Source organism: Bacillus sp. (in: firmicutes) (genome assembly GCF_031983925.1).
Taxonomy (GTDB): Bacteria; Bacillota; Bacilli; order Bacillales; family Bacillaceae_G; genus Bacillus_A; species Bacillus_A pacificus.
This window is the reverse complement of sequence record NZ_DALYZR010000011.1, coordinates 57672-109905: the sequence shown is the minus strand read 5'-3', so window position 1 is coordinate 109905 and position 52234 is coordinate 57672. Positions and strand designations below refer to the sequence as shown.

Genomic DNA, 52234 nt, shown 5'->3' with positions numbered 1-52234 from the left:
TAAAAGTTCTTTTTCTGTAAGTGTCTCTAAGTTCATAATATGATTCTCCTTTTATTTTTTATTAGCAACCAGCAATTCCGCCAGCAACGCCGCCAGCTAAAGCACCTACGCCGCTACCGTAAATTACAGCAGGACCAAATTCCCAAGTGTAGCTAGCTCCTGTTAGGAATCCACCGACTGCGCCAGAAGCGATACCTGCTACACATTTACCAGCTCCACCAGCTGAAATTTCTAAAAGTTCTTTTTCTGTAAGTAATTCTAATTTCATAATGATTCATACCCCTTATTATTATATTTTTGATTATTACACGTAATTAATTAGTTAATATTATAAAAATGTTATTATTACTATTGTTTAATCGCGATATAACAATCATGGTTTTTATAATAACACTTATTTCCAGGAATGATAGATAATATGCAAAATTACATATTATCTATTTTTTTATTATATTTAGATATAATATTTAACTTGTCATATTTAAATATTAAGGAAATGAGGCTACGATTTTGTTCAAAAAAGAGTTTTTTTGTATTAGGCAACAGGATTTAAAAGATTGTGGTCCAGCATGTCTAGCGATGATTTCTCGCCATTATGGGTTTACTACTTCTATTTCAAAGATTAGAGAAGTGGCTGGTACAGATTTAGCGGGAACAAATATTAAAGGTTTGATGGAGGCTGGTGAAAAACTAGGGTTTGAAGTAAAAGCTGTAAAAGCAACAAAACCCGAAGATTTAAAAGAAATTCCATTACCTTCAATTGCTCATGTTGTAGTCAATGGTGGTTTGTTACACTATGTAGTAATTCATAAGGTTAAAGATAATAAAATTTATATTGCTGATCCAGAAAAGGGATTGGTTACGTACTTGTTAGAAGAATTCTGCCAAATGTGGACAGGTATTCTTGTATTAATGTCTCCTGGACAAAATTTTCAAAAAGGAAAAGAATCAAAGGGAACATTTTCACGATTTCTCTTATTATTAAAACAACAAAAAAATTTATTAATACCATTGTTTTTTGCTTCTATTTTCTTTAATTTATTTGGGTTATTGGGAGCATTTTATTTTAAGTTTTTAATTGATGATATAGTGGCAAATCAATTGATACAGACACTTCATATTGTATCAATTGGAATTATTATATTGTATATATTTAAGATACTTCTTTCTTATTTTCGCACTCATTTAATCCTATATTTAAGTAGAAGAATAGATATTCATTTAATGCTTGGGTACTATCGTCATGTTGTAGGATTACCAATGAATTTCTTTGAAACAAGAAAAGTGGGCGAAATTATTTCTCGATTTATGGACGCAAGTAAAATACGAGATGCTTTGTCAACCATAACAGTTACTTTAATGATTGATACATTAATGGTTACAATAGGAGCTGTTTTGTTATATATCCATAGCCCCATTTTATTTGGTGTGACTTTATTATTAATACCTTTCTATATTGGTATTATTTTTGCCTTCCATAAGCCATATCAATCCATTAATCGCAAAGAAATGGAAAGTAATGCGAAATTAAATTCCTATTTAGTGGAATCTTTAAATGGAATTGCAACTGTAAAATCTTATAACGCAGAAAAAGAAGTGTTTTTTCAAACTGAAAGTCGTTTTATTAATCTATTAAGGCATGTATTTAAAAGAGGAATGCTATCCAATTTACAAGGTTCTATTAAAATGGGACTTGAATTAATTGGTGGAACTATCATCCTTTGGGTTGGTTCCATGCAAGTATTAAAAGGAAATATGACGATAGGTGAGTTAATTACATATAATGCACTTTTAGTATATTTTTTAAATCCAATTGAAAATTTGATTGGTATTCAGCCTACCATGCAATCTGCACTAGTTGCTGGAGAACGATTAAATGAAATTTTTGATTTAGATCAAGAAAAAAATGAAAAAGAGGATAATAAAGTATCTCCTAAAAAATTATCAGGTAAAATCCAATGTTCAAATGTTACATTTCGTTATGGAACACGTAAAAATGTACTAAATAACATAAGTTTTTCAATTGAATCAGGTAGTCAAGTAGCATTTGTAGGAGAGAGTGGATCAGGTAAAACAACCATTTCAAAACTATTAATGCATTATTATGAATCCCAACAAGGAAATATATATTATGATGATTATCATATCAAAGAGATAAGCCGTACTGCATTGCGTGATCGAATTGCATATGTCTCTCAAGAGTCATTCTTCTTTAGTGCTTCTATTTATGAGAATTTGTGTTTTGGTTTAGCACGACCAGTTACTTTAGAGGAGGTTATACACGTATGTAAGCAAGCTTGTATACATGAGTTTATCAGTGAATTACCGTTACGTTATGAAACTCTCTTAGAAGAAAATGCGTCAAATTTATCTGGTGGACAAAGACAACGTTTGGCAATTGCAAGAGCGTTATTAAAACAACCAGATATCTTAATTTTAGATGAAGCGACAAGTAATTTAGATTCTACAACTGAAAAACATATTACGGATATGTTAAAGAAGTTGGGGTTACAAGGAGTTACTGTAATTATGATTGCGCATCGATTAAGTACAATCCAGCATGCAAATCAAATTTTCGTGATGGAACAAGGAAATATTAAAGAGCAAGGCGCTCATGAAGAATTATTATTCCATAAAGGAGAGTATTACCGTTTGTGGAAGAATCAAACTGTTCATATAGAACACATAGAATCTCAATCTTATGCAATGCGAGGTGTCCAAGATGAGTAAGCTTTATTCGTTTGATCAATTAATTGATAGTAAGGAATTATTAGAACGAAAACCACCTCGTTTTATTGCTGGATTAATTGTTTTTCTTTTGATGAGCTTATTTGTTTTCTTAATCTGGGCTTATGTCAGTAAGATAGATATTGTAAGTAAGGGAACAGCAATGATACAAGGAAAATCAGATGTAAGTGTGTCTCGTACTCAAATTGTAGGTGTGATTGATACGGTTGCTGTTAAGCCTGGTGATGAAGTGAAAAAAGGAAATATTTTAATTCAATTAAAAAATCAGGAATTAACAGATAAGCAAAGTCAGATGAATCAAATTGTGGAACATTTAGAAAAACAAAAAGGGATGTTAGAACAGTTGAAAGAGAGTATCCAGTCCCATAAATCTTCTTTTCTTGATGATGTGGATAAAAAAATAAGAGAAGAATATCAGGCTTATGATCAAAGATATCAATCTATACAAAATGAAAAAGACAATGAAATAAAAACAATAGAAAATAGTAAAATTTCAAGCGAACAAGATGAAGTTTTACAAGGATTAATTGCAGAAAACGAAAATATCCAAAGAGAAATAGACATAATTGAAAAACAAAAGACAAAAGAAAATATATTAGAAGAACAAAAACAAGTAATAGATGATAAAAAAGGAAATTTAGAATCCCAAAAAAATAGTGTGGAAAAGCGTATTCAACAACGAAAAGAAACTTTAGAACATGAAAGAACAAAAGTGGATGTTACTAAAGAAGGAAAGCAAGTACAAAAGAAAGATGCTTTAAAACAATATAAAGAAGAATCTATAATTTCAGTGAATCAACGTATTCAATCCCTAGAACAGGAACTATTTATTAAAAAGCAAGAGTTAGATGGACTGCGTCATCAAAATGAAACGACAATTATAAAAGCAGAAAAAGACGGGATTGTACAATTTCCTGCCATCTTACAACAAGGGGATTTAATTAATCCCGGCCAAGAAATTGTTTCGATTATCCCAAAAGAAGAGCAAAAAAAAGTAAGAATCTTATTACCAGCTCAAGAGATAAAAGGAATAAAAAAAGGAGATAAAGTACAATATTCGTTTAAGTTACAGAAAACGGATAAACAAATGGGACAAATAACATATGTATCAGCATATCCTACTTTTGATAAAAATACGAAGGGGTATATGTATGAACTAGAAGCCACAATTGATACAAAAGATTTACAAGAACTACATATAGGAATGGTTGGTAGAGCTTCTGTCATTACAGGAGAAGAACCAGTATGGAAATTTATTTTAAGAAAATTAGATTTTATTTCTAATTGAAATAGTTAGAAATAAAATCATATAAGGAGATATAATTAAGTATGAAAAAGTGTTTTTCTATTGTAATCATGTTGATTTTATTAATGAGTTCTTTTCCTTTATCTGTTACATATGCAAAGGAAAAAAACATCACTTTAAGCAATATTGAGCAAATGTCTAGTGTTTTTAATGATAATACTAGTCTAGGAGAAAAAATCAGCTATATTAGAAATAGTGATTTGAATAATTGGTCAGTTAAAGAAATGAACCAGGCCCTAGATAAAATAGATAATTTAAATCTGAGTATAATGGAACGAGCAAGTTTAAAGAGAGAGGTAATACGTTCTTCAGGATTTTCTAATTTTGATTTTAAAGAAACAAATTCTGATGTATTAGCATTTAAGGAATTAAAAATAGAAATTATAGAGACTGATCAGTTACTTACTTTATATAGAAGAAGCAAGGCTGGTGAACCGGGATCTAAATATGGTCTGGGTTATTGGTGGGGAGATAAAGAAAGAAATATTGAAGAAACTAGAAATGAGTTAGCCGTATTAGAAGCTTGGGGAAATCCCCTTAATATACAATATAAAATCAAGGTACCTAAAGGGACAAGAATACTTAAAGGATTTACAGCTGCTCAAACTCAATATCTTAAAGGGACAAGTATAATTCAAGAATATAGAGAAGGTGGAGCTATGCAATACTGGATTAATAAGATAGATAACAGTTGGTTACAATAAAAAATTATTAGGAGGATAACATGACAAATCATCATGAATTTATATGTTTAGCTCTAGATTGTGAGCGTATTATAAAACAAAACATTCCTAGTAATCCCGACGATGTGAAAAGATATCATTTAATGTTAAACGAACTTAAAGGATTAAGAATGACCATAGAATCAAACCAATTAAATGACAAGTTGTATTATTTATCAATTACACAGATGCTTGAAAAAAATGATCCGGAAGAAGTATTACAAGCTGTTTTAAAACTAAATACATTTTATTGTAACTACTATCAAAATGTATAAAAATATTAACTCAATAAATTCGAGCCTATATTATTAAAGATAATATGACTCATAGTGGAAGGCACCCGGAAGGGTGCCTTTTCTTTGTAAAAAATACATCTAATAAGAAATATAGTCTAAACGTACAATTTTCTTTTTTTGATATGGTGACTCCTATTAATAAATTATAGCCGTTTTTTAGTAAGGTATTGAGTTGTTAACTACTTCAACAAATTCTTTAAATTCATTATCTGTGAAGTAGTAAAATAATTCTTCTATAACATAGTATGTATCTTTAGAGTCTTTAACAATTAAATCCACTCGATTCAAGCTATTAATAGAGTTTCGAATTACAGTTTTCCTGATAGCCGTTTCTTTTGAGATAGTAGGGATATCTACTTTAACTTTTCCTGTTTTATTGAGGTATGCATCTTTGCATAAATACGCATAGATAATTAAATCAATGCCACTTATATTACCCATCAGTTCTTCTGTGAAGACAGGTGAAGGTACAAAAAAATAACTTTGGTTTTCATAATCTTGAAATTGTATTTTGGTACCTTTTTTTATTGTTTTATTAAAATGTTCATATAAAAGGGAGTGAAGTGTTTCTGTATCTGTATTTAAATCGAAGAATCCTATAGGTAATTTACTAAAATACATAATAACATCCTTTCTTTGTAGACTATAGTCTACGGTATTGTATCATGATACAATGGATTTGTAGATAATACTTACAAATATATTGTGAATTACCATAAAAATACACCAGTTATCTGATATAAAGGAGGTGGTTATTGATTAAATATAGATGAATAAAATAAAAAGATAGTGGTAGATTTCCAAAACTTATTTTGTAAAATTAAGATGTTAAATTTTGTTTTGAGGGAGAGCGGAAGGAAGGTATGTATCAATTAAAATATAGGCGTTCAAATAACCGTATAGAATTAATTACAGAGTATGGTGAAAAAAAGTTACTAAATGATAGCATTTCCTCAAAACCAACTATTTCACCAGGGGGATTAAAAGCTATATATTTATCACCTTGCGAATGGGAAAGTATCACCAAATTGTATCTCTTTGATTTAAGGAATGGTGATAATATTCAATTAATAGGTGATATAGATGGAGCATATATGCCGAAAGGGGCAATATGGATAGATAACTCATATCTTGCACTTATTATTGGTTTTGGCACTTTCAGTGATGGAGGAAATGTGTATCTTTATAATTTAATGGATAGTCAATTGATTAAAATAACTGATTGGAATCAAAGAAAACAAGTAGTAAAGCTAGAATATAATAGTGGTTTCTTAAAGTGTAAAGGTATTGAGTATTTAAGTGACATGATGGAGGAATATATAGAATTTAAGGAGATATTAGATATAAATTTATATACTTTATAAAATTATAAGGTTTTTAGAGTTTTATAAAGAAGAATGAAAGTACAACAAATGTTTGGTTATAGGTACATTAGAAAAATATAGAGAATAATACAGCTTTTTTGTTTCGTTATTGGTTCTAAAAAAGCATTGAATAGTTTGAAGCAGAAATACCAAATGAGATAAATAGTATTTTAGAAGGATTCTATGTATTATGCACATAAAAATATTCCATACTAGAAATGATAAAATTTTTAAGGAGGGTAGAGATGGCCAAACGAAAAAATGAATGGACAGAAAAAAGAATAGAAAAATACATAAGAGAAGGTAGGGGACATGGGGAAGGAGGTGATTATAAACCTTGGTTAACGATACAAAATCTATCTTCTAATGGTAATGAAACTCGTCCTAAGGGTTGGAAAACAAAAAGACAACATGAATTTCTTTCTAATTTAGAAAGGGATTATTTTTTTATCTTGGAATGGGCAGATAATATTATTGATATCAGAGAACAATTCCCTTTAGATCGGGAGCTTACATATCAAATTGCTGTAGAAAAAGGTATATCACATCCTATTGATCCAAAGAATAAAACACTAATTGTAATGACTACAGATTTTTTATTGACGATTCATAAGGAGAAAGAAATTAAATATATAGCTAGAACCGTAAAATCAAGTAAGGAATTAGAAGATAAGAGGGTAATTGAAAAGTTTGAGATTGAAAGGGAATATTGGAAAAGGAAAAATATTGATTGGGGTATTGTAACGGAAAAGGATATTCCTGCAGAAATGGCAGATAATATTTTTTGGCTTCATAAGTCTTATTATGTAGAGGATATAAGGGACGTGAGCTTTATTAAGCTTCTTCTTAAATCTCTTATGAACACTTCGTCTAATACCCCCCTAATTGATGCTCTTAATCAATTTGATAATCAGTATAATTTGGATCAGGGACAAGCTATGGTTTATTTTAAGCATTTAGTAGCTAGAAAATATATATTTATAGACATATTAACAAAAAGGGTTAATCTAAGAAATCTGAATATTAAGGGTTTAGTTTTTACAAAAGGGGAGTATGAGGTCTGTGATTATGCTATCAGTAAATGAAGTATTTCAGGATGTAGATAGTTCAAAGGTATATAGGGTACTTTGGATTGATGATGGAAATGTAATCGCATATTTAATTGATATATATCATGACAATGCTCTGCCTTTTGGAGAGGGTATGAAAAATCTTTTTGATGGTTTCGTGAGTGGTAGATTTTCAAAAGTAGTAGCACCTAACCTTATTTCAGTTATAGCATGTGAAGAGTTGAGTGAAAAGGAGATTTTGATTAGAGATAAAGCATGGAATAAGATTAAGGAATTAGTTAAGAGAGAACCGGAAATTTATAAGAGGAAAGAAAGAGGGAAATTAATTAAGGGAATAATAGGCCAACAAGATGTCTCTAATAAGACAATTTATAAGTATTTAAAGAGATATTGGCAACGTGGAAAAGTGAAGGATGCATTAATCCCTGATTATAAAAATTGTGGCAATAAGGGAGTTGAAAAAAATTGGGGGGAGAATAAGACTGGTAGACCACGAACGAGAAATAGTACGGGTATAAATGTGACGCCAGAAATTCAACAACTGTTTGAAAAGGCTGTTCAAAATTATTATTTTGTAAATCCGGATAATACGTTAACGCATACTTATAAGATGATGATTAGGAAAGCCTTTCAAGTGGATACTTACTATGAGGATGGGATAAATTACACTATTATCGAGGATGAAAATAATATTCCTACACTTCGGCAATTTCGTTATTGGTTTAATAAGAGATATGGGACAGAAGAAATTATTTCATCAAAGTATGGAAGGAAAAAATTCGAGCGAGATCATAGGGCAATTTTAGGTTCTTCATCCTTTGAAGTATTTGGTCCAGGTTCTAGATATCAAATTGATGCTACAAAGGCTAATGTATATATAGTATCTAGGTATAATTCAGATTGGGTTTTAGAGAGACCGACGGTTTATTATGTTACAGATGTATATACTCATTTAATAGCAGGATTTTATGTAGGATTAGAAAGTCCATCTTGGCTGGGTATGATGATGGCTCTTCTTAATGCAACCACAAATAAGAAAGTGTTTTGTGAGAAATATGGTATTCATATTACAGAAGATTGTTGGCCGGCAGCTCATTTACCTGAAGTTATTTTAGGAGATCGAGGAGAATTAGAAGGATTTAATGTTAATCACTTAATACAAGGTCTTAATGTTACAGTTGAGAACAATCCAGCCTATCGTCCAGATTGGAAAGGGATTGTGGAGAAATTGTTTGATATATCACAAGAAAAAATACGTCCTTTTTTACCTGGTTATGTAGCAAAAGATTGGGGGAAGAGAGGGGCTAAAGATCCACGCTTACAAGCGAAATTAAATATAGAGCAATATACAAAAATTATCATTCGTTTTATTTTACATTACAACAAAAATTTCTATATGAAAGACTATATACGAGATTCGGATATGATAATGGATGATGTGAAACCAACTCCTATCGAATTATGGAAATGGGGTATTAAAAATCGTGCTGGAAAGTTACGAATTGTGCAACCTGATATCATGAAGTTTTATTTAATGCCTAGAGGGAGTGCTACGGTAACGGCAAAGGGAATTCGATTTCAAAAAATGCTATATAGTTGTGAAACAGCATTGCAAAATTCATGGTTTGCTATTGCTAGAACAAAGAAAAGTTGGAAGGTAGATATTTCTTTTGATCCTCGTGATATGAATCAGATTTATATTCATACAAAGGATGAAAGAATATTTGAAACATGCAATTTACTAGAACATCAAGAGAGATATAAAGATAAATCAATTGAGGAAGTTGAACAGTTGCATAAAGTAGAAAGTGAAAAATTCAAGGAAGAAGAGCATGTTTTGTTACAAAATGACATTAATCTTTTTGATAGTATAGAGTCTATTGTCAATGAAGCAATCAAAGAAGCAGATGAGAAACAAACGGTAAATTTTAGCGAATCAAAAAACATAGAGAAAATAAAAGAACATACCAAATTTGAAAAAGAAATGAGAAGAAAGGAAGAAGCGTTTAAATTAGACGATATGAAAAATGGTGTTCCACAAAATGTAATTTCGGTAAATGAAAATCAAAAAAATATATATGATCGTCATTCAGTTAAAGATTTGTTTAATAAGCGTAGAGGAGGGAAAAAATGAGTCAGAACCCCGACATGGTTCAATTAGAAAATGGGACATACGCCTTACTTGCTAGTTATAAAGAACAACAGTTAGTTGAATATCAAGGAAATCCTTTAATTGAAGCACTACCCCCTATACTCTCCTATGAAGAAGCATTTGATCAACTTAGTTTTTTTCCTGAGTATCATGAAAAAGAAAAAAACTTATCTGAGCATCATCGTTACCACGCCCTGTTACGATTAACCCGTTTTTTTCAGCCAATTGGACAAACGTTAGATTTAGAGAGAAGGTTTTCTCGTTTTTTACGTTATGGATATGTTAATCGGAATCCATTACAAAAACAGCATATTCAAGCTTTAAATGAGTTACATCAAAAGTTGGTGAAAAAAGAAGAGTTAGGTTTATCACCAGATATAAGAGCAACAGCTTCTAGTTTTACTTTGATGGGATTTTCTGGTGTTGGAAAGTCTACAGCTATAGAGAGGGTTCTTTCATTATATCCACAGCTAATTGTTCATCAATATCCCATTAATACAATTCAAATTGTCTGGCTAAAATTAAACTGTCCACATGATGGATCATTAAAATCTTTATGTCAAAATTTTTTTGAAAAGATAGATACATTAATTGGAACAAATTATTTACATAAATACGGTAAGTCACATATTTCAGTCAGCTCAATGGTAACAAGGATGGGGCAGATTGCACGGTTGCATTGTGTCGGAGCCGTAATTATTGATGAGATACAGCACCTTTTATCAACAAAGGGAGATGCCTCTGAAAAGATGATGAATTTCTTTGTGACACTTATTAATGAAATTGGTATACCTGTTATGATGATTGGGACAATGAGAGCAAGAGCAATTTTACAGAAGGATTTTAGGCAGGCACGTCGTGGAAGTGGACAAGGAGATATGATTTGGCAACAAATGGATAACTCAGAAGATTGGGAAGTGTTACTTACAAGTATTTGGGATTATCAGTGGACAAAAGAATATGTCGAACTTAATCAAGAATTGATTAAGCTAATTTATGAGGAGAGTCAGGGAATTATTGATATAGCTATAAAGATTTTTATATTGGCACAGGGGAGAGCAATTGAAACAAGCACAGAGAAAATTTCAATAGAATTAATAAAAAAAGTAGTAAAAGAAGATTTGAAACTTGTTCAGCCAATGTTGAAAGCACTTAAATCTGGAGTAGAGTCAGAAATTGCAAAGTATGAAGATATTATTGCCTTAGATATAAAAGAATACATGTTAAATAAAATACCAGTAATTGATATGAGAGCCAGGATTCAAGCTCAAAAGGAAAAAATTAAAAAAGATAGTGAAGCAAATGAATCAAGTAAGTTAGAAAAGTTAATTTTATCCCTTATTAATTTAGATGTAAATGAAAAGCATGCAGAAAAGATAGCTAAAAGAGTACTGAATAAACTTCCAAATTTAACGATTGCAGAACTAATGAAAGAAGCTTTGAAGTGTATTAATGAATGTGAAACTGACAAGAGAAAGAAAAATAATAAGGCATTGAATATGAATATGTTACAGCTTCTCATTAATAAAGGAAAGAAGACCAAACAATCGGCTTATGAAGCATTATATGATAACGGTTATATTAAAAAACCATTAGAAGAATCTTTTTATGAGGAAGAGAGATTATGTTGACATTTTTTCCAAATTTATATGAAGAAGAATTATTGTATGGCGCATTGACTAGATATCATAACCGTTCGTGTAATAAGGAATTTAAAGATACGTTAAGGGATTTATATGGTGATACGCGAACATATATTATGCCAGATTTAATACCAGATTTAAAAGTTTTACAAAATAGGCTTAAATATTTTAATCAATTTAATATTAATGATTGTTGGGAACAGCATACATTCTTTCATTATTATACAAATTTTTTGAATGCTGAGGTTCGTAATAAGGTAAAAAAAGCAATATTAAGTAATGAGCAGGGAGTAAATGTGTATTATCAAATTGGTTATATAACAAGTACAGTAAAGGAATCTCCATATTTTCGGTTTTGTGCACAATGTTTACAAGAAGATTTACAGGGATATGGAGAAACTTATTGGCGTGTTTATCAACAATTGCCAAGTGTTTTTGTTTGCTTAAAGCATAGATGTTTACTTCAAGAGAGCTCTGAACAATTTCGGACAGGGGGTTCAACCCTTGTTGCACCATTAGATACAGTCCATATGAAGAGAACGATAAACAATAACGATCATGATTGGTCTAAACAAGAAATGGAACATTTAATTTATATCGCTAAACAAAGCCGAAAATTAGTAAACACAGACTATCTATACGATTTGAATAAATTACAGAAAGGCTATCGATATTTGTTACAAAAAAGGGGGTATGTTTCAGTTAAGGGCAACGTAAAACAAGGTAAATTAGCGCGGGATTTTATTTCATATTTTGGGGAGAAAATACTGCATTGTATGCAGTCAATGTTGAAATCTGATGAGAGTTGTTGGTTAAAAGCTATTACTAGGAAACACAGAAAGTCTTTTCATCCAATTAGACATATATTATTGATTTATTTTTTAGAAGAGTCAGTTGACAGTATTAGTAACTATAGTCAAGAATCTTATAAGCCTTTTGGAAAAGGGCCATATCCATGTTTAAATCCTGCTACTCAACATTATCTTCAACCAGTAATTAAGGAAGTGAAAATTTCAAGATGTAGTAGAACAAAACGACCCATAGGAACTTTTGGTTGTACTTGTGGTTTTATATATTCTCGTAAAGGGCCCGATAAATTTGAAGAAGATAAAATGAAAATTAGTCGTATTAAATCATTCGGATATTATTGGAAAGAAAGATTGCATGAGTATATTTTTATTCAAAACTTAAGTTATCGTGAGTGTGCTAGAAGACTAAAGGTAGATGTAAAGACTGTCATTAAGTACTCTAAAGATATGTTATCTAATAGCAAGAAAATGCAAGAGAACAACTTGTTAGATAAATGGAAGGATGAATGGAAAAGTTTAATGAATAAAAATTCTGATATGACGAAAACCGAATTAAGAAATCTTTATCCTAACTTGTATATGCGTTTATATCGCAATGATAAAGATTGGTTGAGGGAATATTCCCCTAAGCTAAAGAAAAGAGTGAAGGTGCAGAATAGAATAGATTGGGGACAGAGAGATATGGATATTGTAGAAGAAGTAAATATAGCAATCAAATCTCTTATGAATGCAGAAAAACCAATCCGCTTAACGATCGGGAGGATAGGAAGGGAAATAAAGAAGTCATCCCTATTAGAAAAAAAGCTCAATAAATTGCCTTTAACAAGAAAGTTATTACACTCAGTTACTGAATCAGTTATTGAGTTTCAAAAGCGCAGAATTGAATGGGTCTTTGAACAACTTATAAAAAAAGAAGATGATTTAGCTTATTGGAAAGTTTTAAGAATGGTAGGATTAAGAGCTGATATTGATAAGAGTTTACAAGATGAAATATTGGCACGTATCCATAGAAAAAATGGCTAAAATGTATTAGTCATAAGGAGGAGATTATTTGTTAGCTTATTTTCCTTATTTATATGAGAATGAGCTTATCTATAGTGTGTTTGCGCGTTACTATAATCATACAGGGAATCCAAGTAAGAAGTTGAATATAAGAAGAAAAGAGTTGATTCCAGGAAAGAGCTGGACAATTAGCCCGCATTTACCGACCTCTTTAAACAGCCTAGCGAAGCAGCTACATATATTTTTATATCCCTCTGTAGATGATTGGATAAAAAGAAATACGATGTATTACTACTATACTAATTTTTTTAGCAAAGTAATAAAGAAAAAGGTATGGGATATTATGTTAAACGGGGGGAACGTAAATATAAAAAGTTTGATGGGATCGAGGGTATATCCTACACTAGAAAACCAATACTTTAGATACTGTCCAAGTTGTATAGTTAATGATTATGAAAGATATGGGGAAACATACTGGAGGTTAAATCATCAAATACCCGGTGTCTTCATTTGCGAGAAGCATGAAACTTATTTGTTAAATAGTTCTGTGGTATGCAAGTATACAAATTCACAATATTTAGAAGCGGCTAGTATAGAAAATTGTCCAATAACAAAAGAGTGTGTGAATTTTTCTGATAAAACTAAAAATCATCTTAAACAGATAGCTCAAGAAAGTTTTTTCCTTGCTAATGAAGAATATGAGTTCGAAGATTTATATCAAATATATCGTTCTTTGTTAATGCAAAAAGGATATATAGATAATAATGGTTTAATTAATAGATACATTTTATATAGGGACTTTCTTGAATTTTATGGTGAAGAGTTATTAGTTCTTATGAATTCGACAATAGAAGATAGCGCTAGATGTTGGCTCATTAAGATGATTAGAACTTATTATAATTCTTTTCACCCTATTCGACATTTATTATTAATTATTTTTTTGGGGAAATCTGTAAAGCAGTTACCTAAGCATAATAAGAAATTAATAACTCCTTTTGGAGAAGGACCATATATTTGTTTAAATAAAGCAGCCGAACATTATGGTGAATCAGTAATAAGAAGTATGAAAATAAAAAAATTTAAAGGTCAAATAAAAGGTATCTTTGAATGTGAATGTGGCTTTAGCTATTCTAAATTAGTGCCGGATCATATAGGAGATGAAAAAGATTATTGGAAAATCGAACGATATGGAAATGTTTGGATAAATAAGGTGTATGAATATAAGTATGTAAAGAAATTGTCAGTACCTGAGATATCAAGACGTTTGGATGTAAGTGTAGGTAAAATATACTATTGTTTAAAACTTGATGTACATTATGAGGAAAAGCAAGAAGAATTAAAGCAGCTAAATAGAAAAAAATATTTAAAGTTAAAGGAAAAACACCCAGATTTCTTAATTTCTCATTTTAAAAAAGTTAATCAAAATTTAATTAATTGGTTATATAAGCATGACAGGGATTGGCTAATGAATAATAAGCCAAATATTAAACGCAAGCACAACAATGTTTATAGGGAAGTAAATTGGCTGGAGAAGGATCAAGAATATTTGAATAGGGTTAAAAAAATTGCAGATGATCTTTATGGTCTTGAGCCCCCCGTAAGAGTCACAAAAAATCGTGTTGCAAAAGAGTTGGGTCTTAAGGGTTTTTCAGGTTATGAAGAAAAGACGCCAATAACTTTAGGCTATTTAAATGATCGGGCTGAAGATATTGAAGCTTTTCGGTTAAGAAGAATTAAATTTGTAATAAAGAAATTGCTTGAGGGAGGAGAGGTTTTAAGTAAAACTAAAATTAAGGAGCGTGCAAATGTACCAAAGCTATATTTTGTTAATAAAGATTTACAGGAAGAATTGAATGGGTTAAAAGAGAAATATAGCTTATAGGGTATTATAGGTATCTTGATAGTGAGCAATTGTACAAGAAGGTTATAATTCATAAAATGTAAATATTATGTATGTTGATAGGCACTTCATTATAATAATAATTTTATGTTCATCGTTAAAAGTATAACATTTATTACTTCAAAAAAGATTTGTAGTAGTAATAAGTATAGGTATTGATTGTAAATTTAGGAAGGTTCAATAAAGGAATTAATTGTTTTTTTTGGTATAATGAGTAGCGAGGCTTATAAAAAATATTAAAACATTGCAATGCTCATGAATTCTTAAATTGTAATGTACAGGGAGTGGAAATTGCCATGAATGTTAGTGGGATTTTAGAAAGAGTGTTTAATAAGATACCGAAAGAGCATGTTGCTAACATAATAGCTTTTAAGCGTCCAGGTTGGGAGCCAGAAAAAAAGAATTACAAGAAAAATGAAATTAAGGAAGAATTTCTAACTTTAACAGAACTAATTGAGGCTGATGAAGTAGAAGATTTTGTTGAAATGGCAGTAATGACTAAATCAATTGGATTACCAGCCTATACGTATAAAGTTAATCACTTGAATTTTTTAACGGAGGCTGAATCCGCTGTTTCAATTGAAAATGTAAATAACATGCCTTTCCAAGATAAATATCTAATATCAATTGAAGACATTGAACAAGGGGATTCAATGCTAAAGTTGACTGTTAGATTGAAAGAATATTCAGATTATTGGAGAAGAGGGGAACGTTGTCTAGATACCCTTTCTGCGGTTTATAGAATAAAAATTAGTTTGGATAAGAATGCAAGAGTGCTAACAATTTTCTCTGGAAATAACGAGGTACAAAGTGTAATTAAAGATTATTTTGGATTAGTGCTAAAATGGCCTATCCAAAGTTATAGAATTAGAGAAAATATAAATCAAATAAATCAAATTGGGAGTGCAAGCTTTAAAACAGCAGTTCTATTAGATTTCATTTTTACTCGTTTACATGAGCAAGGAATTTTTTCGCGTTTCAAAGAGATAAAATTTAATACGAAAAATAAAAAACATACAACAGACGGTATACGTAATATCACCATAAATGGTCGCAATTTATTATCTTCTCAATTAGCGTGTGAGTATATCACTTTAGGTAGTGATATTTTATCATTTAAAGTTGATATGACGTATAATGATGTGGATTTTACAACTTTATTTTCTTTAAAAGGAAAGGAAGAAGATATATTAAAAATCGTTGTAATCGATAGCGATGATGATATATTTAAACAACAAGTTATAGACATTATTCAATCTGAGTATATAGAATTATGTGGTGCTGGTCTCAAAAACGTTCAAGAAACTTCAAATTTATTGAAACAAATTTATGAAAAATTTATAAATGGGGATAGACTAGTTAATGAAGTAATTCAAAACAGTTCCTTACAAATCATTAAATCCATCTCCAGAAATCTAGAGAAATGGGATTTAGATGATGAAAATAATTTAGAGATGCTTTATAGTTTTTATGAAGAGAGTAAAGTTATTTTAGATTCGGTAGGATATGATGATACTAATGAAGATATTTTAAAAATTAAAGAATATATTGGTTATGATGAAGAAGAGAAGGAACAAGAACTTTCTGAAGATGAAGAAACAGCAATAGTAAAATAATAAAAATTGGGGAGTGATAGAATGTTTTTAATGGAAAAGGATTGTATATTGTATAGGGTAACTAACGATTTTCAAATAGATAAATTACATTCTATCACTCCAAAAAGAATTACTTATGATAAATATGATATTTCTTATATCAATAATCAAATTATAAGAATTTCGTATAAATGGTTGGATCCTATTAAGGTTCAAGAGAAAATAATATCAAGGGAACCTAAAAGTGTCGTTCTGATATATTTCGTGCAACGAAAAATTATTTGTTGTTTTGGAAGTTCAGAAAGTTATATAGGATTTGTCATAAGTAAGTTAGAAAAAAAATTAGCAACGCATCTAGAAAAGATAAATTTGTTTGATATATGTAAAAAGAAATACATTAATGAAGATAATTGGGAATCTGATTTAGTAAGCATATATTTATTACAAAAGAAACCAAATTCTTTTGACGATTATGAAAGCACGCGAGTGAAGAAAGTAAAAATCAAAGATATAGGTTCTGCAGAATTAAGAAAGCATCTTATAAATGGGGAAGTAACTAGTTTTACTTATTATTTTAATGAACGGAAAACATATTTTTATTTGGATAGCGAATCTGTAGTATCATTTCCTGATGTAGTAAAAGAAGAGGTCGTTTATCATGTTATTGAAAGCCTTAGTGATATTGTTTAAAGAGTGGAAATTATGGATTTTTTTCTTAATACCATTTGCATTGTTATTTTTCTTAGATTTAGGTAATGCTTATAATATTAAAGTTTATAATGATTATAAAGACCTTACCAATTTATTGAGTTGGTTATTTACTGGGATAATGTCACTAGTATCTTTCTCAGCTTTATTTATTGCATTCACATTTGAAAATAAATTAGTGACAGCTTCTAAAAGTTTAAAAAGAATTTTAAAGCCATATTCCTTAAATCGGGAAGATTTAAGAAATACATTGATTAACTACGAGAATAATTTGTCAGAAGATAAATTTTTAAGTGTACTGTATTATGTGTATTTAATTATTACCTTTTTTTCTATATTGGTTTGGGGAACGACACTTAAATTTTATAGAGGATTTGATTATGCGGAGGGATTTAGTTTATCTATAGGTACCTTTTTAAAAGTTGGTAGTGTAGCTTTTTTTGCTATAGTATGTTTAGCGTTGATGTTGATATCTATTGCACTAAAGCTAATTAGGATGAATAAAGATCCTTTAGGAAACGGATATTTACCTCAGATAGATGAGGTTTGTAATGTAGCTTATTTAATTGATAATAAAGCTGATATTATGGAGTTTTTTTCTTTGAATTTTCCAACCTTAGAATTTTATAAAAATCCTGCTTCTAAAACTTTTGAGCATGAGGTTACATTTAATTTACCGATTAAAGTTTCTAACTTTCAGTTTGTAATAAAGTTATATCAAAGCGAAGATAGAAAAGGAATTCTAACTTGTTTTGGAAATTTAGTGAATCAAATAAATAAAGCAGAAGTAGGGGAGACCTACACATGTATAGTCACTAATAAACTAAAAGAAGAAATATACAACACGCTGAATGAAAAAGATTGCTATGGAATATTAAAAATATATAATGAAGAAAAAAATGTAGTGGCTAAATATATACTCAAGAAACGAATAGAATCTGAATTTAATTTTTATTTTGAAATGGATAAGAAATTACTAACTAATTTAAGTGGTAATAAAGATAGAGATTATGCATTGATTGAAAGTATGCAGCATCATGAGGGAAAAGTAGTGGATTATCAATTAGAGATATGATTTCTTATGAAAACAAATTTAATGTTCAAATGATATAAATTATGCGAATAGAAGCCTCAAAAAGGCTTCTATTTTTTATCCACCTTTTCATGATGTACAACTATGTTGTCACCAAATTTGTTTTTTGATATCGAATTAATATACATTGTGAATAACTATATTGTCATTATATTGAAATTGAGACATAGAAAATAAAGCGTAGAACGCCTCTTAATGTACAACTATGTTGTAACAACACAATAGTGTTCCATTAAAAAAATGTATTAGACTATAGAAAAAAGTATTAGACTGTTAAAAAAAAGTATTAGACTCGATTTAATTGTCGATAATGGTATCTAAAGTAGTAGGTACTATGGGTTAAAGGCTACCTATTTATGCAATATGAACTAAAAGGTTACCTATTGCATAAATAGGTAGCCTTTTTTATTTACCATTAAACAGTCAAATGAGGGATTCATTGTGGCAAAACGAAAGTATGAATGGGATGCAAAGAAAATTGAAAGATATATTAAGCAAGGACGTGGACAAAAAGAAGGGGAAAATTATAAACCTTGGTTGTTAGCACAAGATGTACCTTCTATTGGAAGAGATGGCCAGCGTGAAGGCTGGAAGACGGGGCGTAATCATCACCTTTTATCTGATCTAGAAAGCGATTATTTTTATTTGTTAGAGTGGTCTAGTACAGTAACTGACATTAGAGAGCAGTTTCCTTTACTACCTATTGAAGAAACAGTATCTATAGCTGAAGGATTAGGAATTAAACATCCCAATGATAATAAAACGAAAGAAATTGTAGTGATGACTACTGATTTTATCATAAATGTTGATTCAAAAGAATTTGTAAGGACATTAAAATATGCAGGTGATTTAGAAAATGCTCGCATAATAGAGAAATTAGAAATTGAAAGGGAATATTGGCAGCGGAGAAATATAGATTGGGGTATTGTGACGGATAAAGAAATCCCCAAAATATTGTGTGAGAATGTGAAATGGGTTCGTAAAGAGTATCACAATTCGGATGTCTCGAAGTTAGGTTCTTTTATTGTAGAGAGTATAGAAAAAATTGTTTATCAGCTTATCCAGGATGAAATAACTCCTTTATCTATTGCTACTTCACATACAGATGATCGTTTGGGATTGGAACCAGGAACTTCACTAGCTATGATAAGGCATTTTATTGCAAGAAAAAGATGGATTGTTAATATGAATGAAAAGATTGTTCCATCTCTTCCACTAAAGGGCGTTTCGATTTCTACAAACAGTGACTATAAGAAAGTAGAGGGATATCAATGATACAGCAATTGGCAGTGAATACAATTATCCAATGGATTGATAGTAGTAATTCTGATGTTGTTCAGGTAGAAAGAGTGCTCTGGATTGATGCAATAGGTGAACAACTTGTTGTTATAGCCCTTAATGATGTTAAGGCGTTACCTACATTAAAGAGTAGTGAAGAATATGTAGAAACTCATTCAGGAAAGCAATTTAAGATAATTGAGTGGATTGATAAATTTAATCTCCCTTTAGAAGAACGTGATGCATTACCAACAGCTTATTTAGAGAAGAGAGATGAAGCGTGGGAGGTTATAAAACATTTAGTCAAAGATGAGCCTAGTATTTATAATCCGAGATTACGTGGGGTTATGATTCGTGAGTTACAAGAGAGAATTTCTGTGCATAAAAGTACGATATATCGGTATTTAAGAAGATACTGGCAATCAGGCAAAGTAATAGATTCTTTAATACCGCATTATAAAAACTCTGGGGGGTATGGAAAAGAAAAAAGTAGTGGCGAAGTGAAAAGGGGAAGACCAACTAAGGTAGTAGAAGAACTCGGTGGAATCAATATAACAGAAGGAATAAAGCATAGCTTTCAAGCTGGTATTTCTTTATTTTACAATACGAAAAACCAGCCTAATATTAAACGGGCATATAAAAAGACAATGGCTAAATTTTTTAATATTGGTTTTAGAGTAGAAGGAGATGAGCAGATCCCTATACTACCTCATAGAGAACAATTACCTACTTATGAGCAGTTTTATTATTGGTTCCGAAAGAAGCAAGATTTAGAAAAATCTTTACAGGCCAGGGTAGGAAAACATGCCTTTAATTTAAAACATCGGCCAATTTTAGGAAGTTCAACAAAGGAGTCTTTTGGCCCAGGTTCACGATTTCAAATTGATGCTACTGTTGCGGATATATACTTAGTGAATGAATTTAATCGCGAGTGGATTATTGGAAGGCCAATTATTTATATAGTTATGGATGTCTTTAGTCGTATAGTTACTGGATTTTATGTAGGTTTAGAAGGGCCAAGTTGGGTTGGAGCTATGATGGCTTTGCTTTGTACATCAATGGATAAAGTTAAGTTTTGTAAATCTTATGGAGTTGATATTAATCCAGAAGAATGGCCAATTCATCATTTACCTGAAATACTTCTTGCAGATAGAGGAGAGTTTGAAGGGCTTAAGCCTAATGGATTAAGAGACTCTTTAGGGGTCGATATTGAATTGGCTGCACCTTACCGAGCAGATTGGAAGGGAGTTGTAGAGCAACAATTTCGATTGCTAAATTTGAGGTCAATTAAGTGGATACCAGGTGCTGTTGAAGCACGAAAACGTGAACGTGGTGCGCGAGATTATCGTTTAGATGCAACATTAACACTAAACGAGTTCACACAAGTTATTATTCATTCAATTCTATACCACAATAACTCACATTACATGAAAGGTTATGATCGAAATCAATTTATGGTGGCTAATGATGTACTACCTATTCCAACAGTTTTATGGAAGTGGGGAGTTGAGTATCGAAATGGTCGGTTGAAAACAGAAGCAGAAGATATTGTAAAGTTGGCTCTTATGCCAAGAGGAACAGCAACTGTTACTCGCTCTGGAATTATTTTTAAGGGGATGTCCTATTCTTGTAATTTAGCTATACGTGAACAGTGGTATACAACAGCTGGATATAGAGGGAGTTGGAAAGCCCCTGTTGTGTATGATGTGCGAAATGCTAACGAAATTTATTTATTATTAAACAACGGTAGGAGTTTTGAGAAATGCCATTTATCTAATAAAGCAGAGAAGTATTACAATAAACGTTTTGAAGAAATAGAAGAATTACATGTCTTAGAAAGACAACTTGATAAAGAGGGAGCGTATAACAATTTAGTATCTCAAATTGAGCTTGATACAAAGGTGGAAGCAATTACAGAAAAGGCGATGAAAGAGACTCAAACAGCTATCGAGAATAGTGATTTAAGTAAAAATAAACGCTTAAAAGAGATTAACAAAAACCGAAAAATGCAAAAAGAAGAAAATCGTAGGACGGAAGCATTTGTTTTAGGAGAAAATGGGCAGGAACAGAATAAAGAAACTGTCTCGCAATCAGTTCAGGGGGAATCTATAGAGTATGTGGCACCTGCTGAAAAGATCGATAAATTAAAGTCTATTTTAGCTGAGTTGGATGGTGAACATGCATGAGTTTCAAAAAGTTCTTGTTAAAAGGTACTGTAATGGCTGCGGATTATAAAAGGCAGCAAATTGAAGACTATCAAGGAAATCCATTAATAGAGGCACTTCCTGAAATCTATAGTGAAACAGAGGTAATTAAAAAATTAGCGAATCGGCCTTTATATAAAGAAGAAGAGAAAACGTATCCTTCACATTTAAGGATGCATATGGTGCAAAGGGTTTATAGGGATTTTTTTCAACCGTTATCTATCCATTTAGAAGTAGAACAGAGGGTATCTAGAATTATTCGTGATGGATATTTAGGAAGAAGTCCATTAACACCTAACTATACTTATAAAGTACGGAAGGATGCTTATCATTTAATTACAAATGGTAGAGATGCTGGAAGTAAGGTTTTGAATGCTAGTTCATCAGGATTTGCCATTGTCGGGATATCTGGAATTGGGAAGTCATCAACATTAGAAAAAGTGTTAAATATGAATCCGCAAGTTGTGATACATACAAGCTATCAAGAACAGCCGTTACATTTGTATCAAGTTGTTTGGTTAAAGATGGATTGTCCACATGATGGTTCTATTAAAGGCCTATGTTTGAATTCTTTAAGTGCTATGGATGAAATTTTAGGAGGAAACTATTATAAGAAACATGGTGGTGGACGGAAGACGGTTGATGAATTACTTCCTATTATTTCTCAAATTGCGGCTGTGCATTGCTTAGGTGTTTTAGTAATTGATGAAATCCAAAATTTAAACGAAGCGAAAAGTGGTGGAAGTGCAAAGATGTTGAATTTCTTTGTACAACTGGTTAATACAATTGGTGTGCCGGTAATATTAATTGGTACGTATAAGGCCTCATCAATTTTAGACGGCGAATTTAGAAATGCAAGACGAGTGTCAGGTCAAGGCGATCTAATTTGGAGCCGAATGCAAAATGATGATGAATGGGACTACTTTTTAAAGGGGTTATGGTTATATCAATGGACGAGCACATTTGTAGAATGCGATGAAGATTTTAAAGAAGCCATGTACTATGAATCACAAGGAATTAGTGATATCGCAGTAAAACTATTTATGTTAGCTCAGTGGAGATGCATTGATACTAACAAATCACATATTACACCTTCTATCATTAAATCTGTAGCAAGGGACCGATTACAATTACTTCAGCCGGCTTTAAAAGCGTTACGAACAGGAATAAAAGATGATATCGAAAAGTTAGGTGATATCTTCTCGAAGATGGAAACAGTAGATCTCTTAAATGAAATAGAAGAGAAGCTTAAGCAAAAAGATCGATTAGAATTGCTGAAGCAAGAAATGGATTACAATACCTATGAGCCATTGATTCAAGAAGTGGGAAAATGGTTAATTGAGGGTGGCATAGAAGAAGTAGTAGCTTCTCAATGCGCAAAAGATGTAGTAAGTGAAAACTTAGATAAATTAACAAAAGTAGACTTAAAACAATTAGCACTTAAGCATGCCCTTTCAAAGTTGAGGAATGGTACAGCAAAAAGTAAACCAAAAATAAAGAAGTTAAAAGCTACATATAAAGAAGCTGATGATTTGAGGTTGATTTATTCAAAAGCGAAAGAGAAGAGAATTTTAAATTATGATGCTTTAAAAGTAGCTGGGTTTATAAAACAACTTGATGAATTTTTAACAGGACAGGGTGGGTAGAATATGCTAACATTTTTTCCAACTCCTTATCCTGATGAAATATTATATAGTGCTTTTGCGAGATATCATATGAGAAGCGCTAACAGTTCTATTAAAGATACATTAGATGATTTGTTCGGTAAAAAGACTGTAATCTCAACAATTGATTTACCTAGTCACCTTTACAGTTTATGTAACAGAATATCCCCATTACATTCTTCCATTACTCCAGAAAAGCTACTAGAAAAACATACGTTATATCCTTTTTATTCTCCTTTTTTACCGGCCAATAGAGCACAACAACTTAAAGAAATGATGATGGCCGATAATGGACAGTCCATTCACATGATGAAGGGGATCATTGCAGGCTCAATATGTACAAAGCATTCTTTATATTACTGTCCAAGTTGTTTTACTGAGGATTTGAAACAATATGGTGAACCATACTTTCATAGAATACATCAAGTACCAGGGGTATTTGTGTGTTCAAAACATAACGTGTGGTTACAACCTTTTAAGAAAAAGGATTCCTTCAACAAACATGAGTTTATAGCGCTTCCTTTGACTGTGACCGATTCTTTAAAGTATGAAGAAATAAGTATATCAAAGAAGACAAGAAACTTGTTATTTCAAATAGCAAAAGATATTGAATTTCTACTAGAACATGGGATAGGCGAGAATTTATATGAAGCAAAAACAATGTATTTGAGCCAGTTAACAAGACAAGGGTTTGTTACAGTAGGAAAAAGGATTAAACAAGAACTTTTACATGAGCAATTTCAATTATTTTATGGGGAGGAATTATTAGATTTACTAGAATGTTCAATTGAAGGGCAACACAATTGGTTAATGTTTATTGTTAGAAAAGCAAAAAAAGCAATTCATCCTTTACGTCATGTATTAATGATGAGATTTTTATTCGGAACAGTTCAAGATTTTAAGTTGGAGGATACGTATTCAAATCCATTTGGCCATGGACCATGGCCTTGTTTAAACAAGGCAGTAGAACATTTTGGTGAAATGGTTATAAATCGGGTTTATATTTCAAGATGCTACAATACTAAGCGGCCTGTTGGAACATTCTGTTGTTCTTGTGGTTTTATTTATTCCCGGACAGGCCCAGGTCAATCTGAAACAGATGTATGTAAGATAGGAAGAATAAAGGCTTTTGGCAGTCAATGGTATGAAAAGTTAAAGGAGATATCTCAACAAAATATATCATACCGAGCAATAGCAAGAGCATTAAATGTTGATGTTAATACGGTAATTAAATATTTAAAGTTGATTGAAGCTGAAAGACTACAAGATCAGATTGAGAAAGAAAAGAATTTATATGTAAGGTTACAAAGAACGGAAACGGTTAATGAACCGGAAAGAATAACTAAACAGAGAAAAATATCAAGTGCTGTAAGAGTTGATTGGAAGGAAAGGGATTTAGTTTTAAGTAAGTTAGTGGAACAAGAATGTCAGAGAATATGGCATAATCAAGATGAGAAGCCTGTACAAATTACATCAACAAGAATTGGGAAGATATTAGGAAAAGAGGCGTGGTTTCAACATTATAAAAATAAATTACCGTTAACGATGGAGAATTTAAATCTGTATAAAGAAACAATGGAAGAGTTTCAAGTAAGGCGAGTAAGGTGGGTTATTAAACAACTAAAGCTGCAAAATAAGGTGTTAAGAAAATGGGAAATTGAGCGTTTAGCAGGATTAAGGAAAAACTACAGTTCCCTAGTGTACAATGAAATTATAAAAGGGATTTCTTCTTAAATGTTTTATCGGGGAATGGGGGAAATGTACAATGGAGAGTTTACAGTTTAAAAAGTGGCCATTTCAAGAAGATGAGCGAATAAAGGTACATTGGTTTCGATCACCATATCGAGTTGAAAATAAAGAATGGGTATTAGACGTTATATTGCAACGAGAAGATCGAAGTATTAAGAAAAGGGCAACAATACCTTTTGGATCATTACCATGGTTACGTCTAGGACAATACATAGTAAATGGAAAACCATTACGTGAATCGGAAGGATACATAAAAAACATTCAAATGTTAAATGTTGATGAGGGTAGCATAAAACCCGCTGTGCAATGTATCCCGAAAAATTTATACTTATTGCAGTATCCAAAGAATTATGATGAAAATTGTTGGAGTGTTACTTATGGGGATAAATTATTAGTGATTCCTTGTATTGAAATAGCAAGGGCTTTATTAGCACCTTCACGTTTTTTGGCAAATGCTCTTATAGATCCCGTTGGATTACAGTATTTAATTGATGAAGTTGAAGAGCATGGTAGAGAATTAATATTAAAGCTAAATGACAGCATTCCGAAATCATATGTTACTAAAAATTTAATTAACCATTTCATTTGGTTAATGTATAACGAAAAGGCAAATGATACTTGGCATCATTTTTATAAGTCTCTTTATAATCCAGAAGATTCCCTTCAGCAAGGAAATAGTAAGGTACAGGTTAATATGCCGTTATCCGGAACCTGTTCTTTAAAAGTAAGATGTAGGGAAGTAGGTAATGTAATATTAGTATTAGAAATTGTAGAAGCTTCAGGACTTTACCACCCGTTTAAAAAGGTAACTGTAGAACATGGTGGAAAAAAAGTAATAAAGTTATATGAAAAAGATGAAAAAGCTACAAAAAACACCAAGACCTCAATTGATAAGAAAGAAGGAGTCTTAGATGACTCACTTTCACCCTCATTAAATGAAAAAGTTACTTCACATGTTAAAGTAAAATCTACAAAATTAAAATTCACAACAAAACCAAATGTTGAAATATTAGATAGCGATAAAGTGGCTACAAAGCGAATAGGTACAGATGCAGACAATGTTGAGAAAACTGCTTCCAACATTGTCACAACAGTTCAAGCATCTAGAGGTGGAAAAGTAAAACCTGTAGAGTTTGAATCCCTAGAGGTAGAGTTTGAAACAAAGGATAGCGGCCTCGAAGATTTTATGAATGCTGTAAGACATTTGATTATAAATAATGATATAAAAGTCCTAGATATTCAGATTGCTGATTTACCGGGGGATTTGGGAATCAGCTTCATTACGGAGCATGTAAGAAGAAAGTTTATGTATGTACTATTAAAAGTTGATGATGAAAGGGAAGTTTTACTAATTGAGATGGGGCGACCAGATTATAAATCAATTTCTACTTTGGTGGTTGTGTCTAAGCAAAGTAAGAATTTTGAATCACTTCATAAAAAGTTAGTGTGGAGGGTTATTCATCTATTAATTGATAATCGAGGTTCGTGGAATAGAGAGAAGCTTAATCAAGATAGAATGTATAACTTTTGTTTTATGAAGCACACAAACGGAATAGCCAAATTCTGGGGTGAACGTTTAGGAAAGAGGATTAAGGGGTTACAAGAAAATAAAAATTAGTTGTATTGTTTTTTAAATTTTTCTTCTAGATTTTCTATCGTGTATTCAAAGGGTGATGATTTTTAAAATCATTCAAGATAATTGAAAAGGCTACACAGATATGAATAAAGCTAATTATGAACTGTAGGCTATATTTTGAGGAGAACATTTAGTTGATACAAATTAAGGTATGTTTAATGATAAGTAGGGAAAAATGAATAAGATGTGGAAGAATTAAGATAATTAAAAGATATAAAAATCATATATTTTTTCATGATTCGACAAAAATCGCGTTCTGTAAGGTATAATATAGGTAGTAAGAAGTATAGGCTTTGCGCATTTCAACTTTTAGAGGCACTTTTTAAAAAGGTGTTTTTATTTTTATTAAAATTTAGACAAGTAATGATGGAGGTATTTATAATGCCTAAGATTTCAACTTTTATGTATTCAGAAGGCGCAGTAAATGAGACAGTACCGAATGGACAACGACTTCATATCGTTGCACCTTTACTTATTTTTACGCCCATGTTTATTCCTGGCACACTTTCTTTTTCTGTTTCCATGGGGATAATAGGTATTGATGTGGATAAAGATCATATTTTCCAATTTAAGTTTAAGACACCTGTAAATGGTGAAGCGCCATTAATTGATACTGGTGAAATAAACTTTCCGAGAGTAAATGATCCGAGTATATATGATTTACCACTAGACATGAGAGGTATTATGTTAAACTTTGGATTTCAAAATGTTGTCTTCAGAAATGAGGGGACGTATATCTCTGAGGTATTTTTAGATGGAGAAAGTTTGGGAGAATTCCCAATTAATGTTAAAGGGAAGGAGAAGTTACAATGATGATAACAGATCCTATCATAAGTTATCCAAGTAACTCCGTTGATAATTCATTCACTAAGTTTGCTGTGAAATTCCTAGCAACAGGCACTCTGGTTGCTAGTTGGGGATTAAGTAATGTCTCAAGTGTTTTGAATTATACTGATCGATCTTCTAAAGAAATGGAAAACTCATATGAAGGAGTAATAAAATATTCCAATGGGAATGAAATTCAAATTAATCCTTCCGTAGAGAATAGAAAGATCAGTCATCATTTAATTAATGATGGAATAGATTATAGTGTAACGAATGAAATTGCAGATATAATGTTTTGGACGGATACAACTAAGGAGGCGATAGTTCTGAAATATCAAGGACCCCCTCTCTTCGAATATGAAAAAACAATTCACAGCAAAGTAATCAATGCAGGATTTTTAGAACCAGAATTAAACGAGGATTTTGAGTATGCTACTTGGGATGAAGTTGAGGATATTAAACACGTATTTAAATTTGAAAAACAAGTTAAGAGTAAAGTCGTACATGGCGGGGATTTTATATTCCCTTCGTTAGACTGAGAAAAAGGAATATAAAATGGAAAATAATTGGTACGAAATTATAAACCCTACAGAGAATATTTCCCAAGGGGATATACTTTTTAATTGTCCCCTATTTGTCCCTATTTATCCTAGTGATGATTTAGATGCTGCAGACTTTGATAAAATTGAAGAACGTGAATTGACAACAAATATATATAGAGCAAATGTTATTATTTTGAACCAAGCATGTGATCTTGAAGTAAGAGATGGACAGGATTCCCCTAAACTAAAAACGGTTTTAGTTGGAACTCTTCAAGATGTTAGAAAAAATGAAGTAGGAAAAAATAAGTTAGCTCCGATTGCGAAATTGGAAAAACCTCAATTGTTTTTATTAGAACCGTCAAATGGACCGATTAAAATGGGTCATCAAATAGTACACTTTGATGCTCTTGCATCTTTACCTTGGAAATTATTAAATACTTTTGGTAAAACACAAGGGCAAAGATTAAGAGTAAAAAGTCCTTATATTGAACAATTGTCGCAACATTTTGGTAGCCATTTTGGAAGAGTTGCACTTCCTGAAAATCGTGAAGAAGAGCTAGGTAAGTATTTTGCAATAAAAAATGAATATGAAGAAAAAAGAAAAAAAGGTAATTACACCAAAATGTGGAAAGATTTATCGGAAGATGAAGTATTGACGATGATTGAAGAATTAAAGCAAAGTGTATAAAAAAGACCCTTCTTAAAAATGAGAAGGGTCTTTTTATATTTACAAATCAACTATGAAATGTAATGCAGCTAAAAAATACCACCTTTTTATTATATAAAAGGTATTGAATTGTTTACATGTAAAGAAAAAACGGTAGCAATTGTGATTGAACTACCGTTTTATTATATTTTTAGTTTTCATATTCTCCTTTTACTCGATAAGACTTAGCTGTTCCGTCTTCATATGTAACTCCAACAGCATAAAAACGGTATGTATATTTGCTAGCATCGTGGTTGTCAAAACCAAATAATTTAGATGTGAAGCTTATCTTATTAATTCTTTTTCCTTCATGTTCTTGCAACACTGCTTTGGTATGTGCTTTAACCTCTTCACTAACTTGATTTACATCTGATGAAGTGTCTGTAGCTTCAAAAGCGTTTATGAAGTTTGTTCCATCTTCATAAATAGTGAATGTAGACATATTATCACTCCTAGTTTAGTTTGTAATTGTATTTTATATTTAAATTTTAAATTATTTTTAAAATTTTGTAAAATGGTAATGCGTTTTAAAAATTATTATTAAATACCCACATGTAATTGGATCAGATTTATAGGGATTCATGTAGGGTTTTTGTTCTAGTCTAATACTTTATTCTATATTATTAGCGGGGGGATAGAAAAAGTTTATGTACTAGTCTAAGACTATTTTATTAAATGAAGTAGTTATTACAATACAGGAATGTTGCTGCAACAGTGATATTAGTCTAAAACATTTTTTTAATCAAACATATAGTTATAGCTTTAAAATAAATTTACAAATTTGTCCCCCTTTTAGATATTGTATCTAAAGGGGGATTTTTGTGTTAAAAAGAACATCTAAGATCGATAGGAGAAAGTTAGGATGCCCGTACGCTACTAAAGTACTACTTTATTTTATCTGAATTTTTAATTATCATTTTAAGTATTCGTGAACAATTTCCTTTATTATGAAAAGAAGAGGGGATAGATTACTAGGTATTACAAGGGGGCTTATTAATGAACGTGAAAGAAAAAACATATTTAAGTATAGAAGAGATTATTTCATTACCAACCTTATCAAGTACCAATATAAGTGATGATGGCAAAAACGTAGCGTTTATTAAGAGGATAGCTAACTGGGAAGACAATACGTATAGAAGTCATGTATGGATATATGAAAAAGATAAAGGGCAAAGTTATCCATTAGCAAATGAGAATATAGATAGTACATGCCCGTTATGGTCTCCAAATTCCAAGGATATTGCATACCTTAGCCCTGTTGATAATGGGAAAAATCAAATCTTTGTTAAGTTACTAGATGGTTATGGTGGGGTGCAAATTACTCATGAGGAAGAAGGGATTAGTACATTCAAATGGGATCCTACCGGTAAAGGTTTTTATTATATTACACAGTCAAAAGAATGTGAGGAAATAAAGAAACGTAAGGAGCTATATGGAGGTTTTCAACATGTAGGTAAGGAACATCAAAATAATTGTTTATGCTACATTGAAATAGAAAAAGTGATACAAAATGATAAAGAGGAACGAGAGATTAACGGTGTTTATCAATTAACGGATGGTAAGGATTTTTATATCCATGACTTTGATATTTCAAATGATGGGAAAAAGGTTGTATGTATGGCTACACCAAGCCTAAACGATCATATGAATGGTGATCTATATATATTAGATGTTGAAGCTGAGGAACTACAAAAGATGAATGTAGATAGGTTGTTGGGCGGGAGCGTTTGCTTTTCTCCTGAGGGCAGTAAAATGTGCTACGCAGCAAGCATAAGAGAGAAGGAGTATTATAGAAACCATATACAAGAGAGTACATTAGAGATATATGATATGAATACTGGAGAGGTGATTCAGCCCTTAACAAACTTTGATAGTACGGTTATGCCATTACAGTGGACAGCTAAAGGAATTTTAATTAGATGGCAGGATAAAACGAATTATCGTATTGGATTACTAGCTGAAGATGGCACTGTGAAAGCATTAAGCGACAAAATAGATGGCTTTATAATGGATGCTTCTATAACAAGAGATGGAAATCATATAACCTATAATAAGGCTATAACAAATGAAACTTTTGAAATCTATTTGGATGATAAAAAAATAACGAATGAAAATAGCTTTTTCGACGGGAAGCTTAAAAGTAACAGGGAAATCATCTCGTGGAAAAATAGTGATGGTCTTGAAATAGAGGGTATTTTATCAATCCCAGTAGAGTTTGACGCAAATAAAAAATATCCTTTATTAGTAGTAATTCATGGAGGTCCGGCTTGGGCATCCTTCCCGATATTTTCAGACTGCTTCAATGAGAAATATCCTATTGAACAGTTTGTTGAAAAAGGCTTTATCGTTTTAGAACCAAACTATAGAGGAAGTTCTGGTTACGGTAATGAATTTTTAAAAGCAAACTATAGAAAACAAGGATTTGCTGATTATGATGATGTTATATCTGGAGTGGATGCACTAGTTGAACAAGGGATTGTAGATAAAGATAGAGTAGGAGCTATGGGATGGAGTAACGGAGGATATATATCAGCTTTCTGTTCGACATTTAGCAGTAGATTTAAGGCTATTTCAGTTGGAGGCGGAATTACGAACTGGAGTACCCATTATGTAAATACCGATATCCCTTACTTTATTAGCATGTATTTAGGAAATAATCCATGGAATGACCCAGAGATATATAAGAAGACATCACCAATGACATATATTAAATCAGCCTGTACGCCTACGTTAATTCAACACGGAGAAAAGGATGTAAGAATTCCCATTACAAATGCATATGAGCTATATGAAGGATTAAGAGAAATGGAAGTTGATACAGAATTAATGATATTTAAAGGAATGGCATATAGTTCTGATCAGCCAGGAATGAATGTAGCTATTATGAAGCAGAACTTGATGTGGTTTTCACATTATATTCTTGGGGAAAGTATGGAGGGATTTCGTACTATATAATGGATATTCGTACAGGGATTTTTCGTTGTGTAATCGGGTCAGATTGTTGTAAACTGTATGCAAACCGTTATGATTATAAGGAAACGTAATTCGGAGGACGAATATGACAGTGAATAAAAATGAGTTATCTGTAGAACAACGTGAAGAACTATTAAAAGCATTACAAGCTCGTTTTGAGAAAAACATGAACCGCCATGAAGGTCTTGAATGGGCTAAAGTTGAAGCGAAGATAGAAGCTAATGCTGAAAAATTATGGTCACTTAATGAAATGGAAGTAACAGGCGGTGAGCCGGATGTTGTTGGTTATGATGAAGAGAAGGACGAGTATATTTTCTGCGATTGCTCAAAGGAGAGTCCTAAAGGTCGTAGAAGCCTTTGTTATGATCTTGAAGCGTTAGAAGCAAGAAAGAAGCATAAACCGGAAAATAACGTTATTGATGTGGTAACTGCTATGGGTATTGAACTATTAACAGAAGAACAATATCGACAGTTGCAACAACTTGGGGAGTTCGATATGAAATCATCAAGCTGGGTACAAACGCCTTCAGATATTAGAGAGCTTGGTGGAGCTCTATTTTGCGATTATCGCTTTGGACACGTTTTTGTGTACCACAATGGAGCAGATTCATACTATGCTGCTAGAGGATTTCGTGGTTCTTTAAGAGTTTAAATTTGGAGTAAGTAAGAAAAGAGCCTATACTTAGGCTCTTTTCTTATTATTTCTCTGGTTTTATATATAGATAGAAAATCTCATCTTTATTTAAAACAGCATCCAGTTCTCGGTCTGTATATTGTAATTTTGAATAAATCTCTTCAGTTAAATAGATGTTCTGTTGCTCTTTTTTTCTCTTTAAGTCAATGTATTCATTTAATGCGACTCTGAAAAACCATGGACGTATGTTATCCTCGGTTAAGCTATCTAGCAATGTGTATACTTTATAGAAAGTATTTTGGATGATGTCTTCTGCGTCTTCTTTTATAGCCCCTTTCGCTAGTAATAGTTTGAACACTTCCTCCCCTAAATTGATAAGATAGGAGGTCAATATATTTTCTTTTCTCATCATTTTTCCTCCCTACACTTATACAACGGATAGGTAATAGTAAATGTATACACTTAAATGCAAATTCGTTATTAACTACGTTTTATAGTACATGATACTTCATGAATAGGAGTAATCATTTCATTTTTTGAAATATTAAATCTTTAATGTTAAAATGAAATTTGGAGATATACGGAAAGGAGACAAGGACTCAATATGTGGATGAGCTTGTAATGATTCGAAACTAGATAGATAAATTTTTCTCTCGTAAGTGAGGGTTTATTTAGCTATCTGTAAATCATGCAAGGACCGCATATTTGGCTTGTACATCCCTTTTGTAAGGATAATGTGTAGGGAAATTCATATCTCTTATATAAAGTATGCGTCCTTTAAATTGGAGGAGTATATGATGAATCAATTAAAAAATAAAATAGCAGTCGTTACAGGTGTAAGTCGTCTAGATGGTATAGGCGCAGCAATTTGTAAAGAATTAGCTGAAGCAGGATACGATATATTTTTTACTTATTGGACAGCGTATGATAAAGAGATGCCTTGGGGCGTTGATCAAAGTGAACAAATACAATTAAAAGAAGAGTTACTAAAAAACGGTGTGAAAGTATTGAGCATGGAGTTAGATTTAACTCAGAATGATGCGCCGAAAGAGCTTATAAATAAAGTTACTGAACAACTAGGTTACCCTCATATATTAATTAATAATGCAGCGTATTCTACGAATAATGACTTCTCTAATTTGACTGCTGAAGAATTAGATAAGCACTACATGGTCAATGTTCGTGCGACTACATTGTTAAGTAGTCAATTTGCCCGAGGATTTGATAAAAAATCTGGTGGTAGAATTGTAAATATGACGTCGGGGCAATTTCAAGGACCTATGGTTGGAGAACTGGCGTATGCAACAACGAAGGGAGCTATTGATGCTCTTACTAGTTCGTTGTCAGCCGAGGTAGCTCATTTAGGAATAACAGTGAATGCAATTAACCCAGGTCCAACCGATACAGGCTGGATGACTGAAGAGATAAAGCAAGGATTAAAGCCGATGTTTCCTTTTGGCAGAATTGGTGAACCAAGGGATGCAGCAAGACTCATTAAGTTTTTAGTAAGCGAAGAAGCAGAGTGGATTACGGGACAAGTTATTCATTCAGAAGGTGGATTTAAAAGATAAAAAGAAGGTATCTCACACTGGTGAGATACCTTCTTTTTTAATCTTTCTTCAATCTTCGTGCAACACCATTCCCTAAAGACTGCAATCCTTGTACGAGGATAATTAAAATAAAGACAGTTGCATACATTACTTCAGGTTCATAGCGTAAATGCCCGAAGCGATATGCTAAGTCCCCTAGTCCACCAGCACCGACAAGACCAGCCATTGCTGTTGCGCCGATTAAGCCAATCGTTGCAATTGTTAATCCAAGTACAAGGGAGGGACGAGCTTCTTTCACCATAACGTGCCAAATAATTTTTATAGTAGAAACACCCATCGCTTGGTAAGCTTCAATCACGCCACGATCGACTTCTAATAATGCTGTTTCCATCAATCTTGCGATATAGGGAGCAGTGAAGACGACAAGCGGTACGATAACACCTTGCACACCAATGGATGTTCCCATTAGAAACTTTGTAAAAGGTAAAATGAAGAATAATAGAATGATAAACGGAAGAGAGCGAATGATATTAATAATTGTATTAAGAATTGGATAAATGATTTTATTTTCGTGCTGCCCACCAGGTCTTGTTAAAACAAGTGTGACACCAAGTGGCAGTGCAATAAGGATCGAGATGAGTAATGAAATAGATGTCATTTGAAAAGTTTGTATGGTCGCCTCCCATATAACTTTACCCCATTCATCCAAAAAGGACTTGTTTTCCATGGTCTGTTCTACCTCCTTCTACGATGATTCCCTGTTCTTGTAAAAATGATAAAGCACGGTTGATTTCATTTTGTTCCCCTTGCATATGAATGATAAGTTTCCCGTATGCTTCATGTTTTAATTGAGTAATATTACCGGATAAAATATTCGGATATACTTGGAATCGTTTTGTAGCGACAGCTAATGCTGGTTCTCCTGAAGAATTTCCTATAAAAGAAAGAGTTACAATTTCACCAGTAGTTTGAAGTTCTTTTTGTACATCTTCTGGAATTTTTGCTGCAAATGCGCTATTTACAAATTTCTTCGTTGTTACATGTTGTGGGTTTGTGAATATATCCTTCACAGTCCCACTTTCGACTACTGCTCCATGTTCCATAACAGCAACTCGGTCGCATATACGCTGGATGACATTCATTTCATGTGTAATTAATAAAATTGTAATCCCGATTTCTTCATTAATCTTTAATAATAGGTCAAGAATAGAATCAGTTGTTTCTGGATCTAAAGCACTCGTTGCTTCGTCGCTTAATAACACTTCAGGTTCATGTGATAGTGCACGTGCAATGGCAACACGTTGTTTCTGGCCACCAGAAAGTTCACTTGGATAGGCATCCTTTCGAGTAAAAAGATCGACAATGCGTAAATACTTTTCTACTCTTTTTTCAATTTCTACTTTTGAAATGCCAGCAAGACGTAACGGTAATGCGATATTTTCATAAACGGTAACAGTTTTAAGTAAATTGAATCCTTGAAAAATCATCCCGATTTTTTGTCTCGCTTTTGCTAGTTCCTTTGCTGATAAAGTTGTTAAGTCTTGGCTGTTTACAATGATATTTCCTGTCGTTGGTTTTTCTAATAAATTTACACATCGAATTAATGTACTTTTGCCAGCGCCACTATATCCAATGATTCCAAATACTTCACCCTTTTTTACTTGAAGGGAAGTAGACTTAAGAGCTTCCACATTCCCTTTTTTTGTTGTAAATACTTTGGATACATTTTTCAATTCAATCATTATCGTCAGCTCCTACCAAGACGGTAAAATAGAACCATCAAATTTTTTCTCGATAAATTCTTTTACTTCTTTAGATTGATAAGCTTTCTTTAGTTTATTTATAACAGCATCATCTTTATTTTCAGTACGAACAACGACCCAGTTCACATATGGTGAATCTTTTCCCTCGCGGAAGATAGAGTCTTTTGCAGGGCTTAATTTTGCACCTAATGCAAAGTTTGTATTAATTGCAGCTGCTTTTACTTCACTTAGTTGTGTTGGTAATTGAGATGCCTCTAATTCAACAATCTTTAAATTTTTTGGATTTTCAATTACATCTTTTGCAGTCGCTTTTTCTGTAGCCTTTGGATCAACTTTTAAAACACCTGCTTTTTCAAATAGTTTTAAAGCTCGAAGTTCATTCGTTGGGTCATTCGGTACAGCAATTGCATCGCCCTCTTTTAATTCTTTTACGTCCTTTAAGCTTTTTGAATATACGCCCATAGGGAATGTTACTGTTGAAAATACTTCGGTTAATTTCATATTACGTTCCGCTTTAAATACGTCTAAATATGATTTCGTTTGATAGCTATTTACATCAAGGCTTTTTTCATCGAGGGATACGTTCGGTGCTACATAATCATTAAATACTTTTATATCGATTTCGAGACCGTCTTTCGCTGCTACTTCTTTTACCTTTTCAAAAATTTGTTCATGAGGCCCTCCTGTTACACCGACAGTAATCTTTTTCTCATCTAACGCTTTTACTTCTTTATCTGAACTCCCGCTACATGCGCTTAATAATAATACAGCCCCACTTACAATGCTTAATAATACTTTCTTCATCTATAATTCCCCCTTAAATATACGTTCCAAAATAAAAAGCACCTCTCAAAAATAAGAGAGGTGCCGAATAGACAAAATAGATTCCTCTCTTATCTTCCAAAACGAGAACTCGTTTTGCAGGAATTAGCACCTTAGCTTATACGTTATAAGCTCGGTTGCCGGGCATCATCGGGCCAGTCCCTCCGCCACTCTTGATAAGAGTATGTGTATGTAGTTTTTTTAATATGGTACTAATAGTAAATCTTACAAAAAGAATTGTCAACGTTATTTTCTGAATATATTTTATTTTAAGGTAATCGAAACGTTACCTTTCTTATGTCCCTTTTCCACATACATATGAGCTTCAGCAATTTCTTCTAATCGGTAAGTTCTATCAATAACAGGTTTTAAATGTTCTGTTTCAGTTAGTTTTTTTAGTAGAATCATATCCTCTTTACTTACTTTTGCCATCATTCCATTAACAGATACATATTTTCCATTGGGTGTTAATGTATTTGTACAAAGGGATTTTTTATACTTCCCAACTGCATCAAATATAATATCGTAGCGCTCGCACCCCTTAGTAAAATCTTCTTTCGTATAATCAATTACTTTATCAGCTCCTAAAGATTGAACGAGTTCAAAATTTGAATTACTACAAACAGCCGTAACGGTCGTACCGAAATATTTAGCAAGTTGTACAGCAGCTGTTCCTACCGATCCTGAGGCACCATATATGAGTACTTGTTGCCCTTTTTTTATACGGCCCTTTCTCAGGAAATGCAATGCTGAAGTTCCACCAAAAGGAATAACTGCTGCTTCTTCATATGTCATATTGGTAGGTTTTAATGCTATTAATCCACTTTCATGTACGCATGTGTACTCGGCATAACCGCCGAGGTTTAGTTCTGTTAATGCAAAAATTTGATCTCCTTTTTTAAATTGAGTTACAGCTGTTCCTATTTCTTCGATTTCGCCGGATAACTCTACACCGAGTATAGGCTTTCTCGGTTTTCTAAAACCTAATATGATCCGCATAGGAATCCAAAATAATAGAGGGCTATTAAATCCGCGTATTCTACAATCTCCAGTCGATACACTTGTTGCGTGAATTTTAACTAATACTTCATTCTTTTTAGGGGTAGGTTTCTCTATATTTTGAAGCTGAAGAACGTTAGGTGGTCCATACTGTGTGCAAATGATTGCTTTCATAATGACCTCCTGAAATGAGTTGTTGTTATTTATATCATATTTAAAGTCTTCATTAAACATGTCGCTATATAGCGAATATAGATTAAAAATTATATAGATTTCATAGGAAAATAGGTACAATATGAAGAGGAAAAGATGTAGAAGAGGAGAGTGTCATTTGAAAAAAAGAAAGATAGCGGTGGTTATGATGGCTTATACAGTGTTGCTTGTGACATCTGTAAATACATATAAGGAGCAATTAAATCATCCGATTATGAGCGATGTAGGAAAGTTACTCCCGACAAAAATAAAACGCGTTGAAAGTGCTACGGATGAGCACTCGTTAATAAAATTAGTGCAAGATGCGAATGTTTCTGGAGAGAAGATTTCTATTGCTGGTATGCAACATAGTCAGGGCGGGCAGACATATTATCCCCATGGGACGATGCTTGATATGAAAGGGTATAATAAAATATTAGAATTTGATCCAGAGAAGAAGCGCATTACAGTTCAAAGTGGTGCCACGTGGAATGACATTCAGAAGAAAGTAAATCCATATGGTCTTGCTGTTCAGGTGATGCAGTCGCAAAATATTTTTACGGTTGGTGGTTCATTAAGTGTAAATGTACATGGTCGTGATATTCGTCATGAAGCATTGATTGATACAGTAGAGTCGTTTAGATTGTTAATGGCGGATGGTACGGTGCGTAATGTAAGTAGAGAAGAGAATGCAGATTTATTTCCTTATGTCATTGGCGGTTACGGGTTATTTGGTGTCATTTTAGATGTGACCTTAAAGTTAACAAATGATGAATTATATGAAACGCACACGAAAATGCTAGATTATAAAGAATACACGTCTTATTTCAAAGAGAAAGTGAAAAAAGATGAAAATGTTCGTATGCACTTAGCTCGTATTTCTGTTGCTCCAAATTCATTTTTTAGAGAAATGTATGTGACAGATTATACATTGGCAAAAAATCAAAATATGAGGGAGGAATATAGTAAATTAAAAGAAGAAACTATTATAGCAGCGCCTAAATTTTTACTTGGATTATCACGCTATAGTGATTGGGGAAAAGATACGTTTTGGGATATACAAAGAAGTTATTTTGAACGTACAGATGGAAAGTATGAGACGCGAAATAATGTTATGAGGTCAGATAGTGCCTTTATGGAATATGAAAATCCGAATAGGACAGAGGTGTTACAAGAATATTTTGTGCCTATAGATTTTTTCACGGAATACATAGATGATTTACGTAACGTATTAAATGAGGAAGAGTTTAATTTGCTCAATATTACGGTTCGTTACGTGGAAAAGAATGAAAATGCAGTTTTATCCTATGCGAAAGATGATATGTTTGCACTGGTTCTTTTAATTAATCAAGGGCGTTCTGAACATGAGATAAAGAAAACAGAAAATGTTATTCAGAAGATGATTGATGTTACGTTAAAGCATAACGGTAGTTATTATTTACCGTATTATTCTTATCCATCGAAAGAACAGTTAAGGAGAGCATATCCTCGTATAGAAGAATTTCTTCAGAAGAAAAAAGAAGCGGATCCAAAAGAGAGATTTGTGAATTTATTTTATAGGGAGTATACGAAATGACATATAGAAGATTTGTAGCTTCACAAAGCATTATTATGATGGCTGGAAGTATGGTATTTCCTTTTTACATTCTATTGCTTCGGAATGTTGGAAATAGCTTCTCACAGTTTGGCTGGGCATATGGCTTATTTGCCTTAACTTCAGCTCTAGTATATCCGTTAATTGGAAGAATCTCTGATAGAGTAGGTGATAGAAAGTTATTAATTATATACGCCTGGTCCATGGCGATATTAATGCTTTGTTTTCCTATTGCAACAGAAGTATGGCATGTATACATTCTTCAAATTTTAATGGGTATTTTAGGGGCTGTGCAGCGTAATACGGAGAAGACTTCGTTAGCACGAAAAGTTGTACAAGAAAATGCTGGTTATGAGATTGGAAAATATCATGTGTGGACATCGATTGGAGGGGCAGTAGCAATTATTGCAACAGGATATTTAGTAGATTTCTTTACGATCGGCACGATTTTTTATATTGCATCTATCTTATATGTAGTGAGCGGGGTTGTATTAAGTAGTAAAAAAATATAACGATTCCCATTTTTACCTGAATAACCTTTATTTGTTATACTAAAGGGGAAGACAAAAGAAAAGGGGACATTGCCTTTGATGAAATTTTTAATTTTAGCTATTCTCACTTTGTTTTTGATTCCATGGACAAGAAGAAGCGGTAGTAAACTTCGAGCAGTGGATAAGAAAGGGGATGAGAAGGTTGTAAAGGGTAAGAAATCATCTATTTTAGTTATTCCAGTTTTATTTTGGATAGGTATTGCAATCTATGAATATTTTTGGCTAATTGATGATCGAGCAGATTCAATTCTTACTCATTATTCTGTTGCAGTAGCGATTTTAATTGGGCTTGTTTTATTTTCCCAAGATCAAATAGGTAAATTAGAAGGTACGTTAAAAGGACTTCTAATGCTTGTTTTACTTGCAAGTTACGGCTACTTTGGTTATTTGCACGATATAGTAATCTCGCAAAAGAAATATGATTCTGTTGTAAAGGTAGAGAAAGATATTTCAGAGCCATTTACTGAAAATGATCAGCCATTTACAGTGCCGCCAAAGACAGCGGAGAATAAGATGAAAAAAGTATTTGGGGATATTCCGAAAGTAGCTTATTTTGAGCTAGGAGAATTAACGCCACAAATGGTAAATGGCGAGGCTTTATATGTAGCACCGATTGAAGTTTCAGGGTTTTTTAAAGCACGTAAAGCTGAGACAATTCCAGGGTACGTCACGATGTCAGGTACGAATCCTGATGCGGAAGCGAAACTGCACCTTGGTTATAAAATGAAATACGTGCCAAGCATGTTTTTCGGAAATAATTTAGAGCGTGTGGTAAGGCAAGCAGAACCAAATTTAATCTTTAAAGGAAAACCTAAATTTGAAGTGGATGATAAAGGGAAACCGTATTATACAATGACGTACGGTGAATTTATTTCAGGAAGATCTGGATTTGAGGTAGAGGGCGTTGTAGTAGTAGATGCACAAACAGGCGAAGTGAAAAGATACGATAAAGGAAAGGCACCTAAATTTGTTGATGGCGTATTAAATCACGAGACTGCATCTACGTTAAATACGTACTTCGGTAAATATATTCACGGATTTTGGAATACAAAATTCTCGCAAACTGATATGAAGATCCCGACTGAGTGGGGAACGAAAGAAGGAGTTACACCGATTTTCGGTAAGGATGGAACATTATATTACTTTACTGATTTCACTTCTCCGAAAGAGGGAGTAGATTCTGCACTAGGTTATTCACTTATCGATGCGCGTACAGGTAAGTTGTATTACTATAACGGAAAAGAAGTAAAGGGAATTATGGATGGTTCGGCTGCTTCGGAAGTCGTGGATAATTCTTTTAAGAGAGAAAAGTGGCATGGAACGATGCCGGTTATTTATAACGTGTACGGTAAACCTTCTTGGATTGTACCTGTTATTGATGACGGAGGATTAGTGCGTGCCCATACTGTTATCTATGCTTCTAATGCGAAAATATTTGCAACAGGTTCGACGCAAAAAGAAGCGCTTGAGAATTATAAAAATGCGCTGAGTGGAAGCGGAGATTCATTTAGACCGACTTCAAATGGAAAAGAGGCGCAAAAAGAAGGCACTGTACAACGTGTATATAAAGAAAAATCAGGTGAAAATACAATCGTGTACGTACTGTTAGAGAATGAACAAAAAGTATTTATGATACCTGTGAAGAAATTCCCATATGCTATGTTTACAGAAGTGGGAGATCCAATTCAAATCACATATTTAGATACAGGAGAGGCGATGTCTTCCGTATCTAAATTTACAAATAGTAATTTGAACAAGTAAAGCGATAGAAATTCTATCGCTTTTTTTTACAAAATTAAACAGGAAAATGCGCTATACTTGACGTATGTTTATGTTGTAACTATAATTGTTACGATTTAGTATGTATAGGAAAGGGTGAATGAAAAAAGTGAATGAAGTTAATCAGGAAATATATAAGCCTGTAAAGATGAACAGGTTATGGATGATTCTTGTATTAGGAACACTTACGGCGATTGGGCCATTATCTATTGATATGTATTTGCCTTCGTTACCGAAATTAACGGATGACTTGCAAACAGGTGCATCACTAGCCCAACTTACATTAACAGCTTGTTTGCTTGGGCTTTCAGTAGGACAATTATTTGTTGGCTCAATTAGTGATATTTACGGAAGACGCAAACCTCTTATTATTGCTCTCATTATTTATGTTGCTTCTTCTTTACTTTGTGCTGTTGCGCCATCTATTTGGACGTTAGTGTTATTACGCTTCCTACAAGGAGCTTCGGGATCAGCCGGGATTGTTATATCACGTGCAATGGTACGTGACATGTATTCAGGTTCTGAAATGACGAAGTTCTTCTCACTACTTATGTTAGTAAACGGAACAGCGCCTATTTTGGCACCGATTATTGGGGGACAATTATTACAATTTACAACGTGGCGCGGTGTTTTCATCGTTCTTGGAGCAATAAGTGTATTCATGTTAATATCAGCTACTTTCGTATTGCGTGAAACATTACCTCCTGAAGAAAGAGAAACAGGTGGTTTGTCAGGGACGTTAGCGACGTACGGAAAACTATTAAAGGATCGTTTGTTTATGGGATATGCATTGTCACAAGGATTAGTAACAGCGGCAATGTTTGCATACATTTCGGGCTCACCATTTGTGTTGCAGAACATATACGGAGCATCACCACAGCAATTTAGTTTATTCTTTGCAATCAATGGTATTGGTATTATTATTGCTAGTCAGGTAACAGGTCGTTTAGCGGGGAAAGTGAATGAGAAGACATTATTTGTCTCTGGTATCATTATTGCAGCTGTTGGTGGTTTATCTTTACTACTGACAATCTTACTAGGAATAGGGTTAATTGGCGTTTTATGCTCGTTATTTCTTGTCGTATCAAGTGTTGGGGTTGTCTCAACAACTGGGTTCTCGTTAGCGATGAGAAATCAGAAACAAGCTGCAGGAACAGCATCAGCTTTATTAGGCTTATTACAGTTCATTTCAGGAGCACTTGTTGCACCGTTAGTAGGTATTGGGGGAAGTAACACCGCATTACCGATGGGTGTTGTAATAGCTCTTTGTGAAGTTGGTGCTGTGTTATGTTATTTGTTTATGGCCAGAAGAAGTGAGAAGCAGTTTGAACTGCAACAAAGACAAAATTTAGAGGCTTAACAAAAAAGAACTGATTCAAAGGTAATATTTGAATCAGTTCTTTTTTTCATTTCTTTGAAATACCTCATATAGTTTTGTAAGGTGATGTAGTAAAGCAGTGCAAAAGTTATTTGTATAAAGTGACGATACTGTGACAAACATGTTGGTATATATGTTACGATGTCATCTTAAGTGTAAAAAGTAGGATGTTCTCGGTATAATAACAAGTGGAGATAAAAGAAACTATAATGAGTAATAGCTGTAGATAAAAGGAGAAGAAGAGATGAAGAAGGTTTTGGGTATTGCTGTAATGGGAAGTATGCTCCTTCTAGCAGGGTGTAATGGAAATAAAGATACGAAAGAACCGAAAGAAAAGGTAGAACAATCTACTGAGCAAACAGAAGAGATGAAAGAATACCGTGCAGTACATGAAAAATATGATTTGAAAATGAATAAAGAGATTAATAAAGCACTACAGTTATTTGAAGTAGCAAAAGAAAAGGGCGGTAAGGAAATAACGAATGCTGCATATAAAGAAGATGTGCAAGAGGTAACGACGAGCATGTTAGAAGATATTGATCATATACGTAAAGAAATTCGTGTTCCAAAGTCGAAAGAGCAAGAACATGAAGTATATGTTGGTTTCTTGAATGAATCGGAACAAGCGATGAAAAAATTACAGAAGTTAGCGAAAGAAGAAGATTCATCGCTGATTCGTGATATAGAAATTAACTTTGCAACAGCATCGACATACTATAAACGTTTTCAAGCAGAAACGAAAAAATAACCTTGCCTGTGCAAGGTTATTTTTTCCTCTTACCATCGCCATCTTCATCCTCGGATACTAATACCTTCTGTTCTTCGTGAAATTCGGAAATAGTTTGCCCAGTAATATTATCAAAGGGGGTGTAAAAAGAGGTAATGCTTTTCTTTTTAATGAAAAGTTTATAAAACCCAATGATAACAAGTATAACGATTGTTAATGGTAATCCTATAGTTGCTAGAAGTAAGGGGTCCATCTTATAACTCCTTTCATATCTTTTTTTATTATAAGCGAAATACGACATAGATAAATGAAAGTATTAAAAACTGATTTTTCTAAATATATCCAATTTGATTGACTTTTCGTTTTTTCAGAATTATAATTCGAAATATACAATTTGAACCAAATAATAATATAGCAATTTACTTATCCAGAGAGGTAGAGGGACTGGCCCTATGACACCTCAGCAGCGGGTTCTGTAATAGGAACACCGTGCTAATTCCAGCAAGCAAGTCTTGAAAGATAAGTGATGGGCCTTTGTTTATTAAGCCTTGATCTTATTTTTTAAGATCAAGGCTTTTTGTATTCTAAAAAGAGAAAAGGGAGTAATGGAAAAAGTACGTTCATAAAACTAAGTAAATATATGTGTTTAGGGGGTTATTGGAGTGTATGTAATTAAAAAATTATCAGTTATGGTGTTCACGCTATGGGTTATTACGACGGTGACATTTCTAATTATGCATATTATTCCGGGGGATCCATTTTCATCAGATGCAAAAATCTTTCCTGAAGAAGTGATCCAAAACATGAGAGCGAAGTATCACCTTGATGAACCGTTATGGAATCAATATGTTGCTTATTTAGACGGCGTAGTTCATTTTGATTTTGGTGAATCTGTTCAATCAACCGGGCAAGGTGTATCAGAAATTATAACAACTGGTTTTGGTCCATCAGCAATTATTGGTTTACAAGCACTTATTATTTCATTGCTAGTCGGAATTGCTGCAGGTACATTTGCTGCTCTCTATCATGGGAAGGTAATTGATTACGGTGTAAGTTTACTTGCCATCCTCGGTATTTCTATTCCGAGTTTTATTTTAGCACCACTATTTATACAAGTATTCGCTATTCAATTCGAACTCTTACCAGTAGCTTCTTGGGGTACATTTGAACATACGGTATTGCCATCCTTTGCATTAGCGTTAGGACCAATCGCAGTGATTACAAGATTTGTTCGCTCTAATATGATCGAAGTACTGCAGAGTGATTATATTAAGTTAGCGAGAGCGAAAGGTATACCGATTAAGAAGATTATTATAAGACATGCTCTTCGAAATGCGATTGTTCCAGTACTTACATTTGTTGGACCATTAATGGCGGGACTTTTAACAGGTACTTTCGTTATCGAAAAGATTTTTTCAATTCCTGGTCTCGGAAAATATTTTGTAGATAGTATTTTTAATCGAGATTATCCAGTGATTATGGGAACAACCATTTTTTATAGTGCACTTTTAATTGTATGTATTTTTATTACAGATATTATTCATCGTATTGTTGATCCACGTATTCGTTCTATTACGTAAGGAGGGAGATGTTTAAATGGGGGCTTATGAAATTAATGACCAGTTATTAACAAATGAAGAGAAAAAAGAATTAACAATAAATAAAGATCAGCAAAAGATTAGCCGAAAGAAAGAAGTGTTTCGTAAGTTTATATCGAATCCAATCGCAGTTTTAGGAACAGTGACGTTATTACTCATTATTATTTTCTCATTAATTGGCGAAAGTTTAACGTCATTTACTGCGAGTGAACAAGTGAAAGAAGCAACGAATTTACCTCCTAGTAGCGAGCATTGGTTCGGAACTGATGATTTAGGAAGAGACATATGGGCACGTACTTGGGCTGGTGGAAAAATTTCATTAACAGTTGGATTAGTGGCAGCTGCTCTTGATATAGGACTTGGTGTGCTAATCGGAGGATTTAGTGGATATGTAAGAGGGCGCAATCGCCTTGGGACATTAATTGATGAGTGGATTATACGAGGAATCGAAGTGTTATACGGTATCCCATATTTATTAATTGTTATTTTACTATTAATTGTTATGAAACCAGGTCTTTTTACCATTATCATCGCCCTTGCATTAACAGGATGGATTGGTATGGCACGTCTCGTTAGGGCACAAGTCTTATCTTTAAAACAAAGAGAGTTTGTTATTGCAGCGGAGCGATTAGGTACATCACATATGAAAATTATATACGGGCATTTAATTCCGAACTTAACAGGCATTATTATCGTAAATTTATCATTTACAATTCCAGCAGCTATTTTCTCAGAATCATTTTTAAGCTTTATCGGACTAGGAGTGCAATCACCAGCAGCAAGCTGGGGGACGATGACGAATGATGCACTTGGGACATTATTGAGTGGAGAATGGTGGCAGCTATTCTTCCCAGCAATCATGATTGCGCTCATTATGTTCGCGTTTAATGCAATTGGTGATGGTTTACAAGATGCAATTGATCCAAAAATCGTAAAACAGAATCGAAAGGAGAAAAAACATGGGACAGCTCTTATCTTTAGAAAACGTAACGTTAGCCGTTGAAAAAGAGAATAGTAAACAAGCAATTGTGAAGCATGTTTCCTTTTCTATTAGCGAAGGTGAAATCGTTGCACTTGTAGGAGAAAGTGGTTCAGGGAAAAGTGTTACAGCACAATCCATTATTGGCTTAAATCAAGAATCAATTCATATTGATGATGGAAATATATCTTTTGAATCAGAGGAATTAACGAATCTACAAGAATCAGAATGGAATCAAATTCGTGGAAAAGATATTTCGTTTATTTTCCAAGACCCTCTGTCCTCTTTAAATCCGACGATGAAGGTGGGAAGACAAATTACAGAGGTGATTTTGCAACACGAAAAGAAATCGAAAAAAGAAGCAAAAGAAATTGCGATTAACTTATTAAATGATTTAGGGATACATGAAGCAGAGAAACGCTTTGAACAGTACCCACATCAATTAAGCGGAGGCATGAGGCAACGTATTTGTTTAGCAATCGCATTTGCCTGCCACCCAAAACTCGTTATTGCGGATGAACCTACGACAGCATTAGATGTAACAATTCAAAAGCAAATTATGGAGTTATTAAAGGAAAGAAAGGAAAAGCAAAATACGAGTATTTTACTAATTACGCATGATTTAGCACTTGTACGTGAAGTAGCGGATCGAGTAGTTGTGATGTATGGAGGACGTGTTGTTGAAAAAGGAACGATAGAGGAAGTGATAGGTTCCCCTAAACATCCATACACGAAAAGCTTATTACAAGCAATTCCGAATATGGATGATTCTGAAAAAGTATTACGTGCAATAGAAGGGACGACACCTTCCATTGAGACGTTAAATAGCTTTGGTTGTCCTTTTGTCAATCGTTGCCCAGTAGCGATAAAAGAATGTATTCATCGTTTCCCAGAGAGAACAACATATTCCAAGGAGCATAGTTCACATTGCTGGCAACATGTTCTGGAGCATAATAAGGCGAAATCAAAAGAGAAGGTGAATGCCTCATGACGACAGATTTAATTACTGTAAAGCAAGTAACGAAAACATATGGAAGTAAAAATAAAGAAATCGCAGCATTAAAAGATATATCACTTTCTATCCCGAAAGGAACAACGCTTGGCATTATTGGCGAAAGTGGTTCAGGAAAAACAACACTTGGAAAGCTCATAGCTGGGATCGAGAGCCCAACGTCTGGTGAAATTGATTATAACGGTCAAGTCGTTCACAAACTGAAGGCAGCTCATAAACGTGATTTCTTACAGAAAGTACAGTTTATTTTTCAAGATTCCACAGCTGCATTAAATCCGCGCTGGAAAGTACGCGATAGCGTAACGGAAGGTTATATTTCATTCGGTTTAGGTGATAAAGGGTTGAAGGATAAAGTAGCAGGTGATGCGCTAGAGCGTGTTGGATTAGATAGAAGATATATTGATCGATATCCGCATGAATTTAGCGGAGGACAACGCCAACGTATCGCTATTGCAAGAGCGTTATTGTGTGAGCCAGAAGTATTGATTCTTGATGAACCAATTTCAGCATTAGATGTTTCATTGCAAATTCAAATTGTACATTTACTGCAAAAGATTCAAAAAGAACAAGGCTATACATATTTATTTATCGCGCACGATTTACCGATGGTTCACTATTTATGTGAAAAAGTGGCTGTCCTATATAAAGGAGAACTTGTTGAATTTGGAAATACGGATGAAGTATTCCGTAATCCACAACATTCTTATACAAAAACATTATTAGCATCAACACCAAAAATTTCAGGTTAAAGGAGAATGTAGGATGAAGAAGTTTTTACTGTTTGTCATTATGACTGTTTTAGCAATTACTTCTGTCGCTTGCGGTAAGAAAGAGACGCAAAAGGCGAGTGCTGGTAAGGGGGAAGGAGATCGATTAGTAACGAATATTGGTAGCGATCCATATACACTTGATTCCGCTATTGCGACAGATAGTACTTCAGGTTATGTAATTGGACATTTATTCTCAAGCTTATATACGCAAGATAGTGATGGGAAATATCAAAATGAATTAGCAGAGAAAGAAGAAGTAAATGCTGATGGAACTGAGTATACAATTCATTTAAAGAAAGATATTAAATGGTCAGATGGTTCTCCTATTACAGCAAATGATTTTGAATTTGCATGGAAGCGATTATTAAATCCGAAAACGGGTTCTATGAATGCAACAGAAATGTATTTTATTAAAGGGGCAGAAGCATACAATACTGGAAAAGGTGAAGAAGGACAAGTTGGCATTCAAGTCATTGATCCTCAAACATTAAAGGTAACACTTGAGCACCCAGTGTCTTCTATTAAACAAAAATTGGCAAGCTCATTATTCATTCCATTATCTAAAAAATCAATTGATGATAATAATAAATTAAAAACAGATCCAAAAGAGTTAATTACGAACGGACCATTCACATTAAAAGAATGGAAGCACAATCAGGCTATTACAGTACAAAAAAATAAAGAATACTATGATAAAAAGGTAACATTAAAAGAAATTGAGTTTCGTATTATTCCAGATTCTAAAACAGCGTACCAATTATACAAATCAAAAGAATTAGATTTACTAAGTGGTTTACCACAAGAGATGATTGAGAAAGAAAAAGGAAATAAAGAATACAAGCGTGTTGCAGGATTTTCATCTTATATTTATTCGTTTAATGTAGAAAAAGAGCCGTTCACAAATGCGAAAGTACGTAAAGCATTCTCATTAGCAGTTGATCGTAAGTTTATTGTTGAAAAACTGTATAAAAACAATGCACAAGAAGCAAATGCATTCGTTCCAGAAGGAGCAAAAACACAAAGTGGGCGTGATTTCCGTAAAGAAAAAGGTGGTTACGTTAAATTTGATCCAGCAGAAGCGAAAAAATTATTAGAAGAAGGTATGAAAGAACAAGGCTGGTCTACATTACCTGAAGTAACATTAAAATTCACTACAGATACACAACATAAAAAAGTAGCAGAAGCAATGCAAGAAATGTTTAAGAAAAATCTTGGTGTAGATATTAAATTAGAAAATAAAGAGTGGAAGAGTTACATCGACACATATAAGCAAAGTGATTTCCAATTAGCTTATATGGGATGGGGCGGTTCTCTATTAGACCCAATTACTAAATTAGATTTATATGCAGGTGATGGTCCAAACAATTATGCAAAATGGCATAATAAAGAATTTGATGCTTTAGTGAAGGAAGCAGAAGTGGAACAAAATGAAGATAAGCGTTTTGACTTATTGCATAAAGCAGAAGATATTATGTTTACAGATTCACCATTAATTCCAATTATATTCCCGTCGGATTCCTATTTACAAAAACAAACGGTATCTGGACTTCAATATTATGTTGGATCTAAACCAGATTTAAGATACGCAAAAATAAAGAAGTAGGCAACCGCCTACTTCTTTATTTTATTTTATTTCTCTTTTATATTCTTTTTTCGTTCCATCAGAGAAGACAACTTCTAAATCGAATTTTTGGTAGTCTTTATCAAGTTTGAACACGTTCACTACTTGATCGATTACTTCTTGGTCAGCAGTATCTTTATCAAATTTCAATTCTTGTAGAAGTGGGCTTAATTTTGTGATAGCCTCGTCTCCTGTTAATTTTACATCTGCTTTATGATCTTCAATTTTTGCTTCCATTTTCTTGTCAGCTGCTACATTTTTATAGTCTGCTTCGTAGTCTTTCTTTGTATCTTGGTAGTCTGCCTTTAAATCGAATTCATTGAAGTTTAGTTTTAAATCTGCAGGAGCCTCGTTTTTTGCTTCTTCAGTTGTCTTTTTATTAGAAGTTGTGTCTTCTTTTGCAGGAGCTTTACATCCTGTTAATGCAGGTACTAGCATAAGAGCTAATAAAACTGATAGTAGAGTTCTCATTATAAATTCCTCCTTATGTAAATTCGTTCTATACAAGTTTTTCCCAAAATCATGTAATTATGTATGTGTTGAAAATAAATTATTATTCTGTAGTTGCAAGGGCTAATCCGCAATTTAAATCAAAAAAGATTTGTATGTATATGGTAAATTGAAGTTGTGAGGGAGGGACTAAAATGCATGAAGAATATAAAGAGATAATAAAAAAATCAATTGAATATATAGAAAATCACTTGCATGAGGAGCTTACAACAGAAAGAGTAGCATCTTACAGTGCGGTGTCGATGTACCATTTTCATCGTATTTTTCAAAGTTATATTGGTATGAGTGTAACGGATTACATTCGAAAGAGAAGATTAACTCATGCTGCACAAGCTTTAGTATCGACTGAAAGAGCAGTTATTGAAATATGGTTTTTCCTCACAAGAGGCACTTACGAGAGCTTTTAAAAGAATGTTTCAATGCAAAAAGAAGGAAAAGAGGATTGTTGACAATTATTTGAAAAGTTATATAATCTAAATGTAAGTGATCACTTGCATGAGGAAGAGAGGATTTTATGGCGCGCTCAAAGACGGCAGAAAAAATTATTCAAGCAGCGATTGAATTAGTGAAAGAAAAAGGATATACAGCAGCGACAACGAAAGAAATTGCAATGCGTGCTGGTGTTAATGAAGTAACGATATTTCGCAATTTTAAAAGTAAGAAGGGTGTTATTGAAGCAGCGGTTGCTGAATTTTCATATGTACCGCATTTAAAAAAGTTTTTGCAAACAGAGATTGTATGGGAATTAGAAACAGATTTAAAAAACTTAGCAAGGCATTATCATAATTTTTTAGATGGGGTAAAAGATATTATTGCTATCGGTATACGTGAGGCTGGAGAATTTCCTGAATTAGACGGGGAAATTGCTAAAATACCACAAGGACTAAAAGAAGAATTAAGTATCTATTTTGCAAAAATGCGGGAAAAGGGAAACATTATTGATACGAATATTGAAGCGCAAGTAATGAACTTTATCTGGATCAATTTTGGATATTTCTTATCTAAATTACGTTTTGCTGATCGCCTGACAGAAGTTGATGATGAGAAATTTATTGAAAATAATATTGTTTTATATGCTAGGGCATTAAGACCCTAGTATTTATTTAAAATAAAATGCAAGTATGTACTTGCTTGCTAAAAGGAGAGCGGGAAGATGGATACATTAAAACAGTTTTTAAAAAGACCAGGTACGTATGTAGGAATGGTAGTAGCGCTATCGTTCCAACTTATTTTCTTTTGCGTGTGGTTAACAGCATATGATGGAGTGAATGAAAGAGCAGATCAAATGCGTATCGCTATTGTGAATGAAGATGTCAATATAGGTAATAAAATAGCAGAAGGCTTACAGAGAAATTTACCATTTCAAGTGAAAGCAGAACGGTCTGTAGAAAAAGCAAACAAAGAAATGAATGACCATGTGTACGATATGATTATTGAAATTCCTGCTTCTTTTTCAAAAGATATAAATGAAACAGGAAAATCAAATTTAAACTTCCACATTAATCAAGCGAATGCCATGATGGCAAAGCAAATGATGGAAGGAGCTGCAAAACAAATTCGAGATAATGTAAATAAAGAGGTAGCAAGTTATAAGAAACAAGCGATTGTCGGAAAGCTGCAAGCTGTAGGACCTGAGAATGTAGAAGTGATAAAAGGGTTAACGGAAGATTCAATTGGTTTTACAGTTCATAAAGTAAATGATGCAAAAGGATTTTCAGTGAATATGGTACCGCTAATGATCGTATTAGCTTCATTTGTAGGAGCAATGAT

General features: G+C 33.0%; 45 protein-coding genes, 2 pseudogenes and 2 riboswitches (1 of these 49 running past the window's edge). Of the genes and pseudogenes, 37 read left to right on the top strand and 10 right to left on the bottom strand.

Features of this window, described 5'->3' with window-relative positions:
- Window positions 1-61: 61 nt before the first annotated feature.
- Window positions 62-268, bottom strand: a complete 207-nt coding sequence (locus RTP99_RS23245) for a Blp family class II bacteriocin (protein ID WP_000764228.1) — start codon at window positions 266-268, stop codon at window positions 62-64.
- 242 nt (window positions 269-510) lie between these two features.
- On the opposite strand from RTP99_RS23245, the gene RTP99_RS23240 reads away from it, so the two are divergent.
- From RTP99_RS23240 to RTP99_RS23225, 4 genes are read left to right on the top strand one after another with little or no spacing between them, the layout of a single operon-like run.
- Window positions 511-2730, top strand: a complete 2220-nt coding sequence (locus RTP99_RS23240; RefSeq protein ID WP_000473021.1) for a peptidase domain-containing ABC transporter — start codon at window positions 511-513, stop codon at window positions 2728-2730.
- Complete coding sequence (locus RTP99_RS23235) at window positions 2723-4036, top strand: putative HlyD family type I secretion protein (RefSeq protein ID WP_000041333.1); 1314 nt, start codon at window positions 2723-2725, stop codon at window positions 4034-4036. The genes RTP99_RS23240 and RTP99_RS23235 overlap by 8 nt, the downstream gene beginning before the upstream one ends.
- A 41-nt stretch (window positions 4037-4077) precedes the next feature.
- The gene (locus RTP99_RS23230) at window positions 4078-4758 is read left to right on the top strand and encodes a hypothetical protein (protein ID WP_000710529.1); all 681 of its coding nucleotides are present in this window, start codon (window positions 4078-4080) and stop codon (window positions 4756-4758) included.
- Window positions 4759-4778: 20 nt separating this feature from the next.
- Window positions 4779-5051: a hypothetical protein gene (locus tag RTP99_RS23225; RefSeq protein WP_000181339.1), complete on the top strand. Its 273-nt coding sequence runs from the start codon at window positions 4779-4781 to the stop codon at window positions 5049-5051.
- Window positions 5052-5228: 177 nt separating this feature from the next.
- Here RTP99_RS23225 and RTP99_RS23220 read toward each other — a convergent pair whose 3' ends face one another.
- Window positions 5229-5693, bottom strand: a complete 465-nt coding sequence (locus RTP99_RS23220) for a hypothetical protein (protein ID WP_000273928.1) — start codon at window positions 5691-5693, stop codon at window positions 5229-5231.
- Between the two features lie 242 nt (window positions 5694-5935).
- Here RTP99_RS23220 and RTP99_RS23215 point away from each other — a divergent pair, with 242 nt between their 5' ends.
- The 17 genes from RTP99_RS23215 to RTP99_RS23135 all read left to right on the top strand — a co-directional run bounded on the left by RTP99_RS23215 (window position 5936) and on the right by RTP99_RS23135 (window position 28994).
- Entirely contained in the window at window positions 5936-6436 is a 501-nt protein-coding gene (locus RTP99_RS23215) for a DUF4652 domain-containing protein (protein WP_000284451.1), read from the top strand.
- A gap of 245 nt (window positions 6437-6681) precedes the next feature.
- Window positions 6682-7521, top strand: coding sequence for a heteromeric transposase endonuclease subunit TnsA (locus RTP99_RS23210; RefSeq protein ID WP_001129156.1), 840 nt, complete (start codon window positions 6682-6684; stop codon window positions 7519-7521).
- Complete coding sequence (locus tag RTP99_RS23205) at window positions 7490-9640, top strand: Mu transposase C-terminal domain-containing protein (RefSeq protein WP_011039911.1); 2151 nt, start codon at window positions 7490-7492, stop codon at window positions 9638-9640. Before RTP99_RS23210 ends, RTP99_RS23205 begins: the two co-directional genes overlap by 32 nt.
- 14 nt (window positions 9641-9654) lie before the next feature.
- A complete protein-coding gene (locus tag RTP99_RS23200; RefSeq protein WP_225991119.1) occupies window positions 9655-11289 on the top strand; it encodes an AAA family ATPase in 1635 nt (544 codons plus the stop codon).
- On the top strand, window positions 11283-13133 hold the full coding sequence (locus tag RTP99_RS23195) for a TnsD family Tn7-like transposition protein (RefSeq protein ID WP_000955035.1): 1851 nt from the start codon (window positions 11283-11285) through the stop codon (window positions 13131-13133). The genes RTP99_RS23200 and RTP99_RS23195 overlap by 7 nt, the downstream gene beginning before the upstream one ends.
- Window positions 13134-13161: 28 nt before the next feature.
- Complete coding sequence (locus tag RTP99_RS23190; protein WP_000881882.1) at window positions 13162-14994, top strand: TnsD family Tn7-like transposition protein; 1833 nt, start codon at window positions 13162-13164, stop codon at window positions 14992-14994.
- Between the two features lie 314 nt (window positions 14995-15308).
- A complete protein-coding gene (locus RTP99_RS23185) occupies window positions 15309-16628 on the top strand; it encodes a hypothetical protein (protein WP_001103054.1) in 1320 nt (439 codons plus the stop codon).
- 21 nt (window positions 16629-16649) lie between these two features.
- Window positions 16650-17297 carry a hypothetical protein gene (locus tag RTP99_RS23180; RefSeq protein ID WP_000479526.1) on the top strand — a complete coding sequence of 216 codons (648 nt, stop codon included), beginning with the start codon at window positions 16650-16652 and terminating at the stop codon, window positions 17295-17297.
- Window positions 17266-18390 (top strand): hypothetical protein, encoded by a 1125-nt coding sequence (locus RTP99_RS23175; RefSeq protein WP_000924690.1) that lies wholly within the window; start codon window positions 17266-17268, stop codon window positions 18388-18390. The genes RTP99_RS23180 and RTP99_RS23175 overlap by 32 nt, the downstream gene beginning before the upstream one ends.
- 459 nt (window positions 18391-18849) lie before the next feature.
- Window positions 18850-19683, top strand: a complete 834-nt coding sequence (locus RTP99_RS23170; protein WP_001129185.1) for a heteromeric transposase endonuclease subunit TnsA — start codon at window positions 18850-18852, stop codon at window positions 19681-19683.
- Window positions 19680-21872 carry a Mu transposase C-terminal domain-containing protein gene (locus RTP99_RS23165; RefSeq protein ID WP_000615931.1) on the top strand — a complete coding sequence of 731 codons (2193 nt, stop codon included), beginning with the start codon at window positions 19680-19682 and terminating at the stop codon, window positions 21870-21872. Before RTP99_RS23170 ends, RTP99_RS23165 begins: the two co-directional genes overlap by 4 nt.
- Entirely contained in the window at window positions 21869-23536 is a 1668-nt protein-coding gene (locus RTP99_RS23160; RefSeq protein WP_000008637.1) for an ATP-binding protein, read from the top strand. Before RTP99_RS23165 ends, RTP99_RS23160 begins: the two co-directional genes overlap by 4 nt.
- A gap of 3 nt (window positions 23537-23539) precedes the next feature.
- Window positions 23540-25288, top strand: coding sequence for a TnsD family Tn7-like transposition protein (locus tag RTP99_RS23155; RefSeq protein ID WP_000955036.1), 1749 nt, complete (start codon window positions 23540-23542; stop codon window positions 25286-25288).
- Between the two features lie 31 nt (window positions 25289-25319).
- Window positions 25320-26921: a Tn7-like element transposition protein TnsE gene (locus tag RTP99_RS23150; RefSeq protein ID WP_000445074.1), complete on the top strand. Its 1602-nt coding sequence runs from the start codon at window positions 25320-25322 to the stop codon at window positions 26919-26921.
- Window positions 26922-27320: 399 nt separating this feature from the next.
- Window positions 27321-27752 carry a hypothetical protein gene (locus tag RTP99_RS23145; RefSeq protein WP_001124401.1) on the top strand — a complete coding sequence of 144 codons (432 nt, stop codon included), beginning with the start codon at window positions 27321-27323 and terminating at the stop codon, window positions 27750-27752.
- Window positions 27749-28303: a hypothetical protein gene (locus RTP99_RS23140; protein ID WP_000973553.1), complete on the top strand. Its 555-nt coding sequence runs from the start codon at window positions 27749-27751 to the stop codon at window positions 28301-28303. The genes RTP99_RS23145 and RTP99_RS23140 overlap by 4 nt, the downstream gene beginning before the upstream one ends.
- Before the next feature lie 16 nt (window positions 28304-28319).
- Complete coding sequence (locus tag RTP99_RS23135) at window positions 28320-28994, top strand: hypothetical protein (RefSeq protein ID WP_000431117.1); 675 nt, start codon at window positions 28320-28322, stop codon at window positions 28992-28994.
- Window positions 28995-29163: 169 nt separating this feature from the next.
- On the opposite strand, the gene RTP99_RS23130 is transcribed toward RTP99_RS23135, so the two are convergent.
- Window positions 29164-29454, bottom strand: a complete 291-nt coding sequence (locus tag RTP99_RS23130; RefSeq protein ID WP_000103019.1) for a hypothetical protein — start codon at window positions 29452-29454, stop codon at window positions 29164-29166.
- A 554-nt stretch (window positions 29455-30008) separates the two neighbouring features.
- Between RTP99_RS23130 and RTP99_RS23125 the strand changes: the two genes are divergently transcribed.
- Together RTP99_RS23125 and RTP99_RS23120 are read left to right on the top strand one after the other, a co-directional pair.
- Entirely contained in the window at window positions 30009-31967 is a 1959-nt protein-coding gene (locus tag RTP99_RS23125) for a S9 family peptidase (RefSeq protein ID WP_001101059.1), read from the top strand.
- Window positions 31968-32070: 103 nt separating this feature from the next.
- On the top strand, window positions 32071-32637 hold the full coding sequence (locus tag RTP99_RS23120) for a DUF4256 domain-containing protein (protein WP_000217770.1): 567 nt from the start codon (window positions 32071-32073) through the stop codon (window positions 32635-32637).
- 67 nt (window positions 32638-32704) lie between these two features.
- On the opposite strand, the pseudogene RTP99_RS23115 reads toward RTP99_RS23120, so the two are convergent.
- A pseudogene (locus RTP99_RS23115) lies at window positions 32705-33028 on the bottom strand (RNA polymerase sigma factor); the annotation flags it as partial.
- Between the two features lie 385 nt (window positions 33029-33413).
- Here RTP99_RS23115 and RTP99_RS23110 point away from each other — a divergent pair.
- Entirely contained in the window at window positions 33414-34190 is a 777-nt protein-coding gene (locus RTP99_RS23110) for an SDR family oxidoreductase (protein WP_041184637.1), read from the top strand.
- A 37-nt stretch (window positions 34191-34227) separates the two neighbouring features.
- Here the strand turns inward: RTP99_RS23110 and RTP99_RS23105 are convergent, their stop codons facing one another.
- The 4 genes from RTP99_RS23105 to RTP99_RS23090 all read right to left on the bottom strand — a co-directional run bounded on the left by RTP99_RS23105 (window position 34228) and on the right by RTP99_RS23090 (window position 37927).
- On the bottom strand, window positions 34228-34896 hold the full coding sequence (locus RTP99_RS23105) for a methionine ABC transporter permease (protein ID WP_000428871.1): 669 nt from the start codon (window positions 34894-34896) through the stop codon (window positions 34228-34230).
- Window positions 34871-35911 carry a methionine ABC transporter ATP-binding protein gene (locus RTP99_RS23100; RefSeq protein ID WP_000571364.1) on the bottom strand — a complete coding sequence of 347 codons (1041 nt, stop codon included), beginning with the start codon at window positions 35909-35911 and terminating at the stop codon, window positions 34871-34873. The genes RTP99_RS23105 and RTP99_RS23100 overlap by 26 nt, the downstream gene beginning before the upstream one ends.
- 12 nt (window positions 35912-35923) lie before the next feature.
- Window positions 35924-36736, bottom strand: a complete 813-nt coding sequence (locus RTP99_RS23095) for a MetQ/NlpA family ABC transporter substrate-binding protein (protein WP_000757001.1) — start codon at window positions 36734-36736, stop codon at window positions 35924-35926.
- An 86-nt stretch (window positions 36737-36822) separates the two neighbouring features.
- Window positions 36823-36937, bottom strand: a riboswitch (SAM riboswitch).
- Window positions 36938-37018: 81 nt separating this feature from the next.
- A complete protein-coding gene (locus RTP99_RS23090) occupies window positions 37019-37927 on the bottom strand; it encodes an NAD(P)-dependent alcohol dehydrogenase (protein ID WP_000643895.1) in 909 nt (302 codons plus the stop codon).
- Between the two features lie 157 nt (window positions 37928-38084).
- Here RTP99_RS23090 and RTP99_RS23085 point away from each other — a divergent pair, with 157 nt between their 5' ends.
- The 5 genes from RTP99_RS23085 to RTP99_RS23065 all read left to right on the top strand — a co-directional run bounded on the left by RTP99_RS23085 (window position 38085) and on the right by RTP99_RS23065 (window position 43995).
- Window positions 38085-39521, top strand: coding sequence for an FAD-binding oxidoreductase (locus RTP99_RS23085; protein ID WP_000746292.1), 1437 nt, complete (start codon window positions 38085-38087; stop codon window positions 39519-39521).
- Complete coding sequence (locus RTP99_RS23080; RefSeq protein ID WP_000222354.1) at window positions 39518-40051, top strand: MFS transporter; 534 nt, start codon at window positions 39518-39520, stop codon at window positions 40049-40051. The genes RTP99_RS23085 and RTP99_RS23080 overlap by 4 nt, the downstream gene beginning before the upstream one ends.
- A 78-nt stretch (window positions 40052-40129) precedes the next feature.
- Window positions 40130-41851, top strand: coding sequence for a DUF3981 domain-containing protein (locus RTP99_RS23075; RefSeq protein ID WP_000670270.1), 1722 nt, complete (start codon window positions 40130-40132; stop codon window positions 41849-41851).
- A 118-nt stretch (window positions 41852-41969) separates the two neighbouring features.
- On the top strand, window positions 41970-43229 hold the full coding sequence (locus RTP99_RS23070; protein WP_000757479.1) for a multidrug effflux MFS transporter: 1260 nt from the start codon (window positions 41970-41972) through the stop codon (window positions 43227-43229).
- A 262-nt stretch (window positions 43230-43491) separates the two neighbouring features.
- Entirely contained in the window at window positions 43492-43995 is a 504-nt protein-coding gene (locus tag RTP99_RS23065) for a hypothetical protein (RefSeq protein WP_000756542.1), read from the top strand.
- 16 nt (window positions 43996-44011) lie between these two features.
- On the opposite strand, the gene RTP99_RS23060 is transcribed toward RTP99_RS23065, so the two are convergent.
- Window positions 44012-44227: a DUF3951 domain-containing protein gene (locus tag RTP99_RS23060; RefSeq protein WP_000371391.1), complete on the bottom strand. Its 216-nt coding sequence runs from the start codon at window positions 44225-44227 to the stop codon at window positions 44012-44014.
- Window positions 44228-44394: 167 nt separating this feature from the next.
- Window positions 44395-44500, top strand: a riboswitch (SAM riboswitch).
- A gap of 136 nt (window positions 44501-44636) precedes the next feature.
- Between RTP99_RS23060 and RTP99_RS23055 the strand changes: the two genes are divergently transcribed.
- From RTP99_RS23055 to RTP99_RS23035, 5 genes are read left to right on the top strand one after another with little or no spacing between them, the layout of a single operon-like run.
- Window positions 44637-45554: an ABC transporter permease gene (locus RTP99_RS23055; RefSeq protein WP_000289310.1), complete on the top strand. Its 918-nt coding sequence runs from the start codon at window positions 44637-44639 to the stop codon at window positions 45552-45554.
- A 16-nt stretch (window positions 45555-45570) separates the two neighbouring features.
- The gene (locus RTP99_RS23050) at window positions 45571-46575 is read left to right on the top strand and encodes an ABC transporter permease (protein WP_000501518.1); all 1005 of its coding nucleotides are present in this window, start codon (window positions 45571-45573) and stop codon (window positions 46573-46575) included.
- Window positions 46532-47542 (top strand): ABC transporter ATP-binding protein, encoded by a 1011-nt coding sequence (locus RTP99_RS23045; RefSeq protein WP_000531253.1) that lies wholly within the window; start codon window positions 46532-46534, stop codon window positions 47540-47542. Before RTP99_RS23050 ends, RTP99_RS23045 begins: the two co-directional genes overlap by 44 nt.
- The gene (locus tag RTP99_RS23040) at window positions 47539-48312 is read left to right on the top strand and encodes an ABC transporter ATP-binding protein (protein WP_000205672.1); all 774 of its coding nucleotides are present in this window, start codon (window positions 47539-47541) and stop codon (window positions 48310-48312) included. The genes RTP99_RS23045 and RTP99_RS23040 overlap by 4 nt, the downstream gene beginning before the upstream one ends.
- Window positions 48313-48325: 13 nt before the next feature.
- Window positions 48326-49936, top strand: a complete 1611-nt coding sequence (locus tag RTP99_RS23035) for a peptide ABC transporter substrate-binding protein (RefSeq protein ID WP_000714111.1) — start codon at window positions 48326-48328, stop codon at window positions 49934-49936.
- 21 nt (window positions 49937-49957) lie between these two features.
- On the opposite strand, the gene RTP99_RS23030 is transcribed toward RTP99_RS23035, so the two are convergent.
- Window positions 49958-50425, bottom strand: a complete 468-nt coding sequence (locus tag RTP99_RS23030) for a YusW family protein (RefSeq protein ID WP_001259643.1) — start codon at window positions 50423-50425, stop codon at window positions 49958-49960.
- Between the two features lie 173 nt (window positions 50426-50598).
- Between RTP99_RS23030 and RTP99_RS23025 the strand changes: the two are divergent.
- From RTP99_RS23025 to RTP99_RS23015, 3 genes and pseudogenes are all read left to right on the top strand, one after another.
- Window positions 50599-50938 (top strand): annotated as a pseudogene (locus RTP99_RS23025) (helix-turn-helix domain-containing protein); the annotation flags it as partial.
- Window positions 50939-50978: 40 nt separating this feature from the next.
- The gene (locus tag RTP99_RS23020; RefSeq protein WP_000124365.1) at window positions 50979-51560 is read left to right on the top strand and encodes a TetR/AcrR family transcriptional regulator; all 582 of its coding nucleotides are present in this window, start codon (window positions 50979-50981) and stop codon (window positions 51558-51560) included.
- 57 nt (window positions 51561-51617) lie between these two features.
- On the top strand, window positions 51618-52234 hold the 5' portion of the coding sequence (locus tag RTP99_RS23015; protein ID WP_000380248.1) for a YhgE/Pip domain-containing protein. 523 nt of this gene lie beyond the right edge of the window; 617 of the gene's 1140 nt are visible here — the first part of the coding sequence; its start codon is at window positions 51618-51620; its stop codon lies beyond the right edge, outside the window.

Coding starts and splice junctions, on each gene's coding strand:
- RTP99_RS23095 (WP_000757001.1), bottom strand. CDS start 36,736: ATGAAGAAAGTATTATTAAGCATTGTAAGTGGGGCTGTATTATTATTA.
- RTP99_RS23020 (WP_000124365.1), top strand. CDS start 50,979: ATGGCGCGCTCAAAGACGGCAGAAAAAATTATTCAAGCAGCGATTGAA.
- RTP99_RS23165 (WP_000615931.1), top strand. CDS start 19,680: ATGATACAGCAATTGGCAGTGAATACAATTATCCAATGGATTGATAGT.
- RTP99_RS23205 (WP_011039911.1), top strand. CDS start 7,490: ATGAGGTCTGTGATTATGCTATCAGTAAATGAAGTATTTCAGGATGTA.
- RTP99_RS23225 (WP_000181339.1), top strand. CDS start 4,779: ATGACAAATCATCATGAATTTATATGTTTAGCTCTAGATTGTGAGCGT.
- RTP99_RS23070 (WP_000757479.1), top strand. CDS start 41,970: ATGAAAAAAGTGAATGAAGTTAATCAGGAAATATATAAGCCTGTAAAG.
- RTP99_RS23060 (WP_000371391.1), bottom strand. CDS start 44,227: ATGGACCCCTTACTTCTAGCAACTATAGGATTACCATTAACAATCGTT.
- RTP99_RS23065 (WP_000756542.1), top strand. CDS start 43,492: ATGAAGAAGGTTTTGGGTATTGCTGTAATGGGAAGTATGCTCCTTCTA.
- RTP99_RS23050 (WP_000501518.1), top strand. CDS start 45,571: ATGGGGGCTTATGAAATTAATGACCAGTTATTAACAAATGAAGAGAAA.
- RTP99_RS23185 (WP_001103054.1), top strand. CDS start 15,309: ATGAATGTTAGTGGGATTTTAGAAAGAGTGTTTAATAAGATACCGAAA.
- RTP99_RS23035 (WP_000714111.1), top strand. CDS start 48,326: ATGAAGAAGTTTTTACTGTTTGTCATTATGACTGTTTTAGCAATTACT.
- RTP99_RS23075 (WP_000670270.1), top strand. CDS start 40,130: ATGAAATTTTTAATTTTAGCTATTCTCACTTTGTTTTTGATTCCATGG.
- RTP99_RS23230 (WP_000710529.1), top strand. CDS start 4,078: ATGAAAAAGTGTTTTTCTATTGTAATCATGTTGATTTTATTAATGAGT.
- RTP99_RS23245 (WP_000764228.1), bottom strand. CDS start 268: ATGAAATTAGAATTACTTACAGAAAAAGAACTTTTAGAAATTTCAGCT.
- RTP99_RS23150 (WP_000445074.1), top strand. CDS start 25,320: ATGGAGAGTTTACAGTTTAAAAAGTGGCCATTTCAAGAAGATGAGCGA.
- RTP99_RS23140 (WP_000973553.1), top strand. CDS start 27,749: ATGATGATAACAGATCCTATCATAAGTTATCCAAGTAACTCCGTTGAT.
- RTP99_RS23235 (WP_000041333.1), top strand. CDS start 2,723: ATGAGTAAGCTTTATTCGTTTGATCAATTAATTGATAGTAAGGAATTA.
- RTP99_RS23100 (WP_000571364.1), bottom strand. CDS start 35,911: ATGATTGAATTGAAAAATGTATCCAAAGTATTTACAACAAAAAAAGGG.
- RTP99_RS23180 (WP_000479526.1), top strand. CDS start 16,650: ATGTTTTTAATGGAAAAGGATTGTATATTGTATAGGGTAACTAACGAT.
- RTP99_RS23105 (WP_000428871.1), bottom strand. CDS start 34,896: ATGGAAAACAAGTCCTTTTTGGATGAATGGGGTAAAGTTATATGGGAG.
- RTP99_RS23160 (WP_000008637.1), top strand. CDS start 21,869: ATGAGTTTCAAAAAGTTCTTGTTAAAAGGTACTGTAATGGCTGCGGAT.
- RTP99_RS23130 (WP_000103019.1), bottom strand. CDS start 29,454: ATGTCTACATTCACTATTTATGAAGATGGAACAAACTTCATAAACGCT.
- RTP99_RS23030 (WP_001259643.1), bottom strand. CDS start 50,425: ATGAGAACTCTACTATCAGTTTTATTAGCTCTTATGCTAGTACCTGCA.
- RTP99_RS23090 (WP_000643895.1), bottom strand. CDS start 37,927: ATGAAAGCAATCATTTGCACACAGTATGGACCACCTAACGTTCTTCAG.
- RTP99_RS23200 (WP_225991119.1), top strand. CDS start 9,655: ATGGTTCAATTAGAAAATGGGACATACGCCTTACTTGCTAGTTATAAA.
- RTP99_RS23120 (WP_000217770.1), top strand. CDS start 32,071: ATGACAGTGAATAAAAATGAGTTATCTGTAGAACAACGTGAAGAACTA.
- RTP99_RS23040 (WP_000205672.1), top strand. CDS start 47,539: ATGACGACAGATTTAATTACTGTAAAGCAAGTAACGAAAACATATGGA.
- RTP99_RS23080 (WP_000222354.1), top strand. CDS start 39,518: ATGACATATAGAAGATTTGTAGCTTCACAAAGCATTATTATGATGGCT.
- RTP99_RS23110 (WP_041184637.1), top strand. CDS start 33,414: ATGATGAATCAATTAAAAAATAAAATAGCAGTCGTTACAGGTGTAAGT.
- RTP99_RS23215 (WP_000284451.1), top strand. CDS start 5,936: ATGTATCAATTAAAATATAGGCGTTCAAATAACCGTATAGAATTAATT.
- RTP99_RS23175 (WP_000924690.1), top strand. CDS start 17,266: ATGTTATTGAAAGCCTTAGTGATATTGTTTAAAGAGTGGAAATTATGG.
- RTP99_RS23210 (WP_001129156.1), top strand. CDS start 6,682: ATGGCCAAACGAAAAAATGAATGGACAGAAAAAAGAATAGAAAAATAC.
- RTP99_RS23155 (WP_000955036.1), top strand. CDS start 23,540: ATGCTAACATTTTTTCCAACTCCTTATCCTGATGAAATATTATATAGT.
- RTP99_RS23145 (WP_001124401.1), top strand. CDS start 27,321: ATGCCTAAGATTTCAACTTTTATGTATTCAGAAGGCGCAGTAAATGAG.
- RTP99_RS23135 (WP_000431117.1), top strand. CDS start 28,320: ATGGAAAATAATTGGTACGAAATTATAAACCCTACAGAGAATATTTCC.
- RTP99_RS23195 (WP_000955035.1), top strand. CDS start 11,283: ATGTTGACATTTTTTCCAAATTTATATGAAGAAGAATTATTGTATGGC.
- RTP99_RS23045 (WP_000531253.1), top strand. CDS start 46,532: ATGGGACAGCTCTTATCTTTAGAAAACGTAACGTTAGCCGTTGAAAAA.
- RTP99_RS23220 (WP_000273928.1), bottom strand. CDS start 5,693: ATGTATTTTAGTAAATTACCTATAGGATTCTTCGATTTAAATACAGAT.
- RTP99_RS23125 (WP_001101059.1), top strand. CDS start 30,009: ATGAACGTGAAAGAAAAAACATATTTAAGTATAGAAGAGATTATTTCA.